We start from the raw sequence: 56652 nt of genomic DNA, 5'->3' as shown, positions 1-56652 counted from the left end.
CAACAGCTACAAACGCTTTTGCGAGGGGCTATTTGCCCCCACCAAAGCCGTCTGGTCGCTCGATAATCGCACCGCTGGATTCCGCATCTGCGGCGAAGACACCAAATCCGTGCGTGTGGAATGTCGCATTGGCGGATCAGACCTGAACCCCTATCTGGCCTGCGCCGCGCTGCTGGCCGCTGGCCTTGCGGGGATTGAGGGTGAAATCGACCCCGGCCCCGAGGCAGGCGGCGATCTTTACAAGGCGGGCGATGTGGTTGATGTGCCAAAATCCCTACCCGAGGCCGCCGAAGCGCTCCACGCCAGCGCCATGCTGCGCGCCGCCTTTGGCGATCAGGTGATGGCCCATTACACCCATGCCGCGCGCTGGGAAATCCGCGAACAAAACCGCATCGTGACCGATTGGGAACGTGCGCGCGGCTTTGAACGCGCCTAAGACTTTGCCAAGACGCGGGCAGATCGCCCGCAAGGAGACCCCATGTCAAAAGTGATCGAATGTATCTCGCCCGTTGACGGGCAGGTTTATGGCGAGCGGGAAACGCTCTCGCACCCTGATGCGCAAATGATGGTCGCGCGCGCACGTGCCGCGCAGCCCTCGTGGGCCGCGCGCCCCTTGGGCGAGCGTATCGCGCTGGTGCAGGCGGGCATCGCCGCGCTCAATGAAATGAAGGATCAGGTGGTCGAGGAACTCGCCTGGCAAATGGGCCGCCCGACACGTTACGGCGGCGAATTTAGCGGCATGAACGAACGCGCAAACTACATGATCTCGATTGCCGAGTCCTCGCTTGCGCCGATGGTGATCGAGGACAGCGCCACCGCCCTGCGCCAGATCGCGCGCGAGCCGATGGGTGTGGTGTTGATCATCGCGCCGTGGAATTACCCTTATATGACGGTGATCAACTCGCTGGTGCCCGCGCTGATTGCAGGCAATACGGTGGTGCTGAAACACGCCACGCAAACGATGCTGGTGGGCGAGCGTATCGCGCAGGCTTTCCACGCTGCTGGCATCCCCGAGGACGTGTTCCAAAACGTCTTCCTCACACATGACGTGACCGAAAAACTGCTGGGCGAGCGCGCCTTTGATTTCATTAACTTCACCGGCTCTGTCGGGGGCGGGCGGGCGCTGGAAAAGGCCGCCGCGGGGACGTTTGTCGGCATGGGACTGGAACTGGGCGGCAAAGACCCCGGCTATGTCGCCGAGGACGCCGATCTGGACGCCGCCGTCGATGGGCTGATGGATGGCGCGCTGTTCAACGCGGGGCAATGCTGCTGTGGGATTGAACGGATTTACGTCCACGAAAGCCTGTTTGACGCTTTCGTGGGCAAGGCGATTGACTGGGCGAGCAAGCTGAAGCTCGGCAACCCGTTTGACGCCGACACCACGCTTGGCCCGATGGCGAACAAACGCTTTGCCGAGGTCGTGCGCGGCCAGATCGCGGATGCGATCAACGAGGGCGCGCAGCCGCTGCTGGACCCCGCGATGTTCCCCGCCGATGACGGGGGGGCCTATCTGGCGCCGCAAATTCTGATCAACGTCAATCACGAGATGCGGGTGATGCGCGAGGAAAGTTTTGGCCCCGTGGTCGGCATCATGTCGGTCAAAAATGATGAAGAGGCAATCGCGGCGATGAACGATTGCCAATATGGCCTGACCTGTTCGCTCTGGACCGCCGACCCCGTGCGCGCCGAGGCGATTGGCGCACGACTGCAAACCGGCACCGTGTTCATGAACCGCTGCGACTATCTCGACCCGGCCTTATGCTGGACGGGGTGCAAGGAAACGGGTCGGGGGAACTCGTTGTCGGTGCTGGGCTATCACGCGCTGACGCGCCCGAAATCCTACCATCTCAAGAAGGTGACGAAATGAACGCTCCCACTGCGAACTGGTCCTATCCCACCGCGATCAAATTCGGCCCCGGCCGGATCGCGGAACTGGCCGATCACTGCAAATCGGCTGGCATGACCAAGCCGCTTCTGGTGACCGACAAGGCGCTATCGACCCTGCCGATTACCGCACAAGCTCTTGATATTCTTGACGCAGCGGGCCTTGGCCGTGCCGTTTTCAGTGACGTCGATCCGAACCCGAACGAGACCAACATGGCCGACGGCATTGCCGCCTATAAAGCGGGCGGGCATGATGGCGTGGTGTGTTTCGGCGGTGGCTCGGCGTTGGATCTGGGCAAAATGATTGCGCTGATGGCCCATCAGGACCCTGCTCTCAGCGTCTGGGATCTGGAAGATGTCGGCGATTGGTGGACGCGCGCGGATAGCGACGCCATCGCGCCGATCATCGCCGTGCCCACCACCGCTGGCACCGGCTCCGAGGTCGGGCGCGCAGGGGTTCTGACCAATTCACAGACCCATAAGAAAAAGATCATCTTTCATCCCAAACTGCTGCCCGCTGTCACGATCTGCGACCCTGAACTGACCGTCGGGATGCCCGCGTTTATCACCGCAGGCACCGGCATGGATGCGCTGGCCCATTGCCTAGAGGCCTATTGCAGCCCCCATTACCACCCAATGAGCCAAGGCATCGCGCTGGAAGGCATGCGGCTGGTGTTCGAAAACCTACCCCGCGCCTACGCCACGCCCAATGATCTGAACGCGCGCGCGCAGATGATGTCCGCCGCCGCGATGGGCGCGGTTGCGTTCCAAAAGGGTCTGGGCGCGATCCATTCGCTAAGCCACCCGATCGGCGCGGTTTACGGCACTCATCACGGCACGACGAACGCTGTGGTGATGCCGATGGTGCTCGACTTCAACCGCGCTAAGATTGAGGACCGCATCACCCGCGCGGCTGCCTATTTGGGCATTGCGGGCGGGTTCGACGGATTCAAGGCGCGCATCCTGGCGTTGCGCACCGAACTGTCGATCCCGGCAAACCTAACCGCAATGGGCATTGATCCTGCGCGTCTGGATGAGCTGACCGAAATGGCGCTGGAAGACCCGTCTTGCGGCGGCAACCCCGTTGAAATGACACGCGAAAACACCCGCGCGCTATTTGCAGCCTGTATGTAGAATATGGGCGGACCCGACGGCTTTAGGGACGCAATAAGCCGTCGGGTCGCTCACCCGGCCGGAGACGAACCGGCCATTCGAATGTAGGCCTCAGGCAGCGGGCTTGCTTGCGCCGCGACCTTTGCCCCACCGTTCACAAAGGCGCTGACCACAGCGCCATGCACCTGAATCAAAAGCGCCACATTCGCATCGTCAGAGCGCTCAACCGCGCAAACCCCATCGGGCAGATCGTGCAGCACCAGTTCGACCTTGTCGGCCTGCGCAAAGATTTCGGCAAAGGCCGGATCCCAATGGCGCAAACCCCATTTTTCGACCATGCGCGCATGCATCGCGTGGGCATGTTTGCGGATCAGCGCCGCAATCGCAGGGTCATCTGAACGAGTCTCGGCGACGATCCCGTCGTGCGTGTTGGTGACGCTGCGGGTGATCTGGTCGTAATGCTTCAAAAGCGCGTGGAAATCGGCCTGATCGTCATGATGACGCTGGGCGCGATCAGGGCCCATGCCCTGCCCCCGGCCGCCGCCGTGACCACCGCGATGACCACTACGTTTTTGATCGGATTGGGACAACTCGTGAGACATCATTTCCTCGCTATGATATGTTATCTTATATCGTGAACTTTCTGCGGATCATTTAGACAGATTGCCGCAGCCACGGTTTTCAGCATTTGACGCGCGGCAAGGATGCAACCCTGCCCCAAGAAACGCCAATCTTGCGCCCGATACGCTCGCAAAATCACGTCACCTCGTCTAGAAATACCCTCAAGAGACGCGGTTTTGAGGGAAGACGCATGAAACGGATTACGGGTGGCATCGCAAGCGCAGCGCTTTTGGCAGGGATGGGCTTTGCACAGACGGCCCATGCGCAAGATCAACTCGCCCAGAATCAACTCGCGTGGAGCATCGGCACCCTTGGCGCACCCGGCGTGATCGACACTCCCACCGCCGAGACGTTTCGCGATGGCGAACTGGTTGCCTCGGTCTCTGGTTATTCCGACAGCCAGCGCGGCAATTTCTCGTTTCAGATGTTCCCGCGCCTGACCGCCACCCTGCGCTTTTCGCGCGAAAAAGGGCTGGGCGTTGGCGGGGATACCCTCAAGGACCGCAGCTTTGATCTGCATCTGCAATTGCTCAAGGAAAAGGGCTGGCGTCCGGCCTTTGCCGTTGGGCTGCGCGATATGTTTGGTGACGGGGTTTACGCCTCGGAATATGTGGTGGCCACCAAGACCTTCACGCCGCGTCTGCGCGCGAGTGTGGGTTGGGGCTGGGGTCGGCTTGGCTCGGGCGGTTCGGGCGGTGGCACACGTCCTGCCGCGTCGCTTTCGGGCGGGCTAAACAATGACACTTGGTTCAAAGGACCGTCCGCGCCCTTCGCCTCGGTGATCTGGCAGGCGACCGACAAAATCGCGCTCAAGGCTGAATATAGCGACGATGACTACACCGCCGAAACCGCCGCAAACGGGTTTGACAACAAGACCCCGCTGAATTTCGGCGTCGATTACAAGATCAATAATATCGCGTCGGTGTCGGGCTATGTTTTGCACGGCTCCAAGGTTGGCTTCCAGTTCAATATCGCGCTCGATCCGCGCCAGCCCGCCGCACCTTCGGGGCTGGAACGCGCGCCCGTTCCCGTCGCGCCGCGCCCTTCGCGCGCCAGCAATCCCCAAGCCTACGCCACCGATTGGGCGCAAGACCCGACCGCGCAACCCGCGATCCAGAAATCCATCGGCGATGCGCTGATGAAAGACGGCCAAGTGCTTGAGGCGATGAAACTTTCGCCCACCAGCGCCGATCTGCGCATCTCAAACGAGACCTATCGCGCCAATCCCCAAGCCATCGGTCACGCCGCGCGCATCGCAAGCCGCGCCCTGCCCGCATCGATCGACACGATCAAGGTCACCTTGATGGAGCGCGGCATGCCCGCGTCGACCACGACGCTGAAACGCTCGGACATCGAGCGGCTGGAAAACGGCCCCTCGACGCAGATTGCCACCGTTGCGCAGATCGGGGAAAGCGAGCGCGGCAATCGCGGCTTCACGCAGACGCCCGGCGTCTATCCGCGCCTGCTGTGGGGCATCGCGCCCTATCTCGAACTGTCGCCCTTTGATCCCATCGAAGATCTGCACGCAGATCTCGGCGTCACGCTTAGCGGGCGCTATGAATTCGCGCCCGGTCTGGTGGTTGCAGGCGCACTGCGCCAAAAGGCGATTGGCAATCTTGACGACAATCCGAAGACCTCGACCTCGACCGTGCAGCATGTGCGCAGCGACATTTACGAATATCAGCGCGAGGGCGATCTCACGATTCCCTACCTGACCTTTGCCGCCTACGGTCGCCCCGCCGACAATCTATATTCGCGCGTCACAGTCGGTCTGCTGGAACAGATGTATGGCGGGGTTTCGGGCGAATTGCTGTGGAAACCGGTCGATAGCCGTTTGGCGCTGGGTGCCGAAGTGAACGTGGTCAAGCAGCGTGACTACGATCAGCATTTCTCCTTCCTCGACTATTCGACGACCACCGCCTTCCTCTCGGCCTATTACGACTTTGGCAACGGGCTGACGGGCGAGTTGGATGTCGGGCGCTATCTGGCGCGCGATTTCGGCGCGACGATTTCGCTGGATCGCGAATTGGCCAATGGCTGGAAAGTCGGCGCTTGGGCGACGCTCACCGATATGTCGGGCAGCGATTTCGGGCCGGGTAAGTTTGACAAGGGCGTCCGCCTGACGATCCCGCTGGGCTATGCAACGGGCATGCCTTCGCTCAAAAGCTTCTCGACCACACTGCGCCCCTATGTCGGCGATGGTGGGGCGCGCGTGGATGTGCAGGGCCGCTTGTATGAGACGCTGGATGGCAGCCAGCAAGGTGGGCTGTATCGCGATTGGGGGAGGTTCTGGCGATGAGCCGGAGCGTCCTTGGCGCGACTGCGCTGATCGCGGCGCTTGGCGCGTGTAGCCATGACAGCGCAGGCATTCAGGAAAAGAAATCAGGCGGAGTCAAAATGGTGACCTCGGCGCTGGGTCAGGTGCTGCCGGGCAAAAAGAAAGCCGCCGAAAATGCGGCACCGCAAGACCCCAACGCGCTGGCCGCCGCTGCGCTGCAATCTCTGCAAGGCCCTGTGATCATGGTCACATTTGAGGCCAACAAGGCCGCGACCGTCGCTGCGATGCGCGGTCAAAACGGCACGATGCGCACCTATCAAACCCCCGATCAGCGCGCCTTCGTGCTGCGCGGCGGGCTGCTGGCAGGCACACGCGGATTCGGGCGCGACCTGATGTCAGCCGATACCAGCGCTGCCGGAGCGCTGATCCGCGCCGCCAAGGCTGGCACCGCGCCGCGCGTTTATCGCTATCTCGATGGCGATGGCGAGGAACGCCCCCTGCCCGTGTCCTGCACGATCACGCCGGGCGGCACGGTGCAGCAAGGCCCCGTCACCGCCCAGCAGGTCGGCGAGCATTGCGAGGGCTCGGGCGTCAGTCTGGACATGAGCTATCTCGTTGCGGGCGGCACGATTTTGGCCTCACGGCAATGGGTTGGGCCGGGATTGGGCTATGTCGCGATCCAACAGTTGCGCAACTAAGCCCGCTGCCCCTAGCCCAATTCCGATACACGAAAGCCCCCGAAACCCGGGGGCTTTTTCGTGTCGCGACACCTACGCACTGGCGCGCACTCAGACATTAAAAAAGACCGAAGCGCACGCGCTCCGGCCTTTTCTAACTTGGTATCGTCCGAACTTAGTTGTTCGACGCTGCAACAGCGACGGCAACCAGCAGAAGAACCGGGATGATGATCCCAGCGTTCGAGGAGGACGACTGCTGAACCACAACGGGCTCGGGCTCAACAACAGGAGCGACGTAGCCGCCAGCAAATGCAGCAGAACCGGTGAGGCCGAGGGCCAGAGCGATGGTAGCGATCTTTTTCATAGTAATCTCCGTCATGACCGATAGGAGCCGCTTACAGTTAGCGGCATCGAAGGGAGATTTGCATAGGTGAGCGGGCTTTGAAAGAATAAAGCTTGGGCGTGCTGCCCTGCGGCGCGGAACTGTTGCACTTTGGCACAGATGTGACGCCAAAAGCGCAAAACTAAGGCGCGGCAGCGCGCTTTGGTCGCATCAAGCCCGCAGGCACGACCCGAAATCTGCCAGAAATTTCGCGGCTTTGCCCGATTCCCTGCCGTACGCACCCTATGCGCATAGAATCACCGAGCCAAAACACAAAGCCGCTAAAAGGGTAAAATTAAAGTTAGCGATAATTTACCGCCCCGAAAGCGGACAGGCAGGGGCGCATCCCCGCCTGACGCAAGCCTTCAAACGCCCAGACAGTGCCGCATCACAGCCTTTTGCGCGTGCAGACGGTTTTCCGCCTCGTCGAAAATCACCGATTGCGGGCCGTCCATGACAGCGCTCGTGACCTCATCGTTGCGATGCGCGGGCAGGCAATGCATGAACAGCGCGTCTGGGTTGGCATGCGCCATCAGCGCCTCGTTGACCTGATAGCCACGTAGCTGGTTGTGCCGTCGCTCCTTGGCCGATTCCGGGTCATGCATCGAAACCCAAGTGTCCGTCACGATCAGATCCGCCCCGCTGACGGCCTTGACCGGATCACGCTCGATCACCGCCCGCACCCCTTTGGAGCGTGCAAACTCCAGCCATGCGGCTTCAGGGTCCAGCGGCGGCGGGCCGGTAAAGGTAAAGTCGAACCCGAACTGCCCGGCCGCATGCAGGAACGAGGCGCAGACGTTATTGCCATCGCCCGACCACACCACTTTCTTGCCCTTGATCGGGCCGCGATGTTCCTCGTAGGTCATCACATCGGCCATGATCTGGCAGGGATGGGTGCGGTCGGTCAGCCCGTTGATCACCGGAACGCTGGCATATTCCGCCATCTCGAGCAGGGTTTCCTCCTCAAACGTGCGGATCATGATCAGATCGACATAGCGGCTGAGAACGCGCGCCGTATCGGCGATCGTCTCGCCATGGCCAAGCTGCATATCGCTACCCGACAGTACCATCGTCTGCCCGCCCATCTGGCGCACCCCGACATCGAAACTTACCCGCGTGCGCGTCGAGGGTTTCTCAAAGATCAGCGCCACCATGCGCCCCGCCAAGGGTTGGTCGTCATCGGGTGCGCCTTTAGGGCGGTCTTGGCGGGCACGCTTCATCGCGATGCCTTGGTCAATCATCGCGCGCAAAGCGGCGGGGTCGGTTTTGTGAATGTCGAGAAAATGGGTCATGGGTTTGTCTTTCGTGGCGGCTCGCCGGGGGCTGTCTGCCCCCGGACCCCCGAGGATATTTTCATCAAGAGGAAGATCAGGATTCAAGTTGCGTGGTGGCGGCGTCGAGGCGATTGACCGCCTCGGACAGATCCGCCTCTGAGATATTAAGCGCAGGCAGCAGGCGCAGCACATTGTCGGCGGCGGGCACTGTCAACAGGTTTTGATCATAGGCGGCGGCAACCAGATCGGCTGGCGCGCGCTTGCATTTCAGCCCCAGCATCAGCCCCACACCGCGCACGCTTTCGAACGTGTCGGGATGGCTTGCGACAAGCCCTTCGAGTTTTTGGCGCAAGAAACCCGCCTTGGCGTTGACCTGATCCAGAAACGCCGGGTCCGAGACGATCTCCATCACCTTGGCCCCCACCGCACAGCCCAGCGGATTGCCGCCATAGGTCGAGCCATGCGTGCCAGCGGTCATACCGCTCGCCGCGTTTTCGGTGGCTAAAATCGCGCCCAGCGGAAAGCCTCCGCCGATGCCCTTGGCGACCATCATGATATCGGGCGTCACGCCCGCCCATTCATGGGCAAACAGCCGCCCCGTGCGTCCCATGCCGCATTGCACCTCGTCAAAGATCAGCAGCGCACCGGTGCTGTCACACAGATCGCACAGCCCCTTGAGGCATTGATCGGGGACCGGACGAATACCGCCCTCGCCCTGCACCGGTTCAATCAGAATGGCGGCGGTTTTATCGTTGACAGCAGCATTCAGCGCGTCGTGATCGCCCCATGGCAATTGCGTGAAACCCGGCAGCAGCGGGCCGAACCCTTTGACCATCTTTTCGGAATGAGGCACTGCCGAGATCGCCCCGGTCGAGCGGCCATGAAAAGCGCCGTCAAAGGTGATGATCTCGATCCGGTCCTCGCCCTTGGCCGACCAGTACTTGCGCGCCATCTTGATCGCGAGTTCCGCAGCCTCGGTGCCGGAATTGGTGAAAAATACCGTATCGGCAAAGCTGTGCTCGACCAGCGCATCCGCCAGCGCCTGCTGTTGCGGGATCTGATACAGGTTGGAGACATGCCACAGGTTTTGCGCCTGCTCGGTCAATGCGGCCACCAGTTCAGGTGCGGCATGGCCCAGCGCATTCACCGCGATCCCCGCGCCCATATCAAGATATCGCTGCCCGTCTGCCGTCTCCAGCCAAGAGCCAGCGCCTTTGACAAAGGCTAGGGGTGCGCGGTTGTAAGTGGGCAAAACAGAAGGGATCATCTGTTGGTCTCCGGAAAAAAGAAGGCCAAGGGGTGCATCAGGCATAAAGCGCTGTCAACACTCATGGCCTTGGGGTCAACGATTTGGGGATGTGGCACGGGGCCACGGCAGATCGGACGTCAGGCGCGAATGCGGCGACGTCGGCGGGCGGCGATATGGCGGCACGTTGTGATCATGGGCGTTGCATTAGGGCGCGCCCTGCGCAAAGTAAAGAGGTTTCGCGGTTACGACTTCATCCGGTAGCCGATGCGCAGCCAATACCACCCTAGACCCAACACAACGACCAGAGCGGGCAAAACAACCAACAGCCCTTGCCAAGGCGGCGCATCCGACACACCCAGAAACCCGAACCGCGCGCCGTCGATCAGGTAGAAGACCGGGTTGTAATGGGTCAGGATTTGAAACGCTGGCGGCAGCGCCTTGGCCGAATAAAACGTGCCCGACAAAAACGACAGCGGCGTGATGATGAAGTTGGTGATCGCGGCCATCTGATCAAACTTATCGGCGAAAATCGCCGCCAGAATACCTAAGCCCCCAAGGAATACCGCCCCCAGAACCACCCAGGTCAGCGCCCAGAACGGATGCGCAATCCCTTGGTCCAGCGTGATAAACAGCCCGACCCAAATCACAAAGGCCACCAACAAGGACCGCGCCACCGCGCCGATAAGATAGCCGACCATGATCTCCCACGGGGCCAAGGGCGGCATCAACGTGTCCACGATATTGCCCTGCACCTTGGCAATTACGATAGAGCTGGAGGTATTGGCAAACGCGTTCTGGATCACCGTCATCATCAAGATGCCGGGCGCGATGAAATGCAGGAAATCGACACCCATCACTGGCGCACGCCCCTTGCCAAAGGCCAGCGCGAACACCGTCAGAAACAGCCCCGCCGTGATCAGCGGTGCCAGCACAGTCTGCTGCCAGACCGACATAAAACGCCGGATCTCGCGCAGGCCCAGCGTCTGCATGCCCAGCCAGTTCACCGCACCAAAACGGCGCACACCTATATCTTGCATCTCGGCTCTCCCCAACTTACCCGCTCACCTAGCACGCAGATCGGCACTGTCCAACGTGCGCGCCCTTGAAAATCGGCCTGCGCGATTGTATCTGTGCCCCTTACCGCTAGAATGTGCCTTGCACGCATCCCTGCGCCCGCCCTTTTCGGGCACCCTGCACAATGAGAGGCTTCCCATGTCCTGGACCGACGAACGCGTAGATCTGCTCAAGAAGATGTGGTCCGAGGGCCAATCCGCGAGCCAGATCGCCAAGGAACTGGGCGGCGTGACGCGCAATGCGGTGATCGGTAAGGTGCACCGGTTGGGCCTGTCCAACCGTGCAGGCGGCGCGGCGGAACCCGCCAAGCCCGAGGCCAAACCCGAAAAGGTAGAGGCCAAGCCCGCCAAGCCCACGCCCGAGATTAAGCCCGCCGAAAAACCGGCCCCCGTCACGAGTGCCGCGCGCCCGGATCCCGCGCCGGTGCAAGCGTCGAGTCCGGCGCGCAAAGCGATCATTCCTGCGGGCCAGCCATTGCCGCCCCAACCCTCCGCCAATGAGATCGACCCGGCAGCGCTTGCCAAAGTCGGCGAAGTGGAAAAGCACGCCAAGAAACTTGGCCTGATGGAGCTGACCGAGCGGACCTGCAAATGGCCGATCGGCGATCCCGCAACCGAAGAATTCTGGTTCTGCGGCCTGCCCAGCCAAGCGGGCAAACCCTATTGCGAGGCTCATGTCGGCGTAGCGTTCCAACCGATGAGCGCCCGCCGCGACCGTCGCCGCTAGGTGACGCAGCACGGCAAATCAGGCGAGCACCGCGACCGCCGCCGCTAGGCGGTGCCGCCGATCAATAGAAAAAGGGCGCCCCGCGAGGCGCCCTTTTGCATGAGATGGTGTCGGCTTAGAACCGCCGCGTCCAGCCGATCGAGGCCGAGAACTGGTGCATGTCCAACTCTACCTCGCCACCGGTCATGAACGCCCCCTTGATTTCATGCGGCAAGACATAATTCACCGCGAAATCCAGCGTATCGCGGTCGTTGATCTTCTTAGCGCCGCCAAAGCTGAAATGGTGCTCGACAATCCCGGGCGCAAAAACACCCATCGTCACGTCATCGGTACCGACCGGGTTGCTCGCATAGGCATAACCCGCCCGCCAGATAATGTCCGGGTTTTGCTGCCATTCTGCGCCAAGTCGAACGACTGACACATCATCCCAGCCAAAGCCCGCGCCGCCTGCCGCGCCATAAAGTCCGGCAGTTTGCGGATTTCCGACAGCGCCGATATCAGAATAGAAAATCTTTTGCAGATCCAGCATCAAGGTCAGATCCGAGCGAGGCTTGAACGCAAGCCCAGCGGTGATCGAAGCGGGAACGTCAAAACTGCCGCCATCCTCGAACAGCCCCGCATATTTGTCGAATTTCGACATCTTGAACCGTGTTTGCCCGGACAGGCCCAGCGTAAGTTGCGGCGAAACCTCGTATTTGATCCCCGCGCGCAATCCGACACCGGTGGACATATCATAACCGCGATTGCTGAAATTCGCCGGATCGACCGATGACCCCGAAAAGGCCGCAATCCCGCGCGCGGCAAAACGCTGCACGGCGAAGGTCGGCGCGATGCCCCAGCTGAAATTGCCGTCCTTGCGCCCATACCCGACCGAGACAAACATCTGCATCAGATCTACGCCCGCCTTGCCGCCACAAAAGATACCGGTGCCGCCACCGCAATTGGGGTTGGCTACATCCGGGTAGCTCGTGTTCATCCCGCCATTGCCATAGACCATGACATTGAGCGCGCCACCCCCGTCCAGCGGGCGGTTATAGCCGAAATTGGGGATCGGGAACCAGTCATGCCCGGACCGGGTCTCGCCATCGGGCAGGAAATTGGTTCCACTCGCCGTAAAACCCCGGCGCGGCGAAAATGCCTCGATCCCAAAACTCATCTGATGGCCGATATCTCCGATATTCGCGGGGTTGATCGCCGCCGACATCGCGTCTTGCGAATAGGCCACACCCGCGCCACCAACACCGCGCTGCGCCGCACCATAGGCGAGCGCAAAATAGCCCTCGGTGGCGCTGGCCACCTGTGGAAGCGCCGCCGTCAGGCACACCAAAGCCACTCCCGCAAAACGGGTTTTCGTCAATTTTGTCATTCTATCCTCCCTTTGGGCCGGGTCAGGTGGCGCGCGCGAGTCTCCCTCTCTGCACAAGCCTCCGGCAGCGTCGAAACAACGCTTGCAGATATTCAACTTTACTTATGTGACCTAAGGCAAGCGTTTTCTGGCCTAATTAAGCGCAGCATCGTCTCGGGGCTTTCCGTGTGCACGCGCGCAGTCTATATCGCGGGCATGAGCACCAACCCCCCGACCCTGCGCCCCGATCTTGCGCCGCGCGCCCGCATCACCGACGCCCCCCGCCCCGGCCAGCCGGTGATCGGGATGGTCTCGCTTGGCTGTCCCAAAGCGCTGGTGGATAGCGAGCGGATTTTGACCCGTCTGCGCGCCGAAGGCTATGCGATCAGCCCCGATTACGCTGGCGCCGATGCGGTGATCGTGAACACCTGCGGCTTCCTTGATAGCGCCAAGGCCGAAAGTCTTGAGGCAATCGGCGAGGCGCTGAACGAAAATGGACGCGTCATCGTGACCGGCTGTCTGGGAGCAGAACCCGATTACATCACCGGCGCGCATCCCAGCGTGTTGGCGGTGACTGGCCCGCATCAATACGAACAGGTGCTGGACGCGGTGCATGTCGCCGTGCCGCCCGATCCGCATCCTTTCATTGATCTGCTGCCCGCAACCGGCGTGTCGCTGACGCCGCGCCATTACAGCTATCTCAAGATTTCCGAGGGCTGCAACCACAAGTGCAAGTTCTGCATCATCCCCGATATGCGCGGTCGCCTTGTGTCGCGCCCGGCCCATGCGGTGATCCGCGAGGCCGAGAAACTGGTCGAGGCGGGCGTGCGCGAATTGCTGGTGATTTCGCAAGATACCTCGGCTTACGGCGTGGATATCAAACATGCCAGTGATCGCGGCCACCGCGCCCATATCACCGATCTGGCGCGCGATCTTGGATCGCTTGGCGCGTGGGTGCGGCTGCATTACGTCTACCCCTACCCGCATGTGCGCGACTTGATCCCGCTAATGGCCGAAAGCCACGCCAATGGCGGCGGCGTACTGCCCTACCTCGATATTCCCTTCCAGCACGCGCACCCGGATGTTCTCAAACGCATGGCGCGGCCCGCGGCGAGCGCGAAAACGCTTGACGAGATCGCCGCATGGCGCGCGACCTGCCCCGGCATCACCCTGCGCTCGACCTTTATCGTCGGCTATCCCGGCGAAACCGAGGCCGAGTTCCAGTATCTGCTGGACTGGATGGACGAGGCGCAGCTTGATCGGGTTGGGTGTTTTCAATACGAAAACGTCGATGGCGCACGGTCCAACGCCCTGCCCGATCAAGTTCCAGATGAGGTCAAACAAAACCGATGGGACCGCTTCATGCAAAAAGCTCAAGCGATTTCCGAGGCGAAATTGCAAGCCAAGGTCGGCACAACCTGCCAAGTGATCGTCGATAGCATCGACTCCGAGGGCGCCACCTGCCGCACTAAGGCCGATGCCCCCGAAATCGACGGCAACCTGTTCATCGACGAGGGCTTTGAGGCCATCAACCCCGGCGATATCGTGACGGTCGAAGTGGATGAGGCCAGCGATTACGACCTGTGGGGGCGGCTGGTGTGAGGCCACCGCCGCCCACCTATAGCGTTGCAGCGAATGTCCGCTTCGAGCCCAAAGTGCCTGATGCTGCATGGCGTGCGAATGTCGGCTCTGAGGCTCGTCTTTTGGCAATCGATGTTGAGTTTTTACTTCGCGTTGGAACTAAAGGATTGCGGTCAACTGCTGCTTGTAGCCAAGATTGTTCGTCGGATTACCACTCCAGCCGCAAGCAGAAAAGGTTCGGTCGGCTTTCCACCAGCCTGATTGCTCTGCGCCGGGCAATTCATCGATCCTTGCGCAGAAAGACGCGGTGTGCGATGCGAAGGAAAACCTACAAGGAGCTCAATGATGCAGCGCTGCTCGATGACTGAAATATTGAATTCCGCAAACCTGCTGCCATTCGAACGGCAGCACATACAGTTCCTAGTCTCCCTTCTCAAAAAACAATATGCAAAGAGGCTAGTTGTTCGATTCCATCCCCTGTTTGCCGACTCTCCGCAGGAAGCGCTCGCGAAAATGCAGGACGGGATATTCGTTTTGACCTGCCCGCAAATACAGTCAGACTTTGTGTTCACCTGCGAGAACGGAGGCAAGGGGCTATTCGGCGGTCAGAAGAGAGTTTTCAAGGTCTTTATTGGCGACCTTGAGCTCGATGACTTTACTGCAGCGAACACTTTCAAATCGTTCGGAATCGCTACGACTTCGGTCAACAACATCTTTCGAAACGAAGGCCTCCTAAGCGGTGCCGTCTAACTGCTTCGGTTCGTATTCTCTGTTCCCGAGATCCGTCCTTGGCACGACCCAATCGGATGCCCGTTCCGTCCGCGCAGCCGCCCCTCACGTCAGCCCTTCGGTGTCGATATGCACGACATCGCCGCAATGCTTGCAATGGATCGCGTCGGCATCATGCAGGCTCAGTCCGCAGGTTTGACACTCGTAGCGCACCTTTGTCGGGCGGAACAGCACCTGCGCGAGGCGCAAAAACAGCGTCACGCCGAAGATCATGATCAGCACCGACAGCATCCGCCCCCATTCGCCCTTGGGGGTAATGTCGCCAAAACCGGTCGTCGTCAGCGTCGTCACCGTGAAATACAGCGCATCGGCGTAATTGTTGATCTCGGGGTTGATGCTGACCTGCGTGGCATAGATCAGCCCCGTCATCACGAACAAAAACACCGTCAGGTTGATCCCCGCCAGCACGACATCCTCATTGCGGCGGAAAAACACAAAGTCGCGCCGCAGCCGTGCCATTAACTGATAGGTGTGCATCAGGCGCAAGGTGCGCAGGATGCGAAAGAACCCCAGCCCCTCGCCCGCGATCGGTGCCAGAAACGAAATGATGGCAATAATATCGGCCCATGTCGCGATCCGGCTCCAAAACCGCCATTTGCCCTGCGTGATCGCAAAGCGCGCGACGAAATCAGCCACGATCACCACCCCGATCAGCGCATCAGCGATCTCGATCCATAATACATGCGGGAAAAACGAGGTGACGATCACAAAAGCAATCGTGCTCAGGTCAAACGCCAGCAATGCGTAGCGAAACTGATGCGCGCGCGCGCCATCAGATTCATAGAGCATCTTCAAACTGGCGATCATGGTGCCTCCCCGACAAATCCCCTTGGTAAAACCGATAACGGGTTTGCGCAGCACTGGCAAAGGCAGCGATCACCGCTTTCACATACGCTCTTTGACGCCATCGCGACGCAACGCAACTCGCACCACCCCTTAGCCCCCCTTTCCCTACCGTCGGTTTCCGACTAGAACGCGCCCAAACCCCCTATTCTTACGAGGTGCACGATGGCGGCCTATCAATATGTCTATCACATGGATGGTGTCTCCAAGACCTATCCCGGTGGCAAAAAATGCTTTGAAAATATCCACCTGAACTTCCTTCCCGGCGTCAAGATCGGCGTAGTCGGCGTCAACGGCGCGGGTAAATCCACGCTACTGAAAATCATGGCCGGCATGGATAAGGATTTTCAAGGCGAGGCTTGGGCCGCAAAAGGCGCCAAAGTCGGCTATCTCGCGCAGGAACCCGAACTGGACGACACCAAAACCGTGCGTGAAAACGTCATGCTGGGTGTCGCTGCGAAAACCGCCAAGCTAGAGCGTTACAACGAGCTGGCGATGAACTACAGCGATGAGACCGCCGACGAGATGGCCGCGCTGCAAGACCAGATCGACGCGGAAAACCTGTGGGATCTCGACAGCCAAGTCGATATCGCACTGGAGGCCCTGCGCTGCCCGCCCGATGACGCCAACGTCGCCAACCTCTCGGGCGGCGAACGTCGCCGCGTCGCGCTGTGCCAACTGCTGCTCGAAGCGCCCGACATGCTGCTGCTGGACGAGCCGACCAACCACCTTGACGCCGAAACCATCGCTTGGCTGCAAAAGCACCTGATCGAATACAAGGGCACGATCCTGTGCGTCACCCACGACCGCTATTTCCTTGACGATATCACCTCGTGGATCTTGGAACTCGAACGCGGTCGCGGCATCCCCTACGAGGGCAACTACTCGGCATGGCTGGAACAGAAAGCCAAGCGGATGGCGCAAGAGGCGCGTGAGGACAAGGCCAAGCAGAAGGTGCTTGAAAAGGAACTCCAATGGATCCGCGCCGGGGCCAAGGCCCGTCAGGCGAAATCCAAGGCCCGCATCGCGGCCTATGACAAGATGGCCGATGAGGGGGTCAAGGATCGCGTCGGCAAGGCGCAGATCATCATCCCCAACGGCCCGCGTCTGGGCGGCAAGGTGATCGAGGTCGAGAACCTCAAGAAACACATGGGCGACAAGCTGTTGATCGAGGATCTGACGTTCTCGCTGCCGCCCGGTGGCATCCTTGGCGTGATCGGCCCGAACGGCGCGGGGAAGTCCACGCTGATCAAAATGATCACGGGCGACGAGAAACCCGATAGCGGCGAGATCACCATCGGCGACACGGTCAAGCTGGCCTATGTCGATCAGTCGCGCGACGCGCTTGGCGCCGATCACAACGTCTGGGAGGAAATCTCGGGCGGGGCAGAAATGATCGAGCTGGGCGATGCGCAGGTCGCCAGCCGCGCCTATGTCGGCGCGTTCAACTTCAAGGGCGCAGACCAGCAGAAAAAAGTCGGCCAGCTTTCGGGCGGTGAACGCAACCGCGTGCATATGGCGAAACTGCTGAAATCGGGCGGTAACGTGCTGCTGCTCGATGAACCGACCAACGATCTGGACGTCGAAACCCTGCAAGCGCTGGAAGCCGCCATCGAAGATTTCGCTGGCTGCGCCGTGATCATCTCGCACGACCGCTTTTTCCTGGATCGCCTGTGCACGCATATTCTGGCATTCGAAGGCGACGCCCATGTCGAGTTCTTTGAGGGCAACTTCGAGGATTACGAAGCGGATAAAATCCGTCGTTTGGGGGCAGATGCGGCAGAGCCGAAGCGTGTGAAGTATAAGAAGTTTACGCGGTGATTTGCCACTTGCTTCATCGCGACCTTGAGGAATAGGCTATCCATATGAGAGCCGAACTCAACCCAGCATGGAGAGATCGTTTACGCCTCCCCGCCTATCGCGTCGGGGAGGCTGCTTCGTATGCTCGTATTTCAGCCCAAACTGTCGCCGCTTGGGAAAAGTCCTATACCCCCAAACGCCGATCAGTTTTGACAGTGCGGGAGGCAGGTCAAGGACTTAGTTTCTTGCAGTTGATTGAAATTGCAGTTGTTGCTGAACTTCGGCGGGTCGGTCTTAGCCTCGAGAAAATTCGAACCGCGCGCGCTTATTTTTGTCAAGCTCTCAACCATCAAACGCCATTTGCCACGCAAGACTTTAAGACCGATGGAACTGACATCCTTCAGGAAATGAAATCGGCAGACGGTAAGCTGATCACTGACAAACTTGTGGTAGCAAACGCCAGTGGCCAACTCGCTTGGACTGAGTTTCTCGGAAACCAGTTCCAAGAATTTCACTACGGCGACGGAATAGTTGTTTCTTGGAAAGTAAGTGGCCCGCAAAGTGAACTTGTTATTGATCCGCAAGTATCATTCGGAGCTCCCTCGGTAAGGGGAATTATGACACGTGCGATAAAGAGCGAATATGCAGCAGGTTCAAACATTGACGAAATAGCTGAGGATTATGATTTACCTGCAAAGCTCGTAATAGAAGCTTTGAAATTTGAAGGGCTATTTTTAGGGGACGAAGTTATACATTGAGCCGCCTAACTTTTTATTTTGACAGAAATATCGGTCGGAAATTGCCGGAGGCTTTGATGCACCTCCAACCTCCATTTGATGTTTGCTGGCATAACAAAGAAGGCTTCGCTCACAACATGCCCGACGACAAATGGATGGAAGTCGTTGGCCCAAGGGGATGGATTGTATTCAGCCAAGACTGGAAGTTTCATATCCGAGACGTAGAGCTTGAGGCGGTGAAACAGCATAATATCAAATGCTTCTACCTTCCAGGATCAGGGGCGACAAAGTGGGCCACCTACTGTCAACTCATCAGGTCACACGCGCGCTTGATAGAAATCGCGCAGAATGAAGCGCCACCGTTCATCTATGATGTTAAGCGAAACGGTCATTTGAAGCGCATAGTATTTTAGCCCCCTCAAAACTCCACCACCCTCACTCCCCCCAGCCCGTGCGACCAGCACGGGCCGCGCCCGACCTCCCCCCGGGAGGGCGCATTGCGACACCACCGCAGGCTAACACGTTAGGGGATGCGGCACGATAAAGTGCATATCACGAGCGGAGCGAACGCCCACCCGAGGTCGGGCGCGGCCCTCATCGCGCTATCCAAACGCCAGCAACTTGCACGCCCCCTGCGCCGCGACGCGCGGCGCGTTCGCCGCTGAGGGCGTCCACTGGATGCCCTCCGAGACGCGGCTCACCTCCCCTCTCAAAACTCCACCACCTGCACGACCTTCGCGGCAGGTCCGCTTGGCACGGCCATCCGGCGCATCGGGGCTGCCCCCGGTGCCATCTCCATCACTGGTTGCACGCTGGGCAAGGCGCGGTAGATCATCGCCAGATGCTCGGGTTTGATGCGCCCGGCCGCACAGGCGCCTTTCTTGTTCCACAACTGGCGCGACACGGGCCCCGCCACCGCAGAGGAAATCGCCTGCGGGGCCACGTCATTGGGTTGCACTCTGCCCGCCGCGATCAGCGATTTGATGGCCTCGGCGGCGATCTCGGCGCTCTCGATAAAGGGCATGTCGGCCACGGCGGCCTCTCCCTCGGTCGCCGCGCCATCGTTGACGCATTTGCGCGCCACAAACAGCCAGTCATGCACCATATAGGCGGGCGCGTAGCCCCAAGGCGAAAACCCGTTCATCGCCTGCGCCATCTGCGGAATCGAGCCACCATCTGTATACATCATCGTAGGTTCGATCACCTGCACCGTGCCCCTCCCTCCGCGCGTGAATCGCAGCGGATCGGCGGTGGGCACAAAGACGAAACTACCATCGCCCAGCCCGCGTTTGCTTTCATCGACCCACATCACGAACAGCGCGCCCTCGAATTTGCCCACCGGGGCAGCCTCGTAATCGACATAGCCGCAGCCCGTCAGCGCAAGCATAGCCAGTAAGGCGCGCATGGTGATCCTCCCCAAGAGTTTCCCCAGCGTAACTCCGGTGCGCGCAATCACCAAACCCAGATTGGCACGCATACGCAAAACGCGCGCCGGATCGGGCGCGCGTTCATCGTTTTGGTTATCGAGGAATCAGGCCAGGTTGGCTGTGAAAGAGGCCGAGTTTCCCCCCTCCCGTCGCTTCCAGCCCAGAAAACCGAACAGCCCCAAAGCCGCCAGCATCATCCAGATCGTCGGCGGCAAAGGCACAGCCGCAGGCGTTTCCACCATCATCGCGATATCGTCGAGCGTTGCCGTCATCGACCACCTTTGCGCCTCAAGCGAGAACTGCACGCCCAGCGAATTGCCCGCATTGGCCTGCATCAGCGACGTCAGATCAAAGCTCAACGTTGATGCCGTGCCACTGCCAATCTGCAACCCCGACGATGCTGTCGAATAAACCTGTGAAATCACCGTTCCCAAAGAATCCACAATCGACGCTGTGAACTGTTGATCAGGAATGTCGAAATACCCATAGAGGCCAATCTGTTGGGTAAAGTTGAACGTGGCCGATATGACCTGATCGGGTACCGTGAAAAACTGCGTCAGCGTCGAGACGCCCCTGTAGTTTGGGTCATAGCTTACGTCATAGTTTCCGCTCAATGCAGGGTTCAGAAAGCTCCCGCTCTGGCTCTCAAAGCTTTCGCCGCTGCCGTTCGAGGTCGTGCTCCAGCCCGACAGATTGCCAGTCTCGACCCCCCCATTGCTGATCAGATCGACGCTGAGCGCCTGTGCAGCACCCGCACTAAGCGAACCGGCTAATGCCAGCGCAAAAATTCCGGTTATGAAACGGCGAAACGTCATGATCGTCGGTCCTACTCATTACTTCGTTTAGCCCACCACTCGGGAAGCACGCCCCGAGTCGTTTAGGCTTCGTTAACGATGATTAGGCCCTCCAATTGCGATCAGATTGCGGCGCGGCAGCGGCAATGCAGCGTCAATTTTTCGGTCAGTTTCGGGCGAACGCAAAACGCCGCCCCCTAGGGGACGGCGCTGCACATCGCATCAAAATATCAGTGGGAAAGCCCTAGCGCGCCCAATCCCATGGCACGGTAAACTCGCCCAGAACATGGCCCAACTTTTCCTCGTCACAATCGCCAGTGGTTGCGACATGCGCCACCAGCCCGCGCTTTTTATCTTCAGAAACCGAGATCACATGCGCCGCGACGCACTGCTCGCTCAGCACCTCGTTCAGCACCCGGATGATCGCGCTTTTGCGCAGGTCGGGTTTGAATATCTTGCCCACAGCGGTCTTGGGCAGTTCGTCCATGATCTCAAGATGCTTCGGGATGGCGGCGCGCTCGTGGATGTTCTTTTTGGCGTGTTCAAGCAGTTCCTCGACGCTCACGTTTTGCCCGCCCACAAGCTCGACATAGGCACAGGGCAATTCGCCGGCAAAAGCATCGGGTTGACCGATCGCGCCCGCAAAAGCGACTGCCGGATGGCTAAGCAGCGCGTCCTCGATCTCGGCGGGGTCAAGGTTATGACCACCGCGAATGATCAGATCCTTGGCGCGCCCGGTGATCCACAAATAGCCATCGGGATCAAGTCGCCCCAGATCGCCGGTGCGCAAGAACCGCTCCTCGGCAAACAGATCGTGGTTTTTGTCCGCCTCGGTATAGGTCGAGCCTTCGAACACGCCGGGATTGGCGACGCAAATCTCGCCCACCTCATCGATCCCGCATTCGTCGAAATCGCCATTACGTTTGCGCAAGATCCGCACATGCGTATAGGGCAGCGGAATACCGACCGAGCCGACCTTTTTCATCCCGTCCACCGGATTGACCGAGACCAGACAGGTCGCTTCCGTCAGCCCGTAGCCTTCGGAAATCTCGACGCCGGTGGCCTTTTTGAAGCGGTTATACAGCTCAACCGGCAGCGGGGCAGACCCCGACAGCGCCGTGCGCAACGAGGAGATATCGGCATCGACCGGGCGCTGCATCAGCGCGGAAATCGCCGTGGGCACGGTGATCAGGAAGGTCACCTTATAGCGCTCGACCAGCTTCCAGAAGTTGTCAAATACGCCCTCGCCGCGATAGCCCGCAGGGGTCGGAAAGATAACCTGCGCACCGCTGGCAATCGCCGACATCAAGATCGGGTAGGCGGCGAAGACATGGAACATCGGCAGCGGGCACATCATCACATCAGTCTCGTCAAACAACAGCCGCCCACCCAGCCAGCCGTTATAGATCATGCCGGAATATTTGTGCTGCGCGACCTTGGGCATTCCCGTGGTGCCGCCGGTGTGGAAATAGGCCGCCACGCGGTCTTCCTGCACGTCTTCGAACATCAGCTTGTCGCCGGGCAGTTTCGCGGCCTCGGCATTGAAATTCATCACTTTGGCGTGGTGCTCAACCTCAACCTTGGGACGCACAAACGGCACGATCCAGCTTTTGGGCGGGGTCAGATAACGGTTAAGATCGACCTCAAGCACCACTTTCACATTGGGCGCAAGGCTCACCGCCTCGGCGGCCTTTTGCGCGACATCGGTCTTGGGAAAGGGCTTGAGCGTGATCAAAACTTTGGCATCGGTTTCGCGCAGGATCGCGGCGATCTGCTCGGGGTCCAGCAGCGGGTTGATCGGGTTCACGATCCCCGCCGTGGCCCCGGCCAGCAACGCCACCACCGTCTCGGTCGCATTGGGCATCAAGTAGGCCACGGTATCTTTCGGCCCAACCCCGAGGTGACGCAGCAGGTTGGCGGCCTGCGTAACTTGCGCATGTAGCTGCGACCAAGTCAGCGTTTCGGCCTTATCCTTGGGCCCCGAGAGGATCTGGAAGGTAATCGCGGGTCGGTCGCCATGCGTCGCGCAGGTTTCGCTGAGAAAGCCATAAAGCGTGGTCGCACGTTTGCGTTCTTCCCACGGCTTTTCAGCCTCAACGGCATCGCGGTCGGCGATCGTTGCAAATCGTTGCTGCATTTTAGTCCTCCCCTTAGCGGTGCCGCTCCTCTTGCGATCCCGCCCGCACAGGATGCGGCAAAATTTGCATCCACGGCAAGGGGGAGCGCGGATTGATACGTCACGTCATTGTCTTATGACGTGGGGAAACACGCGCGCCTTTTCAAGCAAAAGGGCGCCCCGCAAGGCGCCCCGTCGCATCGAAGTGATAAAAACCCAATCAGATCTTGGGGATGCGCAGCACCTGACCAGGATAGATCTTGTCGGGATGGGTTAGCATCGGCTTGTTGGCCTCGAAAATCTTCGGGTACAGATTGGCATTGCCCAGCGTCTTTTTGGCAATCGCCGATAGCGTGTCGCCCTTTTCAACGGTATGGAACACCGCATCAGCGGTATCGCTATCTTCGTCTGTTTCAACGCTGGCCACACCGTCGATATTGCCAACCGCCAAAATGATCTTTTCCTTGGTCTCGGCGTCAATCGCCTTGCCCTTGACCACAACCTTGTCGCCCTCGACCGCCAGATCGACGCCCGACGCATCCAGTCCCAGCCCCTTCAACTCAGCCTTAAGCGCGTCTTCCTTGGGCGCCTCGGCAGCAGCCGCTTCTTTGCCAAACAGTGACTTACCTGCGCCTTTAACGAAATTCCAAAGACCCATTGGTTCCTCCATTCAATACACAACTGGTCACGCCAGTCTTGCGCACAGGATGCCCCAAGCGGACGCGCAAAGACAGGGGAAAAAGGCGCGCTCTTTCCTCAGAACGCGCCCGCGCCTTTACATCCCGTCTGTGAATTGCAGCCGCGCCAGTTCGGCATACAGCCCGCCCTCAGCCACAAGGCTGTCATGGCTGCCCTGCGCCACGATTTTCCCATCCTCGAATACCACTATCCGGTCGGCCTTTTTCACCGTCGCCAGGCGGTGTGCCACGATCACGGTCGTGCGGGTGCGTGCAAGCTGATCGACCGCCGCCTGCACTTCGCGTTCCGAGGCCGCATCCAGCGCCGAGGTCGCCTCGTCCAGCAGCAGGATCGGCGCATCGCGCAAGATCGCACGCGCAATCGCGATGCGCTGCTTTTGTCCACCCGACAGCATCACGCCACGCTCGCCGACATAGGTGTCAAACCCATCCGGCAGCGCGCTCAGGAAGTCGTAGGCATGCGCCGCGCGCGCGGCTTCCTCGACCTCATGATCGCTCGCATCGGGGCGCCCAAAACGGATGTTTTCACGCGCCGAGGCGGCAAACACCACCGGGTCTTGCGGCACCAGTGCCACGGCCTGACGGAAATCATGACGCGCCATCTCGCGCAGATCATAGCCGTCGATGCTGACAGTGCCAGTTTCCGGGTCCCAGAACCGCTGGATCAGTTGAATAACCGTGGTTTTACCGGCCCCCGAAGGGCCGACCAACGCCACCGTCTCGCCCGGGGCGATCTCCAGATCCACATGATCCAGCGCCGAAACCTCGGGGCGCGAGGGGTAGTGGAAACTCACATCCTCAAAGCGGATCGCGCCTTGCGCAGGCATCGGCAGCGGCACAGGATGCGCGGGATCTTTGACCGTATCTTCGGTTTGCAGCAGTTCGACCAGACGCTCTGTCGCGCCCGCCGCGCGCTGCAATTCCGACCAAATCTCCGACAGCGCACCGACCGATCCGGCCACCATCACCGCGTAGATCACGAACTGCACCAGCTCGCCGACCGACATCTCACCGGCACGCACATCGCGCGCACCGACCCACAGCACGCCGACGACGCCTGCGAAAACAAGGAAGATCACGATCACCGTCATCACCGCGCGCGTGCCAATGCGTTTCTTGGCCGACAAGAACGCTTGCTCGGTCACATGGCCGAAATTGTGGCGCGTGATCGCCTCATGGGTAAAGGCCTGCACGGTTTGCGCCGACAAAAGCGCCTCGGACGCCGAGCCAGACGAATTCGCGATCCAGTCCTGATTTTCGCGCCCCAGACTGCGCAAGCGCCGCCCCAGCACGACAATCGGGATCACCACAAGGGGCACCACCAACAGCACCAATCCCGTCAGCTTCGCCGAGGTGAACAGCAACATAATCATGCCACCAATCAAGATCAGCACATTGCGCAGCGCGACCGATACCGACGAACCGATCACCGACAGGATCAGCGTGGTATCGGTGGTGATGCGCGAGATGATTTCGCCCGTCAGGATACGCTCGAAAAACGCCGGGCTCATCGAAATCACCCGGTCAAACACCGCCTTGCGAATATCGGCCACGACCCGCTCGCCAAAGCGCGTCACAAGGTAATAGCGCGCGCCAGTTCCCAGCGCGAGCAGCGCCGCAATCAGCAACGCGGCGGCGAAATACTTGTCCAGCAGCGCAGCCCCTTGCTGAAACCCATCAATCACCCGACGCACCGCCAAAGGCAGGATCAGCGAGATCGAGGCCGTCGCGATCAGCGCCAGCAACGCCGCCGCCGCATAGCCCTTATAGGGGGCCACAAAGGGCGCAAGCCCGCGCAGCGCGCCAATCTGTTTGGTCTTGGGCCGGTCATCCGCCGGGCCGATGGGTCTGCGAGCCATGAATTCCCCCTCGTTTGCGCCATCGGGTTTAGGGGTAGCGCCGTTAGGGGGCAAGCCTCGATTGGGCCACTCTCCCCGCGCCGGGGCGCGCGCGGCCTTCACAACCGCTCACATTCGGGTGGAGATTGCGAGCGGGTGTGGTGCGGGCGGCCGGACTTGAACCGGCACGGCCTTTCGGCCCAGGGAGTTTAAGTCCCATGCGTCTACCATTCCGCCACGCCCGCGCTGCTCTTGGCTAGCGCGGCGCGCGGGCGGAGGCAAGTCTCAACGACCCTCGAATTGCGGCGGGCGTTTTTCAAGGAACGCCAACACGCCTTCGCGGAAATCATGGCTTTGACCCAAGCTGCCTTGCAACTCGGCCTCTAGCTCAAGCTGGGTGGGCAAATCATTGGCGTAGCCCTCGCGCAACGCGCGCTTGACCGCGCCGTAAGCCGCCGTCGGGCCATTGGCCAGATGGGCGGCGCGCGCGCGCCAGTGATGATCAAAATCAACCTCGGACACGGCTTCCCAGATCATGCCCCAATCCACCGCCTGACGCGCGGTGATCTTGTCGGCAAACAGCGCCAGCCCCATTGCGCGCGCGAACCCCACTTGGCGCGGCAGCCAATAGGTGCCCCCCGCATCTGGCATCAGCCCGATGCGCGTAAACGCCTGTAAAAACACCGCTGAGTCCGAGGCAATCACCACATCCGCAGCCAGCGCAAGGTTCGCCCCTGCCCCCGCCGCTGCGCCGTTCACCGCCGAAATCACTGGCAGGCGGCAGTCGTAGATCGCGCGCAGCATGGGTTCGTATTCGTCGCGCAAAACCCGTTCCAGATCGAGGCCCGCCGCCGCCGCGCCATCACCCAGATCCTGACCCGAACAAAACGCCCGCCCCGCCCCCGTCAGCACGATCACGCGGGCCTCGGCCTCGGCGCGTTTCACCGCTTCAAGGATCTCGGCGCGCATCTGGCCATTGAGCGCATTCATCACCTCCGCTCGATTGAGCGTGATGATCGCGACGCCATCGTCATTTGTGTAGCTGATCGCCTGATAAGACATTGCGCGCCTCCCTTTTCCTGTTCGCGCCACGATAACGGGCGGGCGCGAAAGGAAAAGGGGAACGGTGCGTCACATTGAACGGGCTTACTCGCCCATCAATTCTTTAAGCCGTGCCTGTTCGTCGCTAGACAGCGCGGGCGAAGCCGGCCCCTCGCTCGCATTGCGCCGCGAGCGGACGTAGAAAAAGCCCCCGATCAGCGCCAGCAACAGCGCGCCCGGCCCGAGATACCACAGCAGCAGGTTCGCCCCGCTCTTTTCCGGCTCAAACAGCACGTATTCACCGTAGCGCGCGGTGACGTAGTCGATCACCTGCGTATCCGTGTCGCCCGCTTGCAAACGATCACGCACCAACAGCCGCAGATCCTTGGATACGGCGGCATTGGAGTCGTCGATATTCTCTCCCTGACAGACCGGGCAGCGCAGCACTTTCGAGATTTCGCGCGCCCGCGCCTCAAGCGCGGGATCTTTGAGAACCTCGCTGGGCTGGACCGCGTAAACCGGCGCGGCCCAGATAAGCAAAGCTAAACTGAGAACGAGTTTCTTAAGCATTGCTTATTCCGCCGGGGTTGCATGGGTCGGTGCGGTGCTGGCTTTGCGTGCACCCGCCGCGACGCGATAGCGCCGATCCGAGAGGCTTAGCAAACCGCCCAGCGCCATGATGATCGCCCCCGCCCAGATCCAATCCGCGAACGGCTTGATATAGGTGCGCACCGCATAGCCGCCATCCTGCTGGGGATCACCAAGCACCAGATAGATGTCGCGCAAGAAGGTGGTGTGGATCGCGGCCTCGGTCGTGGGCATGCGCTGCACCGGATAGACGCGTTTCTCGGGATGCATCGTGGCGATCAGCTTGCCATCCTGTTTGACCACCATCGTGCCAGTCGAGGAGATAAAGTTCGGCCCCTGCACCTCTTGGACTTTTTCCAGCGTGATGTCGTAGCCATCCACGGTGAACGGCACGCCCATTTTGGCGACGCGGATGTCTTCGATCTGCCCCGCCATCAACAGACCAATGCCGATAAAGGTGATGCCAAGACCGGAATGCGCGGTGGCCTTGCCCCAATCGGCGCGCGGCAGACGGCGCAGACGCGAGGGGGTGCGGGCCGCGCGGGTCCACAGCTCGGTTGCAGCGCCCAGCACCAGCCAGCTGCCAAGGAAGGTTGCGATCAGCGCCATCAGTGAATTGCCCGATTCCAGCGACCACGCCAGACCGCCAATCGCCAGCGCCAGCACAAAGGCGGGAACAAGGCTACGCACGGTGCGCCCAAGGCGCGCGCGCTTCCACGGCATCATCGCACCAATCGGCAACACCAGCGCCAGAATGATCATGAAGGGCGTGAACGCCTGATCAAAGAATGGTGCCCCGACCGAAAGCTTGCGGCCAAAGAACATCTCGGCCACCAGCGGCCAGACCGTGCCGACAAACACCACCAAAGCGGCGACAGCCAGCAAGATGTTATTCACCACCAGCGCGGTTTCGCGCGACACCATCGAGAACACGCCCTTGGCCTGCATCGAGGTAGCGCGGAACGCGTATAGCGTCAGCGCGCCGCCCACGAAGAACGCCAAAATCCCAAGGATAAAGATACCGCGCGACGGATCAGAGGCAAAGCTGTGCACCGAGGTAATCACCCCCGAGCGCACGATGAATGTCCCGATCAGCGAAAAGCCAAAGGCCATGATCGACAGCAGGATCGTCCAACTTTTCAGCGCCTCGCGCTTTTCCACCACAACCGCAGAATGGAGCAGCGCAGCCGCCAGCAACCACGGCATGAACGAGGCGTTCTCGACCGGATCCCAGAACCAGAAGCCGCCCCAGCCAAGTTCGTAATAGGCCCACCACGAGCCCAGCGCGATACCGATAGTCAGGAAAACCCAAGCCGCCAACGTCCACGGACGCACCCAGCGCGCCCAAGTCGCATCGACGCGGCCCTCAAGCAGGGCCGCCACGGCAAAGGAAAACGCCATCGAAAGCCCGACATAGCCGAGATACAGAAAGGGCGGATGGAACGCGAGACCGGGGTCTTGCAGCAACGGATTCAGCCCCTCACCGTTAAAGGGCGGCTCGGCGAGACGCGTAAACGGGTTCGAGGTGAAAATGATAAAGGCAAGGAAGGCCACGCCGATCCAAGCTTGGACTGACAGCACACGCGCACGCAAACGTGGCGGCAATGCGCCTCCGAAAAACGCGGCAGCGGCCCCGAACAGCGCCAGGATCAGCACCCAGAGCAGCATCGAGCCCTCGTGGTTGCCCCAAACCCCGGTCACTTTATAGAGCATCGGCTTATCGGTATGGGAATTGGCCCAGACCAGTTTAAGCGAGAAATCCGACACCACGAACGCATGGGTCAGCGCCGCAAAGCTGATAGCAATCAGCAGGAATTGCGCAACTGCGGCGGGATCGCCCACCGCCATCCAGCCTCGCCAGCCTTTGTGTGCGCCAATCAGCGGCACACTCGCCTGCACCAGTGCTACACCAAGTGCCAAAATCAGGGCAAAGTGGCCAATTTCATTGATCATCGGGAATCCTCCTGTCGCGTCGGCAGCATAGAGGCAAGTTCAGCCGCGGCCAAGGAGGATGCGCGCCGATGTCGCAAGCAGTCACGACTCCGTGAATGGTCGTGCTGCACGGGGCGCGCTATTGGGAGCTATTCGACCCGGATTTTTCAACGCCATTCACGTCTTTTCAAAAGATTTTGGGCCGACAACCAGGTGGATCTGGCGAAAGGAAATGCGATGCGCGCGATCATGATCGGGACAGTTCTGGCAATGACGGCTTTGGCCGGGTGCAAATCGGACTCGCCCGATCCGCTTGAGGCGCTCGCACCCAATGTGATCTGGAAAGTGACCGAGATCGCTGGCACACCGGTGCCTGCCAAGGTCGAAGTCACGCTGAGCCATCCCGAAAAGGGGCTGATTGCGGGCAGCTCGGGCTGCAATCGCTATAACGGGCGGATCTCAACGCAAGACGGGCGCGTCCGGATTGGTGAGTTGGCGGGCACGCGGATGATGTGCCCCCCCGATGTCATGGAAGTGGAAGGCGCGTTTCATTCCAATATCGCGCGGGTCGATGCGGTGAACATCGTCGGCGATAAGCTGCAACTGCTGGAAAATGGCACGCCGGTAATCATCGCTGAACACTAAGAGAAACAGGCAGCGCCCCCGTCACGGCTGCGCCAAGTTCCTCTTGACCGGCAGGGCGGGCGTGGCACACTCGCGCCCATGTTTCCGTTGCGCGATCATAACCCTTCGGGGGCAATTCCTTATGTCACTTGGGCGCTGATCGCGATCAATTGCGCGGTTTATGTGATGACCACCGATTGGGGGCTGGATCTGCGCGGGGTCTGGTTGCGCAACGCGTTGTGGCCGGGGGCGGTGAGCCATGGCGAGATGCTGCACGGGCTGGTGACGCATATGTTCCTGCATGCCGGACTCCTGCATCTCGCAGGGAATATGCTGTTTCTCTGGGTGTTTGGCGACAACCTTGAAGAGCAGTTGGGCCATATGATCTTTGCCGCCTTCTATCTGGCCTGCGGGCTGGTGGCCGCCCTCGCGCAGGTTTTTTCCGACCCCGGTTCGATGGTGCCGATGGTTGGGGCCTCGGGGGCGATCGCGGGGGTGATGGGGGGCTATGTGCTGCTATTCCCGCGCGCGCGCATCGACGTGATGTTCTTTTTCGTGCTGATCTATAAAATCTGGCCGGTGCCCGCGTGGGTGGTGCTGGGGCTTTGGTTTGCCCTTCAGGTCGGCAGTGAAATCGTCGCCGGAACCAGTGGCGGCGTCGCGCATATGGCCCATATCGGGGGCTTTGTGGCGGGGCTTGCGCTGTGCATACCGCTGTGGTTGGTCTTGGGTGGGCCGAGGTTTTGGTCACGCACCCACGGCTGCCCGCCCCACCCCGCAAGCCGGTTCGGGTCCACCCAGATTCCCGTTGTCAGGAGAGAGCGCTAATGTTGCCCGATATTCAAACGCCCCATCGCCTAAGCTGTCATTGCGGCGCGGTGGAAATGGCCGTGACGCTGAGTGACGGGTTAGCGACAGCGCGACGCTGTGATTGCTCGTTTTGTCGGCGTCGAGGCGCGGTTGCGGTCAGCGCGCCCCTTGATGGCATTCGGATCTTGAAGGGGGCCGAGAACCTGACGCTGTATCAGTTTGGCACGCTCACGGCGAAGCATTATTTCTGCAAGATCTGCGGCATCTACACCCATCACCAGCGCCGTTCAAACCCGAATGAATACGGGGTGAATGCGGGCTGTCTTGAGGGGGTGAACCCGCGCGATCTGGACCCGGTGCGTTGGGCCGATGGTGTCAATCACCCGCGCGATCGGAACGGATGAAATCCGCAGCGCGCTCGGCGATCATGATCGTGGGCGCGTTGGTATTGCCCGACACGAGGCGCGGCATCACCGAGGCATCCACCACCCGCAGTCCCGCGATCCCGTGCACGCACAGTTGCGCATCGACGACCGCCATCTCGTCGCGCCCCATCTTGCAGGTGCCCACCGGGTGATAAATCGTGTCGGCGCGCGCGCAAATATCGGCCATCAGCGCGGCGTCCGATCCATCATGACTATACAGTTTGCGCCCGCGCCACGGGGCGAGTTGCGGCGCATCGGTGATGGTTTCCAGCAGCCGCGCCGCGCGCAGCATCAACGCCTGATCGCGCGGGTCTTGCAGAAAAGCCGGATCAATCAGCGGCGCGGCATCCGGATCGGCACTGGCAAGGCGCAGCGTGCCGCGCGATTTGGGCCGCAGCGCGCAGATATGGGCCGACCAGCCATCCGCCAGATGCGGCTTGCGCATATGCTGATCGACAATGCCCACGACGAAATGGATTTGTAGATCGGGGCGGCTAAGACTGGGATCGGAACGTAAAAACGCTCCGCCCTCGGCCATCGGTGAGGCAAACAACCCCTCGCCATGCTTGCGCCACCCCGCCGCCGCGCGCGCCATCCGCATCAATCCGCGCGGGTTCAGCCCCACGACATCGCGGCGCGGCGAGGTGTAACTGATGATGTAATCAAGGTGGTCATGCAGGTTCGCGCCAACGCCCGGCAGATCATGCACCGGCGCGATCCCGTGTTCGCGTAGGTGATCGGCAGGGCCGATGCCCGACAGCATCAAGAGTTGGGGCGAATTGAACGCGCCTGCGCTAACAATCACCTCGCGCCGTGTCGTAATGTGCAGGCGCTTGCGTCCTTGGCGGATCAGCGCCCCGGTGGTGCGGGCGTCCTTGATCAGGATTTTCTCGGCGCGCGCGCGGGTCAGAACCGTCAGGTTGGGGCGGGACATGACCGGGTGCAAATAGGCAGCAGCGGCCGAGCACCGCTCGCCCTTGCGCGGCCCGTCCCAGAATTGCGTGACCTGATAGAGCCCCGCACCTTCCTGCTGCACGCCGTTGAAATCGCCGTTGGGCGGGCATTGCACTGCAGCGCAGGCCTCGACAAAGGCACGCGAAATCGCACGCGGGCGGCGCTGATCGCCCACTTGCAGCGGGCCTTGATCGCCATGCAGATCGCAGGAGCCGCGCATGTTACGCTCGCTTGCCAGAAACCACGGCTTGCAGCTGTCCCAATCCCAACCCTCGGCCCCCATTTCGGCCCATTCATCGTAATCTTCAGGCTGCCCGCGCACATAAAGCATCGCGTTGATCGCGGACGACCCGCCCAGCCCCCTGCCGCGCGGCTGAAAGCCCCGCCGCCCGTTCAGCGCCGCTTGCGGTGTGGTCTGATACGCCCAGTTGTGGATTTTCGGGCGCCCCGCGACAAGGGCCGCAACCAGAGCAGGCGCGCGCACCAGAATGTCGCGCGCCTCGCGCCCTGCCTCGACCAGACAGACGGTCACGGTTGGGTCTTGCGACAGGCGCGCGGCCAGAACCGCCCCCGCCGAGCCACCGCCCAAGATCAGGTAATCAAATTGCAAAAAGGCGCCTCCCCGGTTGGGTCAGAGCCTATCGCAAAAGCGTCGCGCGCAAAGCATGACGCAGCGTCCCATGTCTCTGCGCCGCACCAGACAAACTCGTGCCTTGTCGCAACAACTCCATCCTGCGTCCGCAAAACAGCCCCCGACTATTTCACCTATTTCTTTCGCGCTCCCGCGCCACAAGAGGTGACATTCGACAGCATAGGTTTCGCGAGCTATCTTCTTTGAACCGGACGTTATGAGACAGCTACTGGTATATTCCGTTTGCGATGCTGCTATTTGCCTGCGCGCCGCTGCACATGCGCGATTTGCGCCTGTCGGGGCAGTGGCAAATAGCAATCGTCGTGGGGCTGTTACTGATGCCGTTATTGATGCACCGGCCGCTGTTCAATCTCTCCAAATTTCATGGGGTCATCTATTGCACACCCGTCTATCTGGTCGGGATGCTGACCTCGCTGCATTGGAAGCGCGAGATCTCGGCATTGGCCTTGCGGGCTGACGCCTCGTTCGGCATCTTCTTCCTGCATCCGCTGCTGATCTTCGTGATTGCACGTCACGGATTGCTGCCGGTGACTGGACACGCAGCGATAGATTTCACACTCTGGTTCACGGCAATCACCGCGCTCAGCTATATCCTGACCCGCATGTTCGAGAAGGCATTTGGCGCGCAGTCACGCCGCCTGATTGGCGCATGAAAAGGGCGGGGTTTCCCCCGCCCGTATCCGCATAGAATTCCATTCTGTCATTAAGAGCGCAGGCTACCGCCTGTGGCCTTGGAAACCTTGTCCACGATCTTGGCACTGACCGCCTCGATCTCGGCATCGGTTAAGGTCTTGTCGGTGGGCTGCAGGCGCACCGACAGCGCGATGGATTTCTTGCCCGCGCCCATCTGCTCCTCAGCCTTCGCGCCCGTGAACTGGTCAAACACCTGCACGCTGTCGATCAGCTTTTTGTCTGCGCCAAGGGCAGCGTTGACGGCTGTGATCGCCTCGACCTGAGAATCCATGACAAAGGCGAAATCGCGTTCCACCGCTTGCAGATCAGAGCTGCTCAGCGCCGGACGGGTTGCGCCCTTTTTCTTCGGAAAGGGCACGTTTTCCAGCCGGATCGTGAAGGCGACAGCAGGCCCTTTGACGCCCATTTCGCGCAACGTCTTGGGATGCACCTCGCCAAAGCTGGCCAGCACATTCGGGCCAAGCGCCAACGTACCTGCGCGGCCGGGATGCCACCAACCATCAAGCTTGCGGGTGATCTGCGCGCGCGCGGGCGCACCGATGGCTGACAGCGCGGCTTCAAGATCGGCCTTGGCATCATACAGATCGACCGGGCGACGCGAGCCCCACGGGTCACGCGGACCGGCTTGACCGACCAACAGACCAGCGGCTTGCACCACCTGTTCACCCGGCTCGCCGCCGCTGAAGGCCGGCCCGACCTCGAACAACGCCAGATCAGTGAACCCGCGCGCCTGATTGCGGCTTGCGGCCTGCAACAGGCCGGGCAGCAGATCGGGGCGCATATGGGTCATTTCCGAGCTGATCGGGTTGTCCAGCTTCGTTGCATCCGCGCCACCGCCAAACAGCGTGGCCGAGGCCGCGTCGATGAAGGAATAGGTCACACATTCGTTGTAACCAAGACTGGCGATGGTGCGCCGCGCCATGCGGGTGCGCACCTGCATCGGCGTCAGGATCGGCCCCGGCACACCGCTGGTTTCGCGCGCCATCGGCGTGCCTTTCAGCTTGGTCAGCGAGGCGATGCGGGCCACTTCCTCGACCAGATCGGCCTCGCCCAGAACATCGGGGCGCCAGCTGGGCGGAGTGGCCATATCACCGTTCAGGGTGAAACCCAAAGCGGTCAGCGTTTCGCGCTGCGTCGCCTCGGGAATCTCCATACCGACCAGCGAAATTACCCGCGCGGGGTCAAGACGATAGGCGCGCGTGGTGTCGGGCACAGCCCCGTCCATCGCGATTTCCGACGCCTCACCGCCGCACAGATCGAGCACCATTTGCGTCGCCAGTTCCAGCCCCGGCAGGGTGAACTCGGGGTCCACGCCGCGTTCAAACCGATAGCGCGCATCGGAGTTGATTTTCAGTGCGCGGCCCGTGGCGGCGATAGTGATGGGCGTCCAATAGGCGGATTCCAAAAACACATCGACGGTGTTCTCATCAGCCCCCGAGGCCTCACCGCCCATGATCCCGGCCAAGCTTTCAACGCCGTTATCATCGCAAATCACTATGTCGCCAGCGCGCACGGTGTAGGTTTTCTCGTCCAGCGCGAGGAATTCCTCGCCGCCCTTCGCGGGCTGAATACGCAGATCGCCCGCGACCTTGGCCATGTCGAACACATGCAGCGGGCGGTTCAGGTCATAGGTGAAGTAGTTGGTGATATCGACCAGCGCGGAAATCGGGCGCAAGCCGATCGCGCGCAGACGTTTTTGCAGCCATTCGGGGCTGGGGCCGTTGGTGACGCCACGAATAACGCGCCCAGCGAATAGCGGGCAGCCCTTTTCCTTGAGCGCCGGGTCAATGCTGACCGAGACCGGGCTGGGAAAACCGCCGGGAACGGGCTCAACCTCTAGCGGTTTGAGCATCCCCAAGCCGCGCGCGGCCAGATCGCGCGCAATGCCGCGCACGCCCAAAGCGTCGGGGCGGTTGGGGGTGATGGCGATGTCAAAAACCGGGTCCACGGCCTCGGGGCGGTTGGCGGCCAGCCAGTCGGTGAACTTTTGCCCGACCTCACCCGAAGGCAGCTCGATGATGCCGTTATGCTCGTCGCTCAACTCCAGCTCGCGCTCGGACGCCATCATGCCATGGGACTCGACGCCGCGAATTTTGCCAATGCTCAGCGTCACATCAATGCCGGGCACATAATCGCCGGGCTTGCACAGCACGACGGTGATGCCCTCGCGCGCGTTGGGGGCGCCACACACGATCTGCTTTTCGCCCTCATCCGTTTGCACCGTGCACACTCGCAGACGATCTGCGTCGGGGTGCTGGCTGGCGGCCGTCACACGCGCTAGCGTAAAGGCGGCCAGCTTGGCGGCGGGGTCGATGACCTCTTCGACCTCAAGCCCCAGATCGGTCAGCGCATAGGCGATTTCATCGACGGTGGCCGTGGTATCAAGGTGATCCTTGAGCCAGGAGAGGGTGAATTTCATGTCTGTCTCCTAGTGTTTCTTGGCGATGTCGTCGTAATCGCCCATACGCAAGAGTTGGATTTCACGCCAGAGGCGGATCGAGGGTTTGGCCGCGAATAACAGCGAGCCGATCAGGAACAGCCACGTCGCGGGAACCGACAGGCTGGCATAAAAGAACAACACCGACCCCACAACAAAGCAAATCGCCGCCCCGAAATCGACGCAGGTATAAGCGATTTCCGTGAGCGCGTAAAAGCGGCGCTGCGCGGGGGTTTGCTCGTGGGCGGGGGTGGAGAAGAGGCGGGGTTGTTGGGTCATTTTAATTGGTTCAAGTTTTGGCTCAGCTTGTATTCGCGATTTTTCTTGTTCGGAGCAAAAGCAGACCATCTCATGGCGTCTTCGCGCATAGCCAAAATCATTCGGTTATAACGCGTCATTAGAGACATGAATTCTGGGTGGCCCGCTTCTGTGACGCTCGACAAAATTTCTTGAGCGGATGCGAATAATTGAAAATACTCGCTTGCATTGGTCAAGACGTCCTGCGAGCCGTAAACAGAGAGTATCCCAATTGCACGTTGCACTTCTTGGATGTCTGGCTCTCTCTCTGAATGAGCTTCATTTGGAGCCGGGCAAACACGAAGGAAATCCTCATAGGCTTTGCGTTTTTGATCGAGAACTTTCTCTGACTGCGAAAACGCCTTGCCGAGCAAAAAACTTACAATGGCAATTAAAGTGCTTCCAATCCAGATTAACGCCCCCACCAAACTCACCGGCTCAACCCACCAAACACCGTCGGCACATCAAGCGCATTAAACCCGTAATGCTTCAGCCAGCGCAGGTCGCTCTCGAAGAACGCGCGCAGGTCGGGGATGCCGTATTTCAGCATCGCGAGGCGGTCGATGCCGATGCCGAAGGCAAAGCCTTGCCACTCGTTCGGGTCGATCCCGCCCGCTTTCAGCACTTTGGGGTGCATCATGCCCGAGCCGAGGATTTCCATCCAGTCATCGCCCTCACCGATTTTCAGCGCCCCGCCCTTCCAGGAACAGCGGATATCGACCTCGGCGGAGGGCTCGGTGAAGGGGAAATGCGAGGCGCGAAAGCGCAGTTCGACGCCGTCGACCTCGAAGAACGCTTTGCAGAACTCTTCGAGCACCCATTTCAGGTTCGCCATGGAGATATCTTTGCCGATCGCCAGCCCCTCGACCTGATGGAACATCGGCGTGTGGGTTTGGTCCATGTCCATGCGGTAGACGCGGCCCGGCGCGATCACGCGGATCGGCGCGCCCTGATCGAGCATCGCGCGGATTTGCACGGGGCTGGTATGCGTGCGCAGGACGTGGGGCGGGCGGTCGTCGCCCTCAGCGCGGTTCATGAAGAACGTGTCATGTTCCTGCCGCGCGGGGTGTTCGGGCGCGATGTTGAGCGCGTCGAAATTGTGCCAGTCGTCCTCGATCTGCGGTCCCTCGGCCACGGCAAAGCCCATATCAGCGAAGATCGCGGTGACCTCATCCATGACTTGGCTGACCGGGTGAATGGTGCCCACGCGGCGCGGGCGGGCGGGCAGCGTGACATCCAGCCATTCCTCGCGAAGGCGCACATCAAGGGCGGCATCGGCCAGCGCCGCCTTTTTGGCGCGCAACGCGGCGTCGATCTCATCCTTGAGGACGTTCAGCGCCTTGCCCGTGGTCTGGCGTTCCTCGGGCGTCATCTTGCCCAGCTCGCGCATTTTGAGGCTGATTTCGCCCTTCTTGCCCAAAGCGGCAAGGCGGATTTCCTCAAGCGCGGCTTCGTCACTGACCTCGGCCACGGCTTTCAGGTATTTTTCGCGCAGATCCTGCATGTCTTTCCCCGCAAATTCTTTGGCCTAGGGGTTAGCTGCAGGGCGGCAAGTTTGCAACCTTGGCTTTATAAGAAGAGGGGCTCTGCCCCCGCGCTTACGCGCTCCCCCGGAATATTTCCAACACTTGGAAGCCGGGATGCGTTTGCCCTTCTTCTTGATCCAAATATCCCGGGGGTGAATGGCCGTAGGCCAGAGGGGGCAGCGCCCCCTGCCCAGCGCGCACACAAGATAAGGCGCGCAACGCAAAAGGCCGCCCCGAGGGAGCGGCCTTTCGTGATTTCGATAGCCGTGTCGCGCTTAGGCAGCGACAGCCGTTGCTGCAGCGGCTTTGGCCTGCTCCACGATGGCGGCGAACGCCTCGGGCTCGTGCACGGCGAGATCGGCGAGAACCTTGCGGTCCACTTCGACGCCAGCCAAAGCCAGACCGTGGATGAACTTCGAGTAGCTCAGATCGGCATCGACCAAACGCACGGCAGCGTTGATACGCTGGATCCAGAGCGCGCGGAAGTTACGCTTGCGCGCCTTGCGGTCGCGGGTCGCGTATTGGTTGGCCTTGTCGACCGCCTGCGTAGCAGTGCGGAAGTTGCGCGAGCGCGCGGAGTAATAGCCTTTCGCCTTTTTCAGCACTTTTTTGTGCGAGGCGTGGGTGACTTTCCCGGATTTAACGCGTGACATTGTTCAAGTCTCCCGATCAGCGATTATAAGGCATGTATTTCTTCACGATCTTCGTATCCGCCTCGCACAGCACCATGGTGCCTGCGGTGTCGCGGATGAATTTCGTGGAGCGTTTGATCATGCCGTGGCGCTTACCAGCGTGACCGACTTTGATCTTGCCGGTGGCGGTGAACTTGAACCGCTTTTTCGCAGCGGATTTCGTCTTCATCTTGGGCATTTACATCTCCTTTTCAGGGTGTGGAAGCGCGACTCGGCATGCCACTTGGGCCGGACGCGCGGTGGTCGAGCGCGCCTGATAGACGCGCGGGCTGCGCTTGGCAAGGCCAAACTTACGAAATCACAGACTAAACCGCAGTGCGCAAACTAGTTCAACACTCGCGCAACCGTGCGCGCGACCGCATCGGGGATGCGTTCGATCGTGTAGCCATCGGGTTTGGCATAGAACGCAAAAACGATCAGCCCGCCCGCCACCAGCACCGCAACTGCGGCGGCGCGTGGTGGGCGATGATCGGAAAACGCCGAAATAACGGCCGGGATCGCGAAAATCGCGATCACCAGCCCAATTGTTAAGATCAGATCGGTATCAAGCCCGGCCAAATCCATTCCGTGCCCCTTTCGTCTCGCCCCCTTAGGGAAGTTTACTCAGGGTCGGTGCGATAAATCAATCTTTCATCGCAAGGGGCTACGCGCAGGATGTTCGTCGTGCCCTGCACGTTGAAAGGCACACCGGCGGTCACGATGATCTGCTGCGTTTCATCAGCAAAGCCGAAATCGCGCGCCGCGCGGGCCGCATTTACCACGGCTTGCTTGAATCGCTCTAGCGCGCCGCAATGCACGGCATGCACCCCCCAAGTCAGGGTGATCCGGCGCAAAGAGGCGTCCATCGGTGACAGCGCGATGATCGGCACGCGCGGGCGTTCACGCGCGGTTAACGCAACGGTCGCGCCCGACTGGGTATAGGCGCAGATTGCGGCAATATCCGTGGTCTCGGCGATCTCGCGGGCCGCGGCCACGATTCCATCGGCGACGGTCTGGCGGTCGGCATTGCGCGACGCCTCGATGATTTCGCGATAGAGCGGGTCCTTCTCGACCGAGATCGCGACGTTGTTCATCGTCTCGACCGCCTCAACTGGATAGCGCCCGGCTGCGGATTCCGCGCTGAGCATGACAGCATCGGCGCCCTCATAGATCGCGGTGGCCACGTCGGACACTTCGGCGCGCGTCGGCATCGGGCTTTCGATCATGCTTTCCAGCATCTGGGTTGCGACGATCACCGGCTTGGCGGCAGCGCGACATTTGCGGATCAATTGTTTCTGGATCGGCGGCACAGCCTGCACCGGCAGCTCGACGCCAAGATCACCACGTGCGACCATCACCCCGTCCGACACCGCGAGGATGTCGTCAAAGCAGCGCACCGCCGAGGGTTTCTCGATCTTGCTCAGGATCGCGGCGCGGCCCTTGGCCAGATCGCGCGCCTCAATCACGTCCTCGGGGCGCTGCACGAAGCTGAGCGCAAGCCAGTCCACCCCCATCTCGCAGGCGAATTCCAGATCCTTGCGGTCCTTGTCAGACAGCGCGGCGACGGGCAGCACCACGTCAGGCACGTTCACGCCCTTGCGGTCGGAAATCGTGCCGCCCACGGTGACGGTGCAATTGGCGTAATCCGCGCCGCAATCTTCGACACGCAGGCGGATTTTTCCGTCATTGACCAGCAGTTCCGAGCCCGGCTCGAGGGCTGCGAAAATCTCGGGATGGGGCAGACGCGCGCGATGTGGGGTGCCGGGCACATCCTCAAGGTCAAAGCGGAACGCGTCGCCTTCCTCAAGGTCGGCTGCACCGGCGGCAAACGTGCCCACGCGCAGCTTTGGCCCCTGAAGGTCGGCGAGAATGGCAATCGGGCGCGAGAACTCGGCCTCGAGCTTGCGGATAATGGCGTGACGGGCGCGATGCTCGTCATGGGTGCCGTGGCTCATATTAAGGCGGAACACATCGGCACCGGCGACAAACAGCGCCTTGATGCTTTCATAGTCCGAAGAGGATGGGCCCAAGGTGGCCACGATTTTAACATTGCGAAGGCGTCTCATGCGTCCTCGTCTCCTGATCAAATTGGTGTCATTTCGTGGGCCAATAACGGGTATGACGCAAATTGTCGCGGCCTGCAACTGGCCCTTGGCTCACGTTTCGGTCTAATTGGGCCAATATCGAGAAAGCGTGAAGAGACGATGACGGATCAATCCCCCTATAGCATTACCGGCCCCGAGCGCCCCTCGCGCTGGCTTGTCACCTGCGATCATGCCCGCAACACGGTGCCCGATTGGGTGGCGGAGGGCGATCTGGGGATCGCGGCGGCGGATATGGCGCGCCACATCGCCTATGATGTGGGCGCGCTGGGGCTGTCTGAGGCGCTGGCAGAGCAGTTGGACGCCCCGTTGATTGCGTCGAATTTCTCGCGTCTGGTGATTGATCCCAACCGGGGCGAGGACGACCCGACGCTGGTGATGCAGCTATACGACGGCACAATCATTCCCACCAATCGCAACGCCAGTCCGGCGCAGATCGAGGCGCGGTTGGAACGACTCTATCGCCCCTATCATAACGCCTATGCAAAGCTGGCCGCGCAGCGCGACGATACGGTGATCTGCGCCGTGCATTCCTACACGCCAAAGCTGCGCGGGCGGGGGCTGCGGCCTTGGCAGGTCGGCGTTCTGCATGCACCCGCCGATAGCCGTCTTGCCCTGCCCCTGATCGCGCGGCTTTGCGCGGAGGCCGATTTATGCGTGGGCGACAATGAACCCTATCTGGGCCATCTGGAGGGCGACTCGATTGACCGCCACGCGCTGCAACACGGGCGGCCCAACGTGCTGATCGAACTGCGCAACGATCTGATCGAAACGCCCGAACAGCAAGCGCAATGGGCGGCGCGGCTTGCACCCATTTTGCAGCAGGTTCTGACCGAAAGCGGGTTATAGGCAGAAACAATACGCGCGTATTGCTAGGTTTTGTTTCGCATTGAAAAACGTGATCTCTCGGTGCCCTCACGAATGTTGACAGCAACGTGATTGCCCTTGATACCCTTGCTTAATTTCAAGGGGTTCTGGGGGGAATCACGATTATGATGTCACTTTTACTGTTCGCATTTCTGCCGCTCGCGTTGGTCTTCACGATAGGCAACGACGACGATGACAATAACGACAGCTCTGACGAATTGCCGCGCGACGAGACCGATCAGGAAAGCGGCACGGGCGAGGAGATCTCGATTGAAGATCCCGATCAGTTGACGCTTGGGACGGCGGGTGATGACACGATCACCGGCACCGATGGCACTGACAGCGTGAGGGGCGAAGCGGGCGACGATCGCATCTTTCTTAAAGGCGGCGATGATCGCGGTGAAATCTCGCTGGCCACCGAAGACGAACTGGACGCGGCCACATCGCCCGGCGATTTTCTGGATATCTATGAAAACACCGGCCTGTTTGGCGCGGTTGGCGGCACGGGCGACGATTTCATTGATGGCGGGCACGGCGATGATGCGATCACCGGCTCGCAGGGCGATGATACGCTGCGCGGCAATCTGGGCTCGGATTTCCTGGTTGATGTCGAAGGGGAAAACCAGCTTTTCGGCGGCTATGGCAACGATGAGCTGATGGCTACGGATATTGCCGGAGCGCCGGACTTGCTTGATGGCGGCGGCAATGATGATCTTCTGATTGGCGACAAGGGCGACACGATGACGGGTGGCGAGGGGACGGATACGTTCTCGATCTGGTGGCATGAGGGCGCTGACCCCGTCCACATCACCGATTTCGGGCATATCGGCACACCTGCCAGCACGTCGGGCACCGGCGAGGCGATCGTAGTCCAAGTCGATGATCTTAAAGATGTCTCCTCGTTCGAAGCCACCCATGACGGAACAAATCTGACGATTTCGCTGAATGGCAATTCAGTGGCGCAGGTCACTGGCGTGTCGCCTGAAGATTTCGAATCGGCAGCCGGTGCGATTTTCGTCACGGATGATATCAACAGCATGCAGGCCAGCTTCGACACGGCCCCTGAAACCGGCGCCGGTCAAACCCCGGAGACGGGCGATGACACCGCGGGCAACGACGCTGGAACCGGTGAGGACACTACGGCGGGCGGCGAAGCTGCAACCGGTGAGGACACCACCGCAGGCGGCGATGACACATCGGCAGGCGAAACCGACCCTCAGAAGGGCGATAGCATCGTCGGTGCCAGCGCCGCCCCCGGCGAGGGCGCTGATCTATACGGCACGCTATTGAACGACACGCTGCGCGGCACCGATTATAGCGACACGCTGAACGGATCGTCGGGCGATGACACGCTTTGGCTTGAGGGCGGCGATGATGGCAACCTGCTCGATGCGAACTCGGCCAATTTCATATTTTCAGGCAGTTCAATCAGCGTTTCGGCCTCTTTGCTGGAAGCCAACGACTTCTTCGGCGGCGTAGGCGGGGCTGGCAACGACTACATCGACGGGGGCAGCGGAAACGATTCCCTGTTGGGCGGGGCTGGCGACGACATGCTGCGCGGCAACACCGGCGATGATATGCTCTTTGATCATCTGGGAAGCGACACCTTCGACGGCGGATATGGTGATGACGCGCTCGTCGCTTTGGATGCCTATCAAGGGTCTTCTGATGTCGTGAATGGTGGCGCTGGAGACGATATGCTGTTCATCGATGACGGCGATCAGGCGACGGGCGGCGCGGGCTGGGACAGCTTCGTCCTCTCGCCAAGCGAGGGCGAGGGCTCGGGCCAAGCCGTCACGATCACCGATTTCAACCCGACGCCGTCGGGGGATAGCGAGAATGGGACGACCGGCGAGGCCGTGTTGATTGATGTCGCTGATTTCAAAGAGAGCGACGATTTCACCATCGGGCAGACCGGTGCGGATGTGACCGTCTCGCTTTGGGGGCAATCGGTGGCGGTGCTGCAAAATACGCAGCTTTCGGACTTGCAGCCGACCTCGGTGATGTTGGGGATCGACTCGACGCTGAACACTTCATCGCCCGAGATCCACCTACCGCGCACCGTCTGATTTGCACCCCGAATCGGCGCCCTTTTTCAAGGTGAAATCGGGTGCTGATTTGGCGGTGGGCTGCCTTGGTTTTGTCACTCAGTGTGGGCTTTGATGCTCCCATTTTAGCCAATCCCACCAAGTTGTTGAGATTGGTAAAGCAACGGTAAACAATCGCGCCCCAAAGCGCGCACAAACGCCTTGCCGATTGCGCCCGCCACCCCCAAGCTGCCCCCGACATCCTGGAGTTTGCAGCTATGTTCGCCTTGTTTCTTGCCGTAACGATCGCGCTTGCCGTGCTGGGCTGGGCCGAGTTCGCGCCCCGCCGCGCAGGCATGGGAACGCGGGCGCACGCGCATGAGGCCCAAAAGGGCGCGCAGGAGAATGGCCAAAGTGACGCCCCCAAACCCGCGCGGCGCAAGCGGATCACGCTGGCGCTGCCTCGTTTCAGACTACCCCGTTTCAAGCTGCGTCGGTTCAAACGCGTCGGCGTGACTGAGCTGGACGAACCGCTGGCCGATTTAAGCGCGCCGATCATGCCGCTAAATGAGTTGCGTGAGCCGGTCCTTGAAGACGCAGCGCCAACCGTGCGCCCAATGACACCCGTACCCAGCGACGCCGATGCTGACGTGATGGCACGGATCGAGGCGATGCTGGAGGCCCCCGAGGCGCAGACCGATGCAGCAGATGACCTGCCCCGCGTCACGGATTTTGCGCCCGGTGATAAGATAACGCTGGAACTTGACGGCCCTGCCCCGCGCGCCGCTGCAATCCGCTTTGAACCCGACGCCACGGGCCACCACGCGATTGCGTTGATCGCGAATGAGCCGGTCTTGCTGATTGAAAACACCGACCCGACCACGTTGACGCCTGCGGTCATGTCTTTCCGCGCACACGCCGCCTGAACACAGGCAAGGCGCGTGCTAGAAAAGCCCCGGCTGGGCTGGCCGGGGCTTTTTGATATCTTGCGATCAGGGGCCGATCAGATTGCCGCTTTGAGACTTTCCTCAAGGTAGATTTCGCGCAAACGCGCCGCGACGGGGCCGGGTTTGCCTGTACCGATTGCCACGTCGTCAACTTCGACAACCGGCATCACAAAAGCGGAGGCCGAGGTGAAAAACGCCTCATCAGCCGCTTGCGCCTCGGCGATGGTATAGGGGCGTTCCTCGATCTCCATCTGCGCTTCGGCGGCGTATTTCAACAGCGAAGCGCGGGTGATCCCGTGCAAGATATCGTGGCTGAGTTGGCGCGTGATGATCTTGTTGCCCTTGACAATATAGGTGTTGTTCGAGCTGCCCTCGGTGACAAACCCGTCCTCGACAAACCACGCATCATGCTTGCCCGCGGCTTCGGCGGCCATCTTGGCCATCGACGGATACAGCAGTTGCACGGTTTTGATATCGCGGCGATGCCAGCGCAGATCGGGCAGCGAGATCACCTTGATACCGGTCTTGGCTTTGGGATCATCGGCGAGATTCGGTAGGGCTTGGGTATACAGCACCACGGTGGGCGGCGTGCCCGCAGGCGGATAGTGGAAATCGCGATCCCCCGCATTGCCGCGCGAGATCTGCAAATAAACCAGCCCCTCGTCGATAGCATTGCGCGCGATCAGCTCGCGGTGAATGTCGATCCATTCTTCGCGGCTCAGATCACATGTCATCTCCATCTCGCTGAGCGAACGGGCAAGACGAGTCATGTGGCCCTCAAACTCCAATATCTTGCCGCCCAGCACCGAGGTCACCTCATAAACCGCATCGCCCATCACGAAGCCCCGGTCAAAGATTGAGACCTTGGCCTCTTCCTCGGGCAGATACGCCCCGTTCAGATAGACAGTCCGGCTCATTTCGATCTCCTTCACTCAACCCCAAAGCTCTGGCTCTGGCGGGTCCATTTCACTGCCTTTGTAGTGCAAAGGCGTTTTGCGGTCTTCGGCCAGAAGCAACGGGCCGTCAAGGTCCACGAAATCGGCGCCTTGCGCGACCAAAGCGGCGGGCGCCATAGCAAGGCTTGACCCGACCATGCAACCCACCATGATGCCAAACCCCTCGGAGCGCGCCAGCGCACGCAGGGCCAGCGCCTCGGTCAGCCCGCCGGTTTTGTCGAGCTTGATATTGATGACGTCATATTTGCCGCGCAGATCAATCAGGCTTTCGCGGTCATGGCAGCTTTCATCAGCGCATATCGGCACGAGGCGTTCGATGCCCGACAGCGCCTCATCCCCAGCCGCTGGCAAGGGTTGCTCAACCAACACGACGCCCAGCGCGTGCAACTCTGCTTGCAGATCAAGGAAGGTCTCTAACTCCCAGCCCTCATTGGCATCAATGATAATGCGGGCATCGGGGGCACCCTCACGCACCGCGCGCAAACGCGGCAAGTCATCAGGCGTGCCGAGCTTGATTTTCAGCAGCGGGCGATGGGCCTGCGCGGCTGCAGAGGCACGCATCGCCTCGGGCGTATCCAGCGACAGCGTGTAAGCGGTGATCAGCGGTTCGGGGCGCGCCAGACCGGCCAACTGCCAAATCGATTTGCCTGCGCGCTTGGCCTCCCAGTCCCACAAGGCACAGTCGACCGCGTTGCGTGCCGCCCCTGCGGGCAATGCCTCTTGCAACTCGGCGCGGGTGATCCCCTGCGGCAGGCTTTCGATCTGGGCGGTGACGCTATCGATGCTTTCGCCATAGCGCGCATAGGGCACACATTCGCCCCAGCCCTTTGCGCCATCGCGTTCAACCGTGGCGGTCAACACCTCGGCCGCAGTTTTAGAGCCGCGCGCGATGGTGAACACCTGCGCCAATTTGAACGTGTCATGCTGAACGCGGATCATCTGCGCCCCTTTCATCTAGCCCGAAATACTCCCGCCGGAGGCTCCTGCCCCCGGCCACCTGCGCATCCGATCAGATTGCAGCGAGCGCGTCCACCAGTTTGCCCGCGCCAAAGCGGAACGGGTCGGTGGCGGGCAAGTTCATTTCGGCCTCGATCTTGGTCAGATAGGCGCGCGCGTCCTCCTCGGGCATCTTTTGCGTGTTGACCGAAATGCCCACAACCTGGCAATCGGGATTAGCGACCCGCGCAAGGGTCAGCGCCGTATCGCGTAGCGCTTGCAGCGAGGGCAGCGTATAGCCCGGCAACCCGCGCATATGTGTGCGCGTGGGTTCATGCGACAAGATCAGCGCATCGGGCGCACCGCCATGGATCAACGCCATCGTCACACCCGAATAGGAAACGTGGAACAGGCTGCCCTGCCCCTCGATCAGATCCCAGTGGTCAGCGTCGTTGTCAGGCGTGAGATATTCAATCGAGCCGGCCATGAAATCGGCGATCACAGCATCCAGCGGCACACCGTCGCCGGTGATCAGGATGCCGGTCTGCCCGGTTGCGCGGAAGCTGGCCTTCATGCCGCGATCCAGCATCTCACGCTCAAGACACAGCGAGGTGTACATCTTGCCGACCGAGCAATCCGTGCCCACCGCCACACAGCGCTTGCCGGTGCGTTTTTCGCCATTGGCGATCGGGTATTTCACCGCCGGGATGCGCACGTCATGCAGCTGACGGCCACAGGCCTCGGCCACCGCGACCAACTCGGGTTCATCGCGCAGCAGGTTGTGCAAGCCAGAGGCAATATCGAGCCCCTCTTCCAGCGCCTGCACCAGCACCTTCTTCCACGCTTGGCTGATCACGCCGCCCCGGTTGGCAACCCCGATCACCAGCGTCTTGCAGCCCGCCGCAATTGCTTCGGCGAGATCCATGTCGGGAATGCCCATATCGGCCTGACAACCCTCCATCCGATATTGGCCGACGGCAAATTCAGGGCGCCAATCCTTGATCCCTTGCGCGACTTTTGCGGCCAACGGGTCGGGCGCATCGCCCAGAAACAGCAGATAGGGGGTGTCGATCAGTGCCATTCGGGTCTCCTGTTGCGAATTTAGAACGATAATAGGGCGCGAATCGAAAATATCTTGGGGATTTTCGCGCGAGAGGTGAGGTCATGCACAAGATTCTTCGATTATCGAGCGGGCGCGCCGAAGATTCCCCCGAAGTGCCTACAAACCATGCTGCATCGCGGCTTGCGATTCTGCGAGTGCAAAATCGACTTGCAAGCCATCGCGCAACAATATACCCAATCCGCAACCAGAAACGTAACTTCCTTGCGAAAGGGCCTGCGATGAGCTTCCGCCTCCAACCTGCCTCCCCTGCCCGTCCGAACCGTTGCCAATTGTTCGGCCCCGGCTCTAACATCAAGCTGTTTCCCAAGATGGCAGCCTCGGCAGCCGATGTCATCAACCTTGATCTCGAGGATTCGGTTGCCCCCAATGACAAGGCGCAAGCGCGGCGCAATATCATCACGGCCAGCCACGAGATCGACTGGAACAGCAAATATCTATCGGTGCGCATTAACGGTCTGGATACGCCTTACTGGTATCGTGATGTGGTTGAGCTGCTCGAAGAGGGTAGCGAACGCATTGACCAGATTATGATCCCGAAAGTGGGCTGCGCAGCGGATGTTTATGCCGTTGACGCGCTGGTCACCGCGATCGAGACCGCCAAAGGGCGCAAGAAAAAGATCAGCTTTGAGGTGATCATCGAAAGTGCCGCTGGCATCGCCCATGTCGAAGAAATCGCAGCCTCTAGCCCGCGCCTGCAAGCGATGAGCCTTGGTGCGGCTGATTTCGCCGCCTCGATGGGCATGCAGACCACCGGGATCGGGGGCACGCAGGAAAACTACTATATGCTGCGCGAGGGAGCGAAATACTGGTCGGACCCGTGGCACTGGGCGCAAACTGCCATCGTCGCGGCGTGTCGCACCCATGGCATCCTGCCCGTCGACGGCCCGTTTGGCGATTTCTCCGATGATGAGGGTTTCCGCGCGCAAGCCCTGCGCTCGGCCACATTGGGCATGGTTGGTAAATGGGCGATCCACCCCAAGCAGATCGCGCTGGCAAATGAGGTCTTCACGCCCTCGCAAGCTGCCGTGAACGAAGCGCGCGAAATCCTAGCCGCAATGGAAGAAGCGACCGCGCGAGGCGAAGGCGCAACCGTCTATAAAGGCCGTCTCGTAGACATTGCTTCAATAAAACAGGCTGAAGTGATTGTCAGACAGGCTGAAATGATTAAAAACTAAGCCAAGTAAAAACGAATCGCGGTATAGTGATGGAATCCCGGAGCGACAGGGAGGGGAGGCCCGGTCGCATGAGGGAATAGGAACGCCCCGGCCCAAAGCTGGGGCGTCTCCGTTTCTCGCGCCCTATTCCCATCCAGATGTGACAGGGGCGTAACGCGGGTCAGCCTTTTAACGGCAACCGGATTTCCGTCACCAGATCCTCGGGCGCGGTGTTGCTGGGGTCATTCAGATAGACCTCATACATTGCCAGATCGCGGTGTCGTTCGCCCGAATTTGGAAACCAGTCCTCAATAAACCAACGGTAGGCTTCAGGCAGCAAGGTATAGGGGCCTTGCACACGCAAAACCGCGTTACGCCCTGAAGGATAACGGATTTCTTCCAGCGGCGGCACCAGCGCAAAGCCCTCACTGACGATAAAACACGCATGAGATCGCAGATTTTCGGGCGCAACCTCACGCGGGTTGTCATGCCCGATCATCGCGCCCCCTTCGACCTCGACCCATGAGGGTTCGGGGATCAATGCGGCCAATTCTCGAAAGATCGGCCCGATTGTGGGATAGGGTCCGCGATGCGCCAGCCCGGCCAAACGCACCGAAGGGATATGTTTCAATTCGACTTCAAACGCCATAGCGCCCCCAATCTTGCTGATTCATTTACATCCTAGAGCGCCAGCCTAGCAGCCGATCTCGCCTTCGCAACTGCGGCATTGACCTGCGCGCGCGGTTGCATTTCCCCAACGCGCGCTTCATAGAATGGGTCAAATTGCGATACCGGGGTGATCCATGACCTATCTCGAATTTGAAAAACCGCTCGCCGAAATCGAAGGCAAAGCCGAAGAGCTGCGCGCGCTTGCCCGGAAGAATGAGCAGATGGATGTCGAGAAAGAGGCCAAGGCCCTCGACAAAAAGGCCGACACGATGCTGCGCGATCTTTACAAAGATCTTAGCGCCTGGCGCAAATGTCAGGTCGCGCGCCACCCCGAACGGCCCCATTGCCGCGACTATATCGACCAACTTTTCACCGAGTTCACCCCCCTCGCAGGTGATCGCAACTTTGCCGATGACCATGCGGTGATGGGCGGGCTGGCACGTCTGAATGATCGTCCTGTAATGGTGATCGGACATGAAAAAGGCCATGACACCACCAGCCGGATCGAACGCAATTTCGGCATGGCGCGCCCGGAAGGCTACCGCAAGGCGGTTCGCTTGATGGATCTGGCTGCGCGGTTCGGGCTACCCGTGGTGGCGCTGATCGACACGCCCGGCGCCTATCCCGGCAAAGGCGCCGAAGAGCGCGGCCAATCCGAAGCGATCGCGCGTTCGACCGAGAAATGTCTGCAGATCGGCGTGCCGCTGATTTCGGTGATCATCGGTGAAGGTGGCTCGGGCGGCGCTGTTGCGTTTGCGACCGGGGATCGCGTCGCGATGCTGGAACATTCGGTCTATTCGGTGATCTCGCCCGAGGGCTGCGCCTCGATCCTGTGGAAGGATGCCGAGAAGATGCGCGAAGCTGCCGATGCGTTGCGCCTGACCGCGCAAGACCTGAAAAAGCTGGGCGTGATTGATCGCATCATCAAAGAGCCGATGGGCGGCGCGCAACGCGATGCCACCGCGGCGATTGCTTCGGTTGGCGCGGAAATTGAGCTGATGCTGGGCGAGTTGGATGGGCTAAAGCCTGCCGAATTGATTCACGCGCGGCGCAAGAAATTCCTCGACATTGGCACCAAGGGGCTAGCGGCGTAAATCGCGCCCTGTCCCGTTTCACACCCTGAAAACGCTTGATTACGCGGCAGGTTCGCCCTGCGGCGCGACGAAACCGGCCTCTGCCATCAGCGCATCCGAATGCGTCTCGACCCGCTGTTGCAACTCGGCCAGAACTTCGGGCGCAGACAGTCCGGCTGGAATCGGAGGCAGGAACTCAACCACGCCGACCCCGGAATGAAACGGCCAACCGCGCTTGCTCCAGAACAGGCCGACATTGGTGGCGACCGGGTAGACGGGCAGGCCCGTGGCGTCCGCAATCACCCCGATCCCCTGCTTGTAGCGCCGCTTTTCGCCGGGATGTGTGCGCGTGCCCTCAGGGTAAATGATCAGCTGGCCAAGCCCTTCTTTTTGCGCCTTTCTCACCCCGTCCAGCATCACTTTCATCGCCTCTGACCCGCGCGAGCGATCAATCGGGATGCAACCGGCTTGCAGCGCATACCAACCCATGATCGGCACGTTCATGATCTGCTTTTTCATGATGAAAGTGCGATTGGGCATATGATGGGTAAGGATCAGAATGTCGAAAAAGCTTTGATGCTTGGCCCCGACCAGACAGTCGCCAGTGGGCATCTCGCCGCGCAATTCATAGCGCAGCCCCAGATAAAACCGCGCCGCCGATAGCAGATGCCCCGACCAGACCGAGGCCACGCGATGCGCCCCGACACGGCCTCGGGGCAGCTGGAAAATCAGCCCCCAGATACCGAAAAACAGCGTCGCCAGCGAGATATGAATATAGAACACCGCAGCACGCACATAGCTGAACCAAGTGATCTTGCCGGGAAGGCGGGATTTAGCAGGGTCTGTCATCAGCGAATTCTCCGAAGCATGCGCGCGGCGGCAAAACGGGTCGCGCCATAGGCGACAATCGCAGCCACCGGCGGAATAATCAGCGGCCAGAACCAACCCCAGCCGCTAAAGCCGAGGCCCGTCAGAAAGCCCCCCGCCTCATTGGCCGAGGGCAGCGCGGCCATCGCCGCCATTCCCAATAGCACACCAAGCCCCGCCCCTGCGAGACCGCGCAGCGTGAATCGGCGCACGAAAGCGCGGGCGATGAATGTATCGCGCGCGCCAACCAATCGCAGCGTGGCAATCACCTGCCCATTGGCGGCCAAAGCGGCCTGCGCGGCCAGCGTAATCATCCCCGCCATCGCGCCGAAAATGAGCAAGAGCGACATCAGCCCCAGCAGTCGCAGCCGCTCTGCGGCCGCCACCAGCGGGCGCCGCCAACGGGTGTGATCGTCAAACACCGCCCCGGGCGCCTCGGCCTGCAGACGCAGGCGCAAGCCTTCGGAATCGACGCCCGAGTTGGTCTCGGTGACGGCGATCAGCTTGGGCAGCGGCAGCGCATCAACCGGCAGATCAGGACCAAACCACGGCTTGAGCAGGTCTTTCATCTCGTCATTTCCCAGCACCCGGTCACTGGCCACGCCGGGCGTTGTTTTCAGCACCCCTAGCACGGCGGCGACCTGCGCCTCCATCTGATCAGGCGGAGCCGAAATGCGAATCGTCGCCGAGCGCGCCAGACTATCGGCCCAGCGATCCGCCAGCCGCCCCGTCGCCAGCGACAAAGCCAGCGCGAACACCGCCAGAAACGCCATCGCTGCGGCGGTCAGCAACGTCAGGCGCGCGGTAAAACCCGTGGGCGGCACAACACGATCCGCGCCGGGACGTTCAGATTTCAACAAAGACAGCGCTGCGCGTATCACAGATCGGCCCCCGCATGTTGCAAGCGACGATTTGCGATGCGCAAAACCCGCGCCGAGACCTGCGCCTTGGCTTGCCGGATCAGGTTCAGGTCATGCGTGGCGATGACCACCGTCTTGCCCATCCGGTTCAGCTCTGTCAGCAGCGACAATAGACGCAGCGACATTTCCCAATCGAGGTTGCCTGTCGGCTCATCCGCCAAAATCACATCGGGCGACATGATGATCGCGCGCGCCAGTGCCGCGCGTTGCCGCTCGCCCCCGGAAAGCTGTGCGGGCAGCGCCTCGCGGCGATGTTTCAGCCCGACCCAGCCCAGCAATTCACGCAGCTCCCCCGCGTTCGCCGAACGGCGCGACACCGTTAAGGGCAGCGCCACGTTTTCCTCAACCGAGAGGTGTTCGAGGAACTGGCAATCCTGATGCACGACACCGATACGCTGGCGAATACCGGCGATATCGTCGCGCGTCATGCCCAGCGCATCCTTGCCAAACAGCGTCATTTGCCCCGCCGAGGGCAGCAATTCAGCGTAGCAAAGCTTGAGAAACGTCGTCTTGCCTGCGCCCGACGGACCGGTCAAAAAATGGAACGATCCGGGCGCCAAGCTAAGCGACATGTCGCTTAACAGCTCTTTGCCGCCATAGCTCATCGCCACATGTTGCAGTTTGATCACTGCCAAGCCCTCTATTTTGTGCGCTTCAAAGGTCTTATGTGACCAAAATGCTTGGACTTTCGTCTTGCGCTTGCTACAACATAAAGAAGCGGTTGGCCAGAACAGCAAAACGCCAACATGGGCAGGGACGGGATAAAAAATGCGCTTGGTTTGCCCCAATTGCGGCGCTCAGTACGAAGTGGACGACGCGGTCATCCCGCCGAACGGCCGTGATGTGCAATGTTCGAATTGCGCGCATGGCTGGTTTCAGCCCTCTAAAGCCATGCTTGACGCCGAGGCCGCAACGCCCGAACCCGACCCGGCTCCCGAGGATTGGGACGCCAAGGAGTGGGAAAGCGCGGCGGATGCACCGGTCGCTGATGTGGGTGCGGAGGCGCCCGAGACGGCAACGGTCGAAGCAGACTCAACCGAAGATGCGCCAAGTGTAGAAGACGCGTTTGAGGACAGCGAAGAAGAGATTGATTGGGATTTCGACGCCGAGGAAGGTGAAGACACCGCCGATCCCGAGTCAGAAGAAATCGCGCCGCTCTCTGAAGTTGCTGCGCAGGCCGATATGGAGGCCCATAGCGCCGCCGTTGAGGCCGAACCGAACAAGGCCCTACAGGATACGTCGCCCGCCGATGACGATACGCGCGACAAGGATGACACCGATGTCGCGATCGCATCGCTTTTGGCGGTCGGAACGGCGGAGGACGCCATTGGCGCGGCTCCGAAAGCGGGCGCAACGCCACGCAAGCCGCTGGATGACAGCCTGCTGTCCGTGCTGCGCGAAGAAGCCGAACGCGAAGCCGCGCATCGCCGCGCCGAGGGTGTCAGTGAGTTGCAGGTGCAAGACGAGATGGCGCTTGATGGCGCTCCCGAGGCGACCGAAGCCCCTATTGCGCCCGCAGCGCGGTTGGCTGAGCAGCGCCGCTCGGTTCCCGATTTCTCGGATCTCAATGATCCTGACGCCGAGGATGAAGATCGCGTCGCGGATCTGAATGGCAGCGAACCCGATGACCCTCAGCGCACGCGCGGGCGCGAACGGTTGCCCAATATCGACGAAATCAACGATACGCTCACCGCGACCACAGATCGCACGGGTGAATCGATTGCCGAAAGCTCGCCCGAGATGGCTGCACGGCGGCGCTCGGGGTTCTCGCGCGGGTTTGTCGTCGTCCTTCTGCTCGCCGCAGTATTTGCGCTGACCTATATTTTTGCGCCTCGTATCAGCGCGCGCTTCCCTGCGGCAGCGGCCCCGATGGCGCGCTATGTCGCGACAGTCGATCAGGGGCGGGTCTGGCTGAATGATCAGATGAGTGCGATGACCGACAAGCTGCAAGGCGATCAGACGGACGCGCATTAAACGCTACCTCGCTAGGCGGGCTTGGTGATTTCAGGGCCATTTAGCGCCCCGAAATTCCCTTAACCGGCATTGCCAAACTGATCGAGCAAGCGCTTGAGATAATCGAGTTCTTCCTCAGGGCGCAGCCTTTCGCCCGAGCGACGGCGAATCTCATCAAGCAGATTTTGCGCGCGCCGATATACGTCTCCGCCTTGCAGCATTTCGCGATCCGTGCCGAGTTGGTTGCCATCGCCCTGCGCGCGGCCCAGCGGATCGCGCGCCATACCATCCGCACCATTCTGGCCCGGCGTTCCAGCTTGACGCTGCCCGCTTTCGCCGGGCTGACCCTGCTGGCGCGCCTGCTCGCCGCGCATCGCTTGGCCCAGCGCACGCATCCCTTCACGCAGGGCCTCGATGGCGTCGGCCTGACGGTCGATGGCAGTGCTGTTATCGCCTTCACGCAGCGCCTGTTCGGCCTCATCCATCGCGCGCCCGGCATCGCCAAGCCGTTTGTCCGCCTCTTCACCCGCCTCGCCGCCGTAGCCCGGAAGCAGGCCTTTCTGGCGGTCCAGTTCGCGGCGCAAGTCACGCTGGCGTTGCGCAAGGCTTTGTCCCTGCGTGCCGCCCTGTCCGCCCTCTAGCCCGGGCTGATCGCCTTGGCCCTGTCCGTCACGCTGCGCCTGATCCTGACCGCCGGGACCAGAGCCTTGCTGATCTCCCGGCTGGTCGCCCTGTCCTTGTTGGCCCTGTCCTTGTTGGCCCTGTCCTTGTTGGCCTTGGCCTTGCTGGCCCTGTTGGCCTTCTTGTCCTTGGCCCTGTTGACCCTGTTCGCCTTCTCCCTGTTGGCCCTCGCCTTGCTGACCCTGCTGGCCTTGCTGACCAGACTCGGCTTGGCGCTGGCGTTCCTCGGGGCTGATGAACTGATCTTGCAGATCGCGGAAGGCCTCGTCGGACAGATCCTGCTGCTTTTTCAGCGTGTCCTGCAGATCGCGCATCGCCTTGCCGCCGGGCATATCGCCCTGCCCGCCTTGGCCCTGCGTGACCTTGAGATTTTCCATCATCCGCGCGAGTTGGTCGAGCAGTTCCTGCGCCTCGGCCATCCGGCCCTCTTCCATCAGCTTTTGGATCTGGTCCATCATCTGTTGAATCTGGTCGCCGGTGATCTGCTGGCTCGGCTGGTTCTGCTCGCCAAATTGCGGGCCGTCTTCCTGCTCTTGCGCGCGCTCGGCCAGCATCTTGATGTAGTTGTCGGTCGCCTCTTTCAGCTCTTGCATCAGCTTGGCGATTTCGTCTTGGCTGGCACCATTGCGGATCGCCTCGGACAGCTTTTCCTGCGCCTTCTGCATCGCAGCCAGCGCATCGGCCAGCCCGCCATCCTCGACCAGCTCGGCCATTTTCCACAACGCCTCGGCGATCTCATCACGCGCCTCGGGGGTCAGGCTGGTATCCTCAAGCCGCCCGATCACGAGGCGCATCATCAGATAGACCTCCTCGCGCTTGATAAAGCCCTCGTGGCGGTTGGTCAGCGCGCGCAGCAGATCGGCGTCATAGCCCGCATTGGCGCGCGACCATAGCAGATCGCGGCGCACCTCGATCAGCGCTGCAGCCAGCGGATCGAAAAAGCGTTTGCCGGGCAGCACCATCTCCTGAACGGGTGATTTACCAGTCTGACCACGCCCATCCTCGACCTCAAGTGTCAGCTTGACGGGCAAGTTTGCCCAAGGATGCTTGGCGGCGTCTTCGACCAGATTTTCTGTGAAATCGGTGCGCGTTCCGGTGATCGGCATCGGCAGATCGTAGATCAGATCGGGGCGCTGCTCGGGCGCGATGGCCAGACCGTAGCGGCGATCCACCTTGGCCAGATCGAGCGTGATCACCGCATGCCCGGTGGTCACGGCGTAATCATCCTGCGCGTGGAACGGCTGCGAAAGCTTGCCATCGGCGCGCCGCTCGGCGATTTTTTCAAGCGTGACCGAGGGGGCGCTGTCGCCAGCAACGACGACATGAAACACGCGCCCCGCTGGCCCCTTGAGCGTGATCACACCGCTGCGCTCGGCCTCAAATTCATGGGTTTCGATGCCCGCGCCTGCCTGTGCCGCGCCTTGCTCGGGCAGCGCCGCGGGGTTCGAAACAGTTTCCGAGAACCCAATCGCGCCCGTCGCACCGTAAAGACGGATCGAGAACCGGGTGCCTTCGGGCACGTTGATCGTGTCGCCCTCAACCTTGTTGAGATACAGCCCCGGCTTGCCAGTATAGCGCGGCGGCGAGGCCCAGCCTTCCCAGCTTGGACCCATCGCAGCCTCGGCGCTACCGGGGGTGCCGGGCATACCTTCGGTCGGGTGCCAAATGCGTTGGGGAACGCCGAAAATTACCGCCACAGCCAGCGCGGTCAGCGCGGTCAGGCGCAGCGCGTAGGGGTCACGGCGCGCCAGATCAGGGTCGGGGCGTGGCGCGCGTGCGCCCTGTGCCACCTGCGCCATGCGCGCCAAATGCGCCGCCCAAAGCGCGCGCGCGCCAGGGTCATCAAAGCCCAGCGCCATCTCATCGCTGAGCGCAGAAAGTGGGCGGCCCGGTAGCGTGGCATCAAGGCGCGCGATTGCCTCGATCCGGCGTGGCCAGCGCATCCGCCACGCGCCCCAGCCAAGCGCGGACAGCACGGCAATCAACGCCGCCAGCCAGAACCAACGCGCCGCCAGTCCCAGTTCCAAAGGCAGTGCAAACGCCTGCGCGGCACCGATCAGCGCGAGCAAAGACAGCAGCGGCCAGAACGCACGCAAGCCGCGTTCCAGCACCAGCCCCGCATAGGTCAGCGCGATCGGGCGCGCGAACGGGGCCAAGGGTCCCCGGCCGATCCGATCCGCACGCGGCGCGCGTGATGTCGCTTTTGCAAACCAGCGTTTAACCGGCATGTCTCCCTTTCATCGGCCGCTGATTCCCGCCCACTGGGTCAGAGCCACTCGGGGATGGTATCGCGCGCCAGCATTTCTTCAAAGCTCGGTCTTGCCCGAATGAGAGCAAATTCGCCGCCCTGCACCAGAACCTCGGGGATCAGCGGGCGCGAATTATATTCCGACGACATCACCGCGCCGTAAGCGCCCGCCGAACGGAACGCCACCAGATCGCCCGGTGCAAGCGGGGTCATATCGCGCGCTTTGGCAAAGG

54 protein-coding genes and 1 tRNA gene (2 of these 55 running past the window's edge) are annotated in these 56652 nt (G+C 60.9%); 21 read left to right on the top strand and 34 right to left on the bottom strand.

The window, feature by feature from the left end:
• The 3 genes in view from ACN0SD_RS05880 to ACN0SD_RS05870 are tightly spaced (at most 42 nt apart) and all read left to right on the top strand, a layout consistent with a single transcriptional unit that may run on beyond the window.
• On the top strand, nt 1–436 hold the 3' end of the coding sequence (locus ACN0SD_RS05880) for a glutamine synthetase family protein (RefSeq protein ID WP_417807295.1). Its footprint begins 926 nt before the window's first position; only the last 436 of its 1362 coding nucleotides appear in the window; its start codon lies beyond the left edge, outside the window; the stop codon is at nt 434–436.
• A 42-nt stretch (nt 437–478) separates the two neighbouring features.
• Nucleotides 479–1867, top strand: coding sequence for an aldehyde dehydrogenase family protein (locus ACN0SD_RS05875; RefSeq protein WP_417807294.1), 1389 nt, complete (start codon nt 479–481; stop codon nt 1865–1867).
• The gene (locus tag ACN0SD_RS05870) at nt 1864–3018 is read left to right on the top strand and encodes an iron-containing alcohol dehydrogenase (RefSeq protein ID WP_417807293.1); all 1155 of its coding nucleotides are present in this window, start codon (nt 1864–1866) and stop codon (nt 3016–3018) included. The genes ACN0SD_RS05875 and ACN0SD_RS05870 overlap by 4 nt, the downstream gene beginning before the upstream one ends.
• Nucleotides 3019–3068: 50 nt before the next feature.
• Here ACN0SD_RS05870 and ACN0SD_RS05865 read toward each other — a convergent pair whose 3' ends face one another.
• Nucleotides 3069–3521: a hypothetical protein gene (locus tag ACN0SD_RS05865; RefSeq protein WP_417807292.1), complete on the bottom strand. Its 453-nt coding sequence runs from the start codon at nt 3519–3521 to the stop codon at nt 3069–3071.
• A 287-nt stretch (nt 3522–3808) separates the two neighbouring features.
• Here ACN0SD_RS05865 and ACN0SD_RS05860 point away from each other — a divergent pair, with 287 nt between their 5' ends.
• Together ACN0SD_RS05860 and ACN0SD_RS05855 are read left to right on the top strand one after the other, a co-directional pair.
• A complete protein-coding gene (locus ACN0SD_RS05860) occupies nt 3809–5917 on the top strand; it encodes a YjbH domain-containing protein (protein ID WP_417807291.1) in 2109 nt (702 codons plus the stop codon).
• Complete coding sequence (locus tag ACN0SD_RS05855) at nt 5914–6594, top strand: YjbF family lipoprotein (RefSeq protein ID WP_417807290.1); 681 nt, start codon at nt 5914–5916, stop codon at nt 6592–6594. The genes ACN0SD_RS05860 and ACN0SD_RS05855 overlap by 4 nt, the downstream gene beginning before the upstream one ends.
• Before the next feature lie 154 nt (nt 6595–6748).
• On the opposite strand, the gene ACN0SD_RS05850 is transcribed toward ACN0SD_RS05855, so the two are convergent.
• From ACN0SD_RS05850 to ACN0SD_RS05835, 4 genes are all read right to left on the bottom strand, one after another.
• Entirely contained in the window at nt 6749–6937 is a 189-nt protein-coding gene (locus tag ACN0SD_RS05850) for a hypothetical protein (protein WP_038131614.1), read from the bottom strand.
• A 383-nt stretch (nt 6938–7320) separates the two neighbouring features.
• The gene (gene argF, locus ACN0SD_RS05845; RefSeq protein WP_417807289.1) at nt 7321–8247 is read right to left on the bottom strand and encodes an ornithine carbamoyltransferase; all 927 of its coding nucleotides are present in this window, start codon (nt 8245–8247) and stop codon (nt 7321–7323) included.
• Nucleotides 8248–8323: 76 nt separating this feature from the next.
• Nucleotides 8324–9496: an aspartate aminotransferase family protein gene (locus ACN0SD_RS05840; RefSeq protein ID WP_417807288.1), complete on the bottom strand. Its 1173-nt coding sequence runs from the start codon at nt 9494–9496 to the stop codon at nt 8324–8326.
• A gap of 224 nt (nt 9497–9720) precedes the next feature.
• Complete coding sequence (locus ACN0SD_RS05835; protein WP_417807287.1) at nt 9721–10515, bottom strand: ABC transporter permease; 795 nt, start codon at nt 10513–10515, stop codon at nt 9721–9723.
• A gap of 175 nt (nt 10516–10690) precedes the next feature.
• Between ACN0SD_RS05835 and ACN0SD_RS05830 the strand changes: the two genes are divergently transcribed.
• Nucleotides 10691–11278: a GcrA family cell cycle regulator gene (locus tag ACN0SD_RS05830; RefSeq protein WP_417807286.1), complete on the top strand. Its 588-nt coding sequence runs from the start codon at nt 10691–10693 to the stop codon at nt 11276–11278.
• 115 nt (nt 11279–11393) lie between these two features.
• Here the strand turns inward: ACN0SD_RS05830 and ACN0SD_RS05825 are convergent, their stop codons facing one another.
• Nucleotides 11394–12644 (bottom strand): OmpP1/FadL family transporter, encoded by a 1251-nt coding sequence (locus ACN0SD_RS05825; RefSeq protein ID WP_417807285.1) that lies wholly within the window; start codon nt 12642–12644, stop codon nt 11394–11396.
• Between the two features lie 195 nt (nt 12645–12839).
• Between ACN0SD_RS05825 and rimO the strand changes: the two genes are divergently transcribed.
• Together rimO and ACN0SD_RS05815 are read left to right on the top strand one after the other, a co-directional pair.
• Nucleotides 12840–14225: a 30S ribosomal protein S12 methylthiotransferase RimO gene (rimO, locus tag ACN0SD_RS05820; RefSeq protein WP_417807539.1), complete on the top strand. Its 1386-nt coding sequence runs from the start codon at nt 12840–12842 to the stop codon at nt 14223–14225.
• 324 nt (nt 14226–14549) lie between these two features.
• Nucleotides 14550–14954: a hypothetical protein gene (locus tag ACN0SD_RS05815; protein ID WP_417807284.1), complete on the top strand. Its 405-nt coding sequence runs from the start codon at nt 14550–14552 to the stop codon at nt 14952–14954.
• A gap of 84 nt (nt 14955–15038) precedes the next feature.
• Here ACN0SD_RS05815 and ACN0SD_RS05810 read toward each other — a convergent pair whose 3' ends face one another.
• The gene (locus ACN0SD_RS05810; RefSeq protein WP_417807283.1) at nt 15039–15800 is read right to left on the bottom strand and encodes an ion channel; all 762 of its coding nucleotides are present in this window, start codon (nt 15798–15800) and stop codon (nt 15039–15041) included.
• A 201-nt stretch (nt 15801–16001) separates the two neighbouring features.
• On the opposite strand from ACN0SD_RS05810, the gene ettA reads away from it, so the two are divergent.
• Genes ettA through ACN0SD_RS05795 form a run of 3 tightly spaced genes read left to right on the top strand, consistent with a single transcriptional unit; the run spans nt 16002 to nt 18786 of the window.
• Nucleotides 16002–17657, top strand: a complete 1656-nt coding sequence (gene ettA, locus ACN0SD_RS05805; protein WP_417807282.1) for an energy-dependent translational throttle protein EttA — start codon at nt 16002–16004, stop codon at nt 17655–17657.
• A 44-nt stretch (nt 17658–17701) separates the two neighbouring features.
• On the top strand, nt 17702–18394 hold the full coding sequence (locus tag ACN0SD_RS05800; RefSeq protein ID WP_417807281.1) for a DUF433 domain-containing protein: 693 nt from the start codon (nt 17702–17704) through the stop codon (nt 18392–18394).
• A complete protein-coding gene (locus ACN0SD_RS05795) occupies nt 18391–18786 on the top strand; it encodes a hypothetical protein (protein WP_417807280.1) in 396 nt (131 codons plus the stop codon). The genes ACN0SD_RS05800 and ACN0SD_RS05795 overlap by 4 nt, the downstream gene beginning before the upstream one ends.
• A 296-nt stretch (nt 18787–19082) precedes the next feature.
• Here ACN0SD_RS05795 and ACN0SD_RS05790 read toward each other — a convergent pair whose 3' ends face one another.
• The 9 genes from ACN0SD_RS05790 to ACN0SD_RS05750 form a co-directional block, all read right to left on the bottom strand.
• The gene (locus ACN0SD_RS05790) at nt 19083–19850 is read right to left on the bottom strand and encodes a hypothetical protein (protein ID WP_417807279.1); all 768 of its coding nucleotides are present in this window, start codon (nt 19848–19850) and stop codon (nt 19083–19085) included.
• Nucleotides 19851–19904: 54 nt separating this feature from the next.
• Nucleotides 19905–20615, bottom strand: a complete 711-nt coding sequence (locus ACN0SD_RS05785; protein WP_417807278.1) for a PEP-CTERM sorting domain-containing protein — start codon at nt 20613–20615, stop codon at nt 19905–19907.
• 223 nt (nt 20616–20838) lie between these two features.
• Nucleotides 20839–22731, bottom strand: a complete 1893-nt coding sequence (locus ACN0SD_RS05780; protein WP_417807277.1) for an acyl-CoA synthetase — start codon at nt 22729–22731, stop codon at nt 20839–20841.
• A 199-nt stretch (nt 22732–22930) separates the two neighbouring features.
• Nucleotides 22931–23368: a peptidoglycan-binding protein LysM gene (gene lysM, locus ACN0SD_RS05775; RefSeq protein WP_417807276.1), complete on the bottom strand. Its 438-nt coding sequence runs from the start codon at nt 23366–23368 to the stop codon at nt 22931–22933.
• 117 nt (nt 23369–23485) lie between these two features.
• Nucleotides 23486–25267 (bottom strand): ABC transporter transmembrane domain-containing protein, encoded by a 1782-nt coding sequence (locus ACN0SD_RS05770; RefSeq protein ID WP_417807275.1) that lies wholly within the window; start codon nt 25265–25267, stop codon nt 23486–23488.
• Nucleotides 25268–25405: 138 nt separating this feature from the next.
• Nucleotides 25406–25491, bottom strand: a tRNA-Leu gene (locus tag ACN0SD_RS05765).
• Between the two features lie 40 nt (nt 25492–25531).
• Nucleotides 25532–26308: an enoyl-CoA hydratase-related protein gene (locus tag ACN0SD_RS05760; protein WP_417807274.1), complete on the bottom strand. Its 777-nt coding sequence runs from the start codon at nt 26306–26308 to the stop codon at nt 25532–25534.
• An 84-nt stretch (nt 26309–26392) separates the two neighbouring features.
• Nucleotides 26393–26857, bottom strand: coding sequence for a cytochrome c-type biogenesis protein CcmH (locus tag ACN0SD_RS05755; protein ID WP_417807273.1), 465 nt, complete (start codon nt 26855–26857; stop codon nt 26393–26395).
• Nucleotides 26858–26860: 3 nt separating this feature from the next.
• Nucleotides 26861–28828, bottom strand: coding sequence for a heme lyase CcmF/NrfE family subunit (locus tag ACN0SD_RS05750; protein WP_417807272.1), 1968 nt, complete (start codon nt 28826–28828; stop codon nt 26861–26863).
• A 216-nt stretch (nt 28829–29044) separates the two neighbouring features.
• Here ACN0SD_RS05750 and ACN0SD_RS05745 point away from each other — a divergent pair, with 216 nt between their 5' ends.
• From ACN0SD_RS05745 to ACN0SD_RS05735, 3 genes are all read left to right on the top strand, one after another.
• The gene (locus ACN0SD_RS05745) at nt 29045–29452 is read left to right on the top strand and encodes an META domain-containing protein (RefSeq protein ID WP_417807271.1); all 408 of its coding nucleotides are present in this window, start codon (nt 29045–29047) and stop codon (nt 29450–29452) included.
• Between the two features lie 78 nt (nt 29453–29530).
• Nucleotides 29531–30259, top strand: a complete 729-nt coding sequence (locus ACN0SD_RS05740; protein ID WP_417807270.1) for a rhomboid family intramembrane serine protease — start codon at nt 29531–29533, stop codon at nt 30257–30259.
• Nucleotides 30259–30645, top strand: a complete 387-nt coding sequence (locus ACN0SD_RS05735; RefSeq protein ID WP_417807269.1) for a GFA family protein — start codon at nt 30259–30261, stop codon at nt 30643–30645. The genes ACN0SD_RS05740 and ACN0SD_RS05735 overlap by 1 nt, the downstream gene beginning before the upstream one ends.
• Here ACN0SD_RS05735 and ACN0SD_RS05730 read toward each other — a convergent pair.
• On the bottom strand, nt 30617–32230 hold the full coding sequence (locus ACN0SD_RS05730) for a GMC family oxidoreductase (RefSeq protein WP_417807268.1): 1614 nt from the start codon (nt 32228–32230) through the stop codon (nt 30617–30619). The two genes, ACN0SD_RS05735 and ACN0SD_RS05730, sit on opposite strands and share 29 nt — an antisense overlap.
• Before the next feature lie 269 nt (nt 32231–32499).
• Between ACN0SD_RS05730 and ACN0SD_RS05725 the strand changes: the two genes are divergently transcribed.
• On the top strand, nt 32500–32925 hold the full coding sequence (locus ACN0SD_RS05725) for a hypothetical protein (protein ID WP_417807267.1): 426 nt from the start codon (nt 32500–32502) through the stop codon (nt 32923–32925).
• A 50-nt stretch (nt 32926–32975) separates the two neighbouring features.
• Here the strand turns inward: ACN0SD_RS05725 and pheT are convergent, their stop codons facing one another.
• The 8 genes from pheT to pyk form a co-directional block, all read right to left on the bottom strand.
• Nucleotides 32976–35384, bottom strand: a complete 2409-nt coding sequence (gene pheT / locus ACN0SD_RS05720) for a phenylalanine--tRNA ligase subunit beta (RefSeq protein ID WP_417807266.1) — start codon at nt 35382–35384, stop codon at nt 32976–32978.
• 9 nt (nt 35385–35393) lie between these two features.
• Entirely contained in the window at nt 35394–35681 is a 288-nt protein-coding gene (locus ACN0SD_RS05715) for a YrhK family protein (protein WP_417807265.1), read from the bottom strand.
• Nucleotides 35678–36133, bottom strand: coding sequence for a hypothetical protein (locus tag ACN0SD_RS05710; RefSeq protein WP_417807264.1), 456 nt, complete (start codon nt 36131–36133; stop codon nt 35678–35680). Before ACN0SD_RS05710 ends, ACN0SD_RS05715 begins: the two co-directional genes overlap by 4 nt.
• Nucleotides 36130–37203 carry a phenylalanine--tRNA ligase subunit alpha gene (pheS, locus tag ACN0SD_RS05705; RefSeq protein WP_417807263.1) on the bottom strand — a complete coding sequence of 358 codons (1074 nt, stop codon included), beginning with the start codon at nt 37201–37203 and terminating at the stop codon, nt 36130–36132. The genes ACN0SD_RS05710 and pheS overlap by 4 nt, the downstream gene beginning before the upstream one ends.
• 297 nt (nt 37204–37500) lie before the next feature.
• Nucleotides 37501–37878 carry a 50S ribosomal protein L20 gene (rplT, locus tag ACN0SD_RS05700; RefSeq protein WP_038131653.1) on the bottom strand — a complete coding sequence of 126 codons (378 nt, stop codon included), beginning with the start codon at nt 37876–37878 and terminating at the stop codon, nt 37501–37503.
• Between the two features lie 16 nt (nt 37879–37894).
• Complete coding sequence (rpmI, locus tag ACN0SD_RS05695; RefSeq protein WP_038131654.1) at nt 37895–38095, bottom strand: 50S ribosomal protein L35; 201 nt, start codon at nt 38093–38095, stop codon at nt 37895–37897.
• Between the two features lie 146 nt (nt 38096–38241).
• The gene (locus tag ACN0SD_RS05690) at nt 38242–38481 is read right to left on the bottom strand and encodes a hypothetical protein (RefSeq protein ID WP_417807262.1); all 240 of its coding nucleotides are present in this window, start codon (nt 38479–38481) and stop codon (nt 38242–38244) included.
• A 35-nt stretch (nt 38482–38516) separates the two neighbouring features.
• On the bottom strand, nt 38517–39962 hold the full coding sequence (pyk, locus tag ACN0SD_RS05685; RefSeq protein ID WP_417807261.1) for a pyruvate kinase: 1446 nt from the start codon (nt 39960–39962) through the stop codon (nt 38517–38519).
• A gap of 138 nt (nt 39963–40100) precedes the next feature.
• On the opposite strand from pyk, the gene ACN0SD_RS05680 reads away from it, so the two are divergent.
• The 3 genes from ACN0SD_RS05680 (at nt 40101) to ACN0SD_RS05670 (ending at nt 43818) form a co-directional block, all read left to right on the top strand.
• A complete protein-coding gene (locus ACN0SD_RS05680; protein ID WP_417807260.1) occupies nt 40101–40847 on the top strand; it encodes an N-formylglutamate amidohydrolase in 747 nt (248 codons plus the stop codon).
• 143 nt (nt 40848–40990) lie between these two features.
• Nucleotides 40991–42934, top strand: coding sequence for a calcium-binding protein (locus ACN0SD_RS05675; RefSeq protein ID WP_417807259.1), 1944 nt, complete (start codon nt 40991–40993; stop codon nt 42932–42934).
• A gap of 236 nt (nt 42935–43170) precedes the next feature.
• The gene (locus tag ACN0SD_RS05670; RefSeq protein ID WP_417807258.1) at nt 43171–43818 is read left to right on the top strand and encodes a hypothetical protein; all 648 of its coding nucleotides are present in this window, start codon (nt 43171–43173) and stop codon (nt 43816–43818) included.
• Between the two features lie 77 nt (nt 43819–43895).
• Here ACN0SD_RS05670 and ACN0SD_RS05665 read toward each other — a convergent pair whose 3' ends face one another.
• The 3 genes from ACN0SD_RS05665 to dgcN all read right to left on the bottom strand — a co-directional run bounded on the left by ACN0SD_RS05665 (nt 43896) and on the right by dgcN (nt 46806).
• The gene (locus tag ACN0SD_RS05665; RefSeq protein WP_417807257.1) at nt 43896–44756 is read right to left on the bottom strand and encodes a D-amino-acid transaminase; all 861 of its coding nucleotides are present in this window, start codon (nt 44754–44756) and stop codon (nt 43896–43898) included.
• Nucleotides 44757–44771: 15 nt separating this feature from the next.
• Nucleotides 44772–45734 (bottom strand): N-acetyl-D-Glu racemase DgcA, encoded by a 963-nt coding sequence (gene dgcA / locus ACN0SD_RS05660; RefSeq protein ID WP_417807256.1) that lies wholly within the window; start codon nt 45732–45734, stop codon nt 44772–44774.
• Nucleotides 45735–45804: 70 nt separating this feature from the next.
• Nucleotides 45805–46806, bottom strand: a complete 1002-nt coding sequence (gene dgcN / locus ACN0SD_RS05655; RefSeq protein ID WP_417807538.1) for an N-acetyltransferase DgcN — start codon at nt 46804–46806, stop codon at nt 45805–45807.
• Nucleotides 46807–47072: 266 nt separating this feature from the next.
• Here dgcN and ACN0SD_RS05650 point away from each other — a divergent pair, with 266 nt between their 5' ends.
• Complete coding sequence (locus ACN0SD_RS05650) at nt 47073–48029, top strand: L-malyl-CoA/beta-methylmalyl-CoA lyase (RefSeq protein WP_417807255.1); 957 nt, start codon at nt 47073–47075, stop codon at nt 48027–48029.
• Between the two features lie 160 nt (nt 48030–48189).
• Here ACN0SD_RS05650 and ACN0SD_RS05645 read toward each other — a convergent pair whose 3' ends face one another.
• Nucleotides 48190–48657: an AraC family transcriptional regulator gene (locus tag ACN0SD_RS05645; RefSeq protein WP_417807254.1), complete on the bottom strand. Its 468-nt coding sequence runs from the start codon at nt 48655–48657 to the stop codon at nt 48190–48192.
• A 154-nt stretch (nt 48658–48811) separates the two neighbouring features.
• On the opposite strand from ACN0SD_RS05645, the gene ACN0SD_RS05640 reads away from it, so the two are divergent.
• Complete coding sequence (locus tag ACN0SD_RS05640) at nt 48812–49771, top strand: acetyl-CoA carboxylase carboxyltransferase subunit alpha (protein ID WP_417807253.1); 960 nt, start codon at nt 48812–48814, stop codon at nt 49769–49771.
• Nucleotides 49772–49810: 39 nt separating this feature from the next.
• Here ACN0SD_RS05640 and ACN0SD_RS05635 read toward each other — a convergent pair whose 3' ends face one another.
• Genes ACN0SD_RS05635 through ACN0SD_RS05625 form a run of 3 tightly spaced genes read right to left on the bottom strand, consistent with a single transcriptional unit; the run spans nt 49811 to nt 52166 of the window.
• Nucleotides 49811–50599, bottom strand: a complete 789-nt coding sequence (locus tag ACN0SD_RS05635; protein WP_417807252.1) for a lysophospholipid acyltransferase family protein — start codon at nt 50597–50599, stop codon at nt 49811–49813.
• Complete coding sequence (locus ACN0SD_RS05630) at nt 50599–51498, bottom strand: cell division protein FtsX (RefSeq protein ID WP_417807251.1); 900 nt, start codon at nt 51496–51498, stop codon at nt 50599–50601. Before ACN0SD_RS05630 ends, ACN0SD_RS05635 begins: the two co-directional genes overlap by 1 nt.
• Complete coding sequence (locus ACN0SD_RS05625) at nt 51495–52166, bottom strand: cell division ATP-binding protein FtsE (protein ID WP_417807250.1); 672 nt, start codon at nt 52164–52166, stop codon at nt 51495–51497. Before ACN0SD_RS05625 ends, ACN0SD_RS05630 begins: the two co-directional genes overlap by 4 nt.
• Before the next feature lie 139 nt (nt 52167–52305).
• Here ACN0SD_RS05625 and ACN0SD_RS05620 point away from each other — a divergent pair, with 139 nt between their 5' ends.
• The gene (locus ACN0SD_RS05620) at nt 52306–53511 is read left to right on the top strand and encodes a zinc-ribbon domain-containing protein (protein ID WP_417807249.1); all 1206 of its coding nucleotides are present in this window, start codon (nt 52306–52308) and stop codon (nt 53509–53511) included.
• 59 nt (nt 53512–53570) lie between these two features.
• On the opposite strand, the gene ACN0SD_RS05615 is transcribed toward ACN0SD_RS05620, so the two are convergent.
• Together ACN0SD_RS05615 and lysA are read right to left on the bottom strand one after the other, a co-directional pair.
• Complete coding sequence (locus ACN0SD_RS05615) at nt 53571–56399, bottom strand: DUF4175 domain-containing protein (RefSeq protein WP_417807248.1); 2829 nt, start codon at nt 56397–56399, stop codon at nt 53571–53573.
• A 38-nt stretch (nt 56400–56437) separates the two neighbouring features.
• Nucleotides 56438–56652, bottom strand: the end of a protein-coding gene (gene lysA / locus ACN0SD_RS05610; protein WP_417807247.1) for a diaminopimelate decarboxylase. 1051 nt of this gene lie beyond the right edge of the window; the window shows 215 of its 1266 coding nt (coding positions 1052–1266); its start codon lies beyond the right edge, outside the window — the gene reads right to left on this strand; the stop codon is at nt 56438–56440.

Origin of the sequence: Thioclava sp., from assembly GCF_048263065.1 — a bacterium.
Classification (GTDB): Bacteria; Pseudomonadota; Alphaproteobacteria; order Rhodobacterales; family Rhodobacteraceae; genus Thioclava.
Note: the sequence above shows the minus strand (reverse complement) of the source record. Positions and strands in the feature narration are given on the sequence as shown.

Coding starts and splice junctions, on each gene's coding strand:
- ACN0SD_RS05680 (WP_417807260.1), top strand. CDS start 40,101: ATGACGGATCAATCCCCCTATAGCATTACCGGCCCCGAGCGCCCCTCG.
- ACN0SD_RS05810 (WP_417807283.1), bottom strand. CDS start 15,800: ATGATCGCCAGTTTGAAGATGCTCTATGAATCTGATGGCGCGCGCGCG.
- ACN0SD_RS05640 (WP_417807253.1), top strand. CDS start 48,812: ATGACCTATCTCGAATTTGAAAAACCGCTCGCCGAAATCGAAGGCAAA.
- ACN0SD_RS05755 (WP_417807273.1), bottom strand. CDS start 26,857: ATGCTTAAGAAACTCGTTCTCAGTTTAGCTTTGCTTATCTGGGCCGCG.
- ACN0SD_RS05645 (WP_417807254.1), bottom strand. CDS start 48,657: ATGGCGTTTGAAGTCGAATTGAAACATATCCCTTCGGTGCGTTTGGCC.
- ACN0SD_RS05745 (WP_417807271.1), top strand. CDS start 29,045: ATGCGCGCGATCATGATCGGGACAGTTCTGGCAATGACGGCTTTGGCC.
- ACN0SD_RS05620 (WP_417807249.1), top strand. CDS start 52,306: ATGCGCTTGGTTTGCCCCAATTGCGGCGCTCAGTACGAAGTGGACGAC.
- ACN0SD_RS05715 (WP_417807265.1), bottom strand. CDS start 35,681: ATGACCCAACAACCCCGCCTCTTCTCCACCCCCGCCCACGAGCAAACC.
- ACN0SD_RS05800 (WP_417807281.1), top strand. CDS start 17,702: ATGAGAGCCGAACTCAACCCAGCATGGAGAGATCGTTTACGCCTCCCC.
- ACN0SD_RS05875 (WP_417807294.1), top strand. CDS start 479: ATGTCAAAAGTGATCGAATGTATCTCGCCCGTTGACGGGCAGGTTTAT.
- pheS (WP_417807263.1), bottom strand. CDS start 37,203: ATGCAGGATCTGCGCGAAAAATACCTGAAAGCCGTGGCCGAGGTCAGT.
- dgcA (WP_417807256.1), bottom strand. CDS start 45,734: ATGATCCGCGTTCAGCATGACACGTTCAAATTGGCGCAGGTGTTCACC.
- ACN0SD_RS05615 (WP_417807248.1), bottom strand. CDS start 56,399: ATGCCGGTTAAACGCTGGTTTGCAAAAGCGACATCACGCGCGCCGCGT.
- ACN0SD_RS05870 (WP_417807293.1), top strand. CDS start 1,864: ATGAACGCTCCCACTGCGAACTGGTCCTATCCCACCGCGATCAAATTC.
- rimO (WP_417807539.1), top strand. CDS start 12,840: ATGAGCACCAACCCCCCGACCCTGCGCCCCGATCTTGCGCCGCGCGCC.
- pheT (WP_417807266.1), bottom strand. CDS start 35,384: ATGAAATTCACCCTCTCCTGGCTCAAGGATCACCTTGATACCACGGCC.
- ACN0SD_RS05830 (WP_417807286.1), top strand. CDS start 10,691: ATGTCCTGGACCGACGAACGCGTAGATCTGCTCAAGAAGATGTGGTCC.
- ACN0SD_RS05635 (WP_417807252.1), bottom strand. CDS start 50,599: ATGACAGACCCTGCTAAATCCCGCCTTCCCGGCAAGATCACTTGGTTC.
- lysM (WP_417807276.1), bottom strand. CDS start 23,368: ATGGGTCTTTGGAATTTCGTTAAAGGCGCAGGTAAGTCACTGTTTGGC.
- rplT (WP_038131653.1), bottom strand. CDS start 37,878: ATGTCACGCGTTAAATCCGGGAAAGTCACCCACGCCTCGCACAAAAAA.
- argF (WP_417807289.1), bottom strand. CDS start 8,247: ATGACCCATTTTCTCGACATTCACAAAACCGACCCCGCCGCTTTGCGC.
- ACN0SD_RS05850 (WP_038131614.1), bottom strand. CDS start 6,937: ATGAAAAAGATCGCTACCATCGCTCTGGCCCTCGGCCTCACCGGTTCT.
- ACN0SD_RS05825 (WP_417807285.1), bottom strand. CDS start 12,644: ATGACAAAATTGACGAAAACCCGTTTTGCGGGAGTGGCTTTGGTGTGC.
- ACN0SD_RS05785 (WP_417807278.1), bottom strand. CDS start 20,615: ATGACGTTTCGCCGTTTCATAACCGGAATTTTTGCGCTGGCATTAGCC.
- ACN0SD_RS05860 (WP_417807291.1), top strand. CDS start 3,809: ATGAAACGGATTACGGGTGGCATCGCAAGCGCAGCGCTTTTGGCAGGG.
- ACN0SD_RS05740 (WP_417807270.1), top strand. CDS start 29,531: ATGTTTCCGTTGCGCGATCATAACCCTTCGGGGGCAATTCCTTATGTC.
- ACN0SD_RS05780 (WP_417807277.1), bottom strand. CDS start 22,731: ATGCAGCAACGATTTGCAACGATCGCCGACCGCGATGCCGTTGAGGCT.
- ACN0SD_RS05770 (WP_417807275.1), bottom strand. CDS start 25,267: ATGGCTCGCAGACCCATCGGCCCGGCGGATGACCGGCCCAAGACCAAA.
- rpmI (WP_038131654.1), bottom strand. CDS start 38,095: ATGCCCAAGATGAAGACGAAATCCGCTGCGAAAAAGCGGTTCAAGTTC.
- ACN0SD_RS05665 (WP_417807257.1), bottom strand. CDS start 44,756: ATGAGCCGGACTGTCTATCTGAACGGGGCGTATCTGCCCGAGGAAGAG.
- ACN0SD_RS05690 (WP_417807262.1), bottom strand. CDS start 38,481: ATGGATTTGGCCGGGCTTGATACCGATCTGATCTTAACAATTGGGCTG.
- ACN0SD_RS05675 (WP_417807259.1), top strand. CDS start 40,991: ATGATGTCACTTTTACTGTTCGCATTTCTGCCGCTCGCGTTGGTCTTC.
- ACN0SD_RS05865 (WP_417807292.1), bottom strand. CDS start 3,521: ATGGGCCCTGATCGCGCCCAGCGTCATCATGACGATCAGGCCGATTTC.
- ACN0SD_RS05760 (WP_417807274.1), bottom strand. CDS start 26,308: ATGTCTTATCAGGCGATCAGCTACACAAATGACGATGGCGTCGCGATC.
- ACN0SD_RS05790 (WP_417807279.1), bottom strand. CDS start 19,850: ATGCGTGCCAATCTGGGTTTGGTGATTGCGCGCACCGGAGTTACGCTG.
- ACN0SD_RS05840 (WP_417807288.1), bottom strand. CDS start 9,496: ATGATCCCTTCTGTTTTGCCCACTTACAACCGCGCACCCCTAGCCTTT.
- ACN0SD_RS05855 (WP_417807290.1), top strand. CDS start 5,914: ATGAGCCGGAGCGTCCTTGGCGCGACTGCGCTGATCGCGGCGCTTGGC.
- ACN0SD_RS05725 (WP_417807267.1), top strand. CDS start 32,500: ATGCTGCTATTTGCCTGCGCGCCGCTGCACATGCGCGATTTGCGCCTG.
- ettA (WP_417807282.1), top strand. CDS start 16,002: ATGGCGGCCTATCAATATGTCTATCACATGGATGGTGTCTCCAAGACC.
- pyk (WP_417807261.1), bottom strand. CDS start 39,962: ATGAGACGCCTTCGCAATGTTAAAATCGTGGCCACCTTGGGCCCATCC.
- ACN0SD_RS05750 (WP_417807272.1), bottom strand. CDS start 28,828: ATGATCAATGAAATTGGCCACTTTGCCCTGATTTTGGCACTTGGTGTA.
- ACN0SD_RS05815 (WP_417807284.1), top strand. CDS start 14,550: ATGCAGCGCTGCTCGATGACTGAAATATTGAATTCCGCAAACCTGCTG.
- ACN0SD_RS05650 (WP_417807255.1), top strand. CDS start 47,073: ATGAGCTTCCGCCTCCAACCTGCCTCCCCTGCCCGTCCGAACCGTTGC.
- ACN0SD_RS05670 (WP_417807258.1), top strand. CDS start 43,171: ATGTTCGCCTTGTTTCTTGCCGTAACGATCGCGCTTGCCGTGCTGGGC.
- ACN0SD_RS05735 (WP_417807269.1), top strand. CDS start 30,259: ATGTTGCCCGATATTCAAACGCCCCATCGCCTAAGCTGTCATTGCGGC.
- ACN0SD_RS05835 (WP_417807287.1), bottom strand. CDS start 10,515: ATGCAAGATATAGGTGTGCGCCGTTTTGGTGCGGTGAACTGGCTGGGC.